The 56,752-nt window shown below is 70.7% G+C and carries 49 protein-coding genes (2 of these 49 cut by a window edge); 23 read left to right on the forward strand and 26 right to left on the reverse strand.

What is annotated here, in order from left to right; all coding sequences use genetic code 11:
* A protein-coding gene (locus EV292_RS02610) for a family 43 glycosylhydrolase (protein ID WP_243693569.1) crosses the window boundary here: on the forward strand, nucleotides 1-1,124 show its 3' portion. The gene continues 256 nt to the left of window position 1, outside the view; the window shows 1,124 of its 1,380 coding nt (coding positions 257-1,380); its start codon lies off the left edge, out of view; its stop codon occupies nucleotides 1,122-1,124.
* Between the two features lie 43 nt (nucleotides 1,125-1,167).
* Here EV292_RS02610 and EV292_RS02615 read toward each other — a convergent pair whose 3' ends face one another.
* From EV292_RS02615 to cyoA, 7 genes are all read right to left on the reverse strand, one after another.
* A complete protein-coding gene (locus EV292_RS02615; protein ID WP_207913321.1) occupies nucleotides 1,168-1,698 on the reverse strand; it encodes a response regulator transcription factor in 531 nt (176 codons plus the stop codon).
* Nucleotides 1,695-2,993: an ATP-binding protein gene (locus EV292_RS02620; protein WP_243693570.1), complete on the reverse strand. Its 1,299-nt coding sequence runs from the start codon at nucleotides 2,991-2,993 to the stop codon at nucleotides 1,695-1,697. Before EV292_RS02620 ends, EV292_RS02615 begins: the two co-directional genes overlap by 4 nt.
* Before the next feature lie 216 nt (nucleotides 2,994-3,209).
* Nucleotides 3,210-3,893: an SURF1 family protein gene (locus EV292_RS02625; RefSeq protein ID WP_132907609.1), complete on the reverse strand. Its 684-nt coding sequence runs from the start codon at nucleotides 3,891-3,893 to the stop codon at nucleotides 3,210-3,212.
* Nucleotides 3,890-4,318: a cytochrome o ubiquinol oxidase subunit IV gene (gene cyoD, locus EV292_RS02630; protein ID WP_132907610.1), complete on the reverse strand. Its 429-nt coding sequence runs from the start codon at nucleotides 4,316-4,318 to the stop codon at nucleotides 3,890-3,892. Before cyoD ends, EV292_RS02625 begins: the two co-directional genes overlap by 4 nt.
* Nucleotides 4,318-4,950, reverse strand: a complete 633-nt coding sequence (cyoC, locus tag EV292_RS02635) for a cytochrome o ubiquinol oxidase subunit III (protein WP_132907611.1) — start codon at nucleotides 4,948-4,950, stop codon at nucleotides 4,318-4,320. The genes cyoD and cyoC overlap by 1 nt, the downstream gene beginning before the upstream one ends.
* 5 nt (nucleotides 4,951-4,955) lie before the next feature.
* Nucleotides 4,956-6,956, reverse strand: a complete 2,001-nt coding sequence (cyoB, locus tag EV292_RS02640) for a cytochrome o ubiquinol oxidase subunit I (protein WP_132907612.1) — start codon at nucleotides 6,954-6,956, stop codon at nucleotides 4,956-4,958.
* Between the two features lie 7 nt (nucleotides 6,957-6,963).
* The gene (gene cyoA / locus EV292_RS02645) at nucleotides 6,964-7,992 is read right to left on the reverse strand and encodes a ubiquinol oxidase subunit II (protein ID WP_243693624.1); all 1,029 of its coding nucleotides are present in this window, start codon (nucleotides 7,990-7,992) and stop codon (nucleotides 6,964-6,966) included.
* A 221-nt stretch (nucleotides 7,993-8,213) separates the two neighbouring features.
* Here cyoA and EV292_RS02650 point away from each other — a divergent pair, with 221 nt between their 5' ends.
* Nucleotides 8,214-9,536, forward strand: coding sequence for an MFS transporter (locus EV292_RS02650; RefSeq protein WP_132907614.1), 1,323 nt, complete (start codon nucleotides 8,214-8,216; stop codon nucleotides 9,534-9,536).
* Here the strand turns inward: EV292_RS02650 and EV292_RS02655 are convergent.
* From EV292_RS02655 to EV292_RS02680, 6 genes are all read right to left on the reverse strand, one after another.
* A complete protein-coding gene (locus EV292_RS02655) occupies nucleotides 9,505-10,074 on the reverse strand; it encodes a uracil-DNA glycosylase (RefSeq protein WP_132907615.1) in 570 nt (189 codons plus the stop codon). The genes EV292_RS02650 and EV292_RS02655 overlap by 32 nt on opposite strands.
* Before the next feature lie 448 nt (nucleotides 10,075-10,522).
* Nucleotides 10,523-12,316: an ATP-binding cassette domain-containing protein gene (locus tag EV292_RS02660; RefSeq protein ID WP_207913322.1), complete on the reverse strand. Its 1,794-nt coding sequence runs from the start codon at nucleotides 12,314-12,316 to the stop codon at nucleotides 10,523-10,525.
* A 182-nt stretch (nucleotides 12,317-12,498) separates the two neighbouring features.
* Nucleotides 12,499-12,951, reverse strand: coding sequence for a YiiD C-terminal domain-containing protein (locus tag EV292_RS02665; RefSeq protein WP_132907617.1), 453 nt, complete (start codon nucleotides 12,949-12,951; stop codon nucleotides 12,499-12,501).
* Nucleotides 12,952-12,969: 18 nt separating this feature from the next.
* Nucleotides 12,970-14,205 carry a M20 family metallopeptidase gene (locus EV292_RS02670; protein ID WP_132907618.1) on the reverse strand — a complete coding sequence of 412 codons (1,236 nt, stop codon included), beginning with the start codon at nucleotides 14,203-14,205 and terminating at the stop codon, nucleotides 12,970-12,972.
* A gap of 42 nt (nucleotides 14,206-14,247) precedes the next feature.
* Nucleotides 14,248-14,934 carry a peptidylprolyl isomerase gene (locus tag EV292_RS02675; protein ID WP_132907619.1) on the reverse strand — a complete coding sequence of 229 codons (687 nt, stop codon included), beginning with the start codon at nucleotides 14,932-14,934 and terminating at the stop codon, nucleotides 14,248-14,250.
* Entirely contained in the window at nucleotides 14,931-15,476 is a 546-nt protein-coding gene (locus tag EV292_RS02680; protein WP_243693571.1) for a hypothetical protein, read from the reverse strand. Before EV292_RS02680 ends, EV292_RS02675 begins: the two co-directional genes overlap by 4 nt.
* Before the next feature lie 128 nt (nucleotides 15,477-15,604).
* On the opposite strand from EV292_RS02680, the gene EV292_RS02685 reads away from it, so the two are divergent.
* Entirely contained in the window at nucleotides 15,605-16,042 is a 438-nt protein-coding gene (locus tag EV292_RS02685; protein WP_132907621.1) for a phasin family protein, read from the forward strand.
* Between the two features lie 63 nt (nucleotides 16,043-16,105).
* The gene (gene rmuC / locus EV292_RS02690) at nucleotides 16,106-17,530 is read left to right on the forward strand and encodes a DNA recombination protein RmuC (protein WP_132907622.1); all 1,425 of its coding nucleotides are present in this window, start codon (nucleotides 16,106-16,108) and stop codon (nucleotides 17,528-17,530) included.
* Nucleotides 17,531-17,888: 358 nt separating this feature from the next.
* On the opposite strand, the gene EV292_RS02695 is transcribed toward rmuC, so the two are convergent.
* From EV292_RS02695 to EV292_RS02725, 7 genes are read right to left on the reverse strand one after another with little or no spacing between them, the layout of a single operon-like run.
* Nucleotides 17,889-18,689 carry an RNA methyltransferase gene (locus EV292_RS02695; protein WP_132907623.1) on the reverse strand — a complete coding sequence of 267 codons (801 nt, stop codon included), beginning with the start codon at nucleotides 18,687-18,689 and terminating at the stop codon, nucleotides 17,889-17,891.
* Nucleotides 18,690-18,710: 21 nt separating this feature from the next.
* Complete coding sequence (locus tag EV292_RS02700) at nucleotides 18,711-18,980, reverse strand: HPr family phosphocarrier protein (protein WP_132907624.1); 270 nt, start codon at nucleotides 18,978-18,980, stop codon at nucleotides 18,711-18,713.
* A complete protein-coding gene (locus tag EV292_RS02705) occupies nucleotides 18,977-19,384 on the reverse strand; it encodes a PTS sugar transporter subunit IIA (RefSeq protein ID WP_132908155.1) in 408 nt (135 codons plus the stop codon). The genes EV292_RS02700 and EV292_RS02705 overlap by 4 nt, the downstream gene beginning before the upstream one ends.
* Nucleotides 19,385-19,413: 29 nt before the next feature.
* Nucleotides 19,414-20,346, reverse strand: a complete 933-nt coding sequence (gene rapZ, locus EV292_RS02710) for an RNase adapter RapZ (protein ID WP_132907625.1) — start codon at nucleotides 20,344-20,346, stop codon at nucleotides 19,414-19,416.
* Nucleotides 20,310-20,738 carry an aldolase gene (locus tag EV292_RS02715; RefSeq protein ID WP_132907626.1) on the reverse strand — a complete coding sequence of 143 codons (429 nt, stop codon included), beginning with the start codon at nucleotides 20,736-20,738 and terminating at the stop codon, nucleotides 20,310-20,312. Before EV292_RS02715 ends, rapZ begins: the two co-directional genes overlap by 37 nt.
* A complete protein-coding gene (locus EV292_RS02720) occupies nucleotides 20,735-22,312 on the reverse strand; it encodes a stimulus-sensing domain-containing protein (protein ID WP_132907627.1) in 1,578 nt (525 codons plus the stop codon). The genes EV292_RS02715 and EV292_RS02720 overlap by 4 nt, the downstream gene beginning before the upstream one ends.
* Nucleotides 22,281-22,985: a response regulator transcription factor gene (locus tag EV292_RS02725; RefSeq protein ID WP_132907628.1), complete on the reverse strand. Its 705-nt coding sequence runs from the start codon at nucleotides 22,983-22,985 to the stop codon at nucleotides 22,281-22,283. The genes EV292_RS02720 and EV292_RS02725 overlap by 32 nt, the downstream gene beginning before the upstream one ends.
* Before the next feature lie 178 nt (nucleotides 22,986-23,163).
* On the opposite strand from EV292_RS02725, the gene EV292_RS02730 reads away from it, so the two are divergent.
* Nucleotides 23,164-24,771, forward strand: coding sequence for a phosphoenolpyruvate carboxykinase (locus tag EV292_RS02730; RefSeq protein ID WP_132907629.1), 1,608 nt, complete (start codon nucleotides 23,164-23,166; stop codon nucleotides 24,769-24,771).
* Nucleotides 24,772-24,805: 34 nt separating this feature from the next.
* Here EV292_RS02730 and EV292_RS02735 read toward each other — a convergent pair whose 3' ends face one another.
* The gene (locus EV292_RS02735) at nucleotides 24,806-25,393 is read right to left on the reverse strand and encodes an alpha/beta hydrolase (RefSeq protein WP_132907630.1); all 588 of its coding nucleotides are present in this window, start codon (nucleotides 25,391-25,393) and stop codon (nucleotides 24,806-24,808) included.
* A 182-nt stretch (nucleotides 25,394-25,575) separates the two neighbouring features.
* On the opposite strand from EV292_RS02735, the gene EV292_RS02740 reads away from it, so the two are divergent.
* The 3 genes from EV292_RS02740 to EV292_RS02750 all read left to right on the forward strand — a co-directional run bounded on the left by EV292_RS02740 (nucleotide 25,576) and on the right by EV292_RS02750 (nucleotide 30,580).
* Nucleotides 25,576-26,712 (forward strand): thiolase family protein, encoded by a 1,137-nt coding sequence (locus EV292_RS02740; protein ID WP_132907631.1) that lies wholly within the window; start codon nucleotides 25,576-25,578, stop codon nucleotides 26,710-26,712.
* 1 nt (nucleotide 26,713) lies between these two features.
* Entirely contained in the window at nucleotides 26,714-29,041 is a 2,328-nt protein-coding gene (locus EV292_RS02745) for a 3-hydroxyacyl-CoA dehydrogenase/enoyl-CoA hydratase family protein (protein ID WP_132907632.1), read from the forward strand.
* Between the two features lie 237 nt (nucleotides 29,042-29,278).
* Nucleotides 29,279-30,580: an outer membrane protein transport protein gene (locus tag EV292_RS02750; protein ID WP_132907633.1), complete on the forward strand. Its 1,302-nt coding sequence runs from the start codon at nucleotides 29,279-29,281 to the stop codon at nucleotides 30,578-30,580.
* Between the two features lie 279 nt (nucleotides 30,581-30,859).
* On the opposite strand, the gene EV292_RS02755 is transcribed toward EV292_RS02750, so the two are convergent.
* Nucleotides 30,860-34,156, reverse strand: a complete 3,297-nt coding sequence (locus EV292_RS02755; protein WP_132907634.1) for a helicase-related protein — start codon at nucleotides 34,154-34,156, stop codon at nucleotides 30,860-30,862.
* Nucleotides 34,157-34,247: 91 nt separating this feature from the next.
* Here EV292_RS02755 and EV292_RS02760 point away from each other — a divergent pair, with 91 nt between their 5' ends.
* Nucleotides 34,248-34,646, forward strand: a complete 399-nt coding sequence (locus tag EV292_RS02760) for a hypothetical protein (protein WP_132907635.1) — start codon at nucleotides 34,248-34,250, stop codon at nucleotides 34,644-34,646.
* A 159-nt stretch (nucleotides 34,647-34,805) separates the two neighbouring features.
* Here EV292_RS02760 and EV292_RS02765 read toward each other — a convergent pair whose 3' ends face one another.
* Both EV292_RS02765 and glpD read right to left on the reverse strand, forming a co-directional pair.
* Nucleotides 34,806-35,594 carry a DeoR/GlpR family DNA-binding transcription regulator gene (locus EV292_RS02765; protein ID WP_132907636.1) on the reverse strand — a complete coding sequence of 263 codons (789 nt, stop codon included), beginning with the start codon at nucleotides 35,592-35,594 and terminating at the stop codon, nucleotides 34,806-34,808.
* Nucleotides 35,591-37,135 carry a glycerol-3-phosphate dehydrogenase gene (gene glpD / locus EV292_RS02770; protein ID WP_132907637.1) on the reverse strand — a complete coding sequence of 515 codons (1,545 nt, stop codon included), beginning with the start codon at nucleotides 37,133-37,135 and terminating at the stop codon, nucleotides 35,591-35,593. The genes EV292_RS02765 and glpD overlap by 4 nt, the downstream gene beginning before the upstream one ends.
* Before the next feature lie 110 nt (nucleotides 37,136-37,245).
* Here glpD and EV292_RS02775 point away from each other — a divergent pair, with 110 nt between their 5' ends.
* From EV292_RS02775 to EV292_RS02785, 3 genes are read left to right on the forward strand one after another with little or no spacing between them, the layout of a single operon-like run.
* Nucleotides 37,246-38,049 carry an MIP/aquaporin family protein gene (locus tag EV292_RS02775; protein WP_132907638.1) on the forward strand — a complete coding sequence of 268 codons (804 nt, stop codon included), beginning with the start codon at nucleotides 37,246-37,248 and terminating at the stop codon, nucleotides 38,047-38,049.
* A gap of 11 nt (nucleotides 38,050-38,060) precedes the next feature.
* Nucleotides 38,061-39,560, forward strand: a complete 1,500-nt coding sequence (gene glpK / locus EV292_RS02780; RefSeq protein ID WP_132907639.1) for a glycerol kinase GlpK — start codon at nucleotides 38,061-38,063, stop codon at nucleotides 39,558-39,560.
* A gap of 55 nt (nucleotides 39,561-39,615) precedes the next feature.
* Nucleotides 39,616-42,357: a [protein-PII] uridylyltransferase gene (locus EV292_RS02785; protein ID WP_132907640.1), complete on the forward strand. Its 2,742-nt coding sequence runs from the start codon at nucleotides 39,616-39,618 to the stop codon at nucleotides 42,355-42,357.
* A gap of 236 nt (nucleotides 42,358-42,593) precedes the next feature.
* Here the strand turns inward: EV292_RS02785 and nhaA are convergent, their stop codons facing one another.
* Nucleotides 42,594-43,997: a Na+/H+ antiporter NhaA gene (gene nhaA, locus EV292_RS02790; protein WP_132907641.1), complete on the reverse strand. Its 1,404-nt coding sequence runs from the start codon at nucleotides 43,995-43,997 to the stop codon at nucleotides 42,594-42,596.
* A gap of 275 nt (nucleotides 43,998-44,272) precedes the next feature.
* A complete protein-coding gene (locus EV292_RS02795; protein WP_132907642.1) occupies nucleotides 44,273-45,649 on the reverse strand; it encodes an XRE family transcriptional regulator in 1,377 nt (458 codons plus the stop codon).
* A 106-nt stretch (nucleotides 45,650-45,755) separates the two neighbouring features.
* On the opposite strand from EV292_RS02795, the gene EV292_RS02800 reads away from it, so the two are divergent.
* From EV292_RS02800 to EV292_RS02845, 11 genes are all read left to right on the forward strand, one after another.
* Entirely contained in the window at nucleotides 45,756-47,282 is a 1,527-nt protein-coding gene (locus EV292_RS02800) for an acyl-CoA carboxylase subunit beta (RefSeq protein WP_132907643.1), read from the forward strand.
* Between the two features lie 45 nt (nucleotides 47,283-47,327).
* Nucleotides 47,328-47,615: a hypothetical protein gene (locus EV292_RS02805; protein ID WP_132907644.1), complete on the forward strand. Its 288-nt coding sequence runs from the start codon at nucleotides 47,328-47,330 to the stop codon at nucleotides 47,613-47,615.
* Nucleotides 47,612-47,824: a hypothetical protein gene (locus EV292_RS22490; RefSeq protein ID WP_165926973.1), complete on the forward strand. Its 213-nt coding sequence runs from the start codon at nucleotides 47,612-47,614 to the stop codon at nucleotides 47,822-47,824. The genes EV292_RS02805 and EV292_RS22490 overlap by 4 nt, the downstream gene beginning before the upstream one ends.
* Nucleotides 47,824-48,258: a methylmalonyl-CoA epimerase gene (gene mce, locus EV292_RS02810; protein WP_132908156.1), complete on the forward strand. Its 435-nt coding sequence runs from the start codon at nucleotides 47,824-47,826 to the stop codon at nucleotides 48,256-48,258. Before EV292_RS22490 ends, mce begins: the two co-directional genes overlap by 1 nt.
* Nucleotides 48,251-49,036, forward strand: coding sequence for an enoyl-CoA hydratase-related protein (locus tag EV292_RS02815; RefSeq protein WP_132907645.1), 786 nt, complete (start codon nucleotides 48,251-48,253; stop codon nucleotides 49,034-49,036). Before mce ends, EV292_RS02815 begins: the two co-directional genes overlap by 8 nt.
* A 1-nt stretch (nucleotide 49,037) precedes the next feature.
* On the forward strand, nucleotides 49,038-51,245 hold the full coding sequence (gene scpA / locus EV292_RS02820) for a methylmalonyl-CoA mutase (protein ID WP_243693572.1): 2,208 nt from the start codon (nucleotides 49,038-49,040) through the stop codon (nucleotides 51,243-51,245).
* 155 nt (nucleotides 51,246-51,400) lie between these two features.
* The gene (locus tag EV292_RS02825) at nucleotides 51,401-51,763 is read left to right on the forward strand and encodes a lysozyme inhibitor LprI family protein (RefSeq protein ID WP_132907646.1); all 363 of its coding nucleotides are present in this window, start codon (nucleotides 51,401-51,403) and stop codon (nucleotides 51,761-51,763) included.
* Nucleotides 51,751-52,758, forward strand: coding sequence for a biotin synthase BioB (gene bioB / locus EV292_RS02830; RefSeq protein WP_132907647.1), 1,008 nt, complete (start codon nucleotides 51,751-51,753; stop codon nucleotides 52,756-52,758). The genes EV292_RS02825 and bioB overlap by 13 nt, the downstream gene beginning before the upstream one ends.
* Nucleotides 52,755-52,991 carry a hypothetical protein gene (locus tag EV292_RS02835; protein ID WP_132907648.1) on the forward strand — a complete coding sequence of 79 codons (237 nt, stop codon included), beginning with the start codon at nucleotides 52,755-52,757 and terminating at the stop codon, nucleotides 52,989-52,991. The genes bioB and EV292_RS02835 overlap by 4 nt, the downstream gene beginning before the upstream one ends.
* The gene (locus tag EV292_RS02840; RefSeq protein WP_132907649.1) at nucleotides 52,991-55,117 is read left to right on the forward strand and encodes an acetyl/propionyl/methylcrotonyl-CoA carboxylase subunit alpha; all 2,127 of its coding nucleotides are present in this window, start codon (nucleotides 52,991-52,993) and stop codon (nucleotides 55,115-55,117) included. Before EV292_RS02835 ends, EV292_RS02840 begins: the two co-directional genes overlap by 1 nt.
* 409 nt (nucleotides 55,118-55,526) lie before the next feature.
* Nucleotides 55,527-56,752 carry the 5' portion of an efflux transporter outer membrane subunit gene (locus EV292_RS02845; RefSeq protein ID WP_132907650.1) on the forward strand. 292 nt of this gene lie beyond the right edge of the window, so the window shows 1,226 of its 1,518 coding nt (coding positions 1-1,226); the start codon lies at nucleotides 55,527-55,529; its stop codon lies beyond the right edge, outside the window.

The following is a 56,752-nucleotide window of genomic DNA, read 5'->3' on the forward strand; positions in this document are numbered from 1 at the left end:
TCCTGACCAGTGCGAGCGCGCCGAGCCTCAGGGTCGCCAATGTCGAGCGCCCCAAGGTGATCTACAACGCCGCCACCCGCAGATACGTGCTCTGGGCGCACAAGGAGAATGGCGAGAATTACAACGAGGCGCGCGTCGTGGTGGCGACGTCGGACACGGTCGACGGCGATTATGTCTATCAGCGCGAGTTCCGTCCGCTCGATCATGAATCGCGCGACATGACCCTGTTCGTCGACGACGACGGCAGCGCCTATCTGATCTCCGCCGCGGCGAACAACTACGATCTCAACATCTACCGGCTGACCGAGGATTACACCGCGATCGCCGCGCTGGTGACGGTGATCAAGGGCTATCACCGCGAGGCGCCCGCGCTGTTCAAGCGCGACGGCACCTATTTCCTCGTCACGTCGGGCGCGACGGGCTGGAATCCCAATCGCGCCAGCTACCAGACCGCTGCGGCGATGGCCGGGCCCTGGACCGCGCCGAGCTACATCAGCGACCCGCGCACGTACAATTCGCAGCCGACCTTCGTGCTGCCGGTGACGGGGTCTGCGGGCACCTCCTATCTGTATCTCGGCGACCGCTGGGCGCCCGCGACCGGGCAGCAGCCCAACGACTCCACCTATGTCTGGCTGCCGCTGACCTTCCCGACCGCGACCTCGGTCGAGCTTCCCGGCGCGTCGCAGATCACGGTCGATACCGCGGCGGGGACGGTGGCGCTCGGCCATGCGGGCACGACGCTGGCGACGCTGCGCTCGGCGTCGCGCCGGGCGTGCGCCCGCGTCGCCGATCAGTCGCGCAGCTATGAGGCGGGGGTGATCGCATCGGATTGTCGCCGCGACCCCGGGGCGCTGGTGGAGGCCCGCGCCGAGGGCGCCGACCTGCGCTATGTCTTCCAGCACAGCGGTCTGTGCCTCGCCGAGGCGAAGTCCACCGCCGAGGTGGTCCAGACCGACTGCACCGTCGGCACGCGCGCCGCCTGGTCGATGGCGTCGGGACGGCTCCTCAATCGCGCCAGCGGACGCTGTCTCGTCGTCGCGGGCGATCCGCGCGCGCGCGGCGGCAAGCTCGTCACCGAAGCCTGCGGTTCCGGCGACGATGAGCGCTGGATCCTGGTGTCATGAGCGGCGGGCGCGGAGCCTCCCCGATGCCGACGCGCGCGCTGGCCTATAGATGCCGCTTGCCCAGCTTCCGCGCTAGCGTCCGCCGGTGCATCCCCAACCGCCGTGCCGCCTCGGAGACGTTGAAGCCGCAGTCCGCCAGCGTCTGGTGGATGTGCTCCCATTCCAGCGTGCGGAGCGAGGTGGGATGCGCCACCAGCTCGACCGAGGCGTCACCCTCGCCCGAGGCCTGGAAGGCCGCCTCGATATCGTCCGAATTGGCCGGCTTGGACAAATAGTTGGTCGCCCCCAGCTTCACCGCCTCCACCGCGGTGGCGATGCTGGCGAAGCCGGTGAGCACCACGATCCGCATCGCCGGATCGATCGCGTGGAGCCGCTCGACGCAGGTCAGCCCCGAGGCATGGCCGAGCCGCAGGTCGACCACCGCATGGTCCGGCTTCAGCTCAGCCGCGGCGGCATCGAGCTCCTCCGGATCGGTGATCGCGCGCACCTGATAGCCGCGGCGCTCGAACGAGCGCGCCAGCGTGCGCGCGAACACCGCGTCGTCCTCGATGATCAGCAGGCGGCGCGCGCTCATGATGGCTCCTCCGGGATCGAGATCGCGGCGAGCGGCAAGGTCAGCGTCACCTCGCTGCCGCCGCGCTCGCGGTTGCGCGCCGACACCGTGCCGCCCAGGGTCCGCAGCACGTTGACCGCGAGGAACAGCCCGAGCCCGGCGCCGCGCCGCGCCTTGGTGCTGAGATAGGGCTTGCCCAGCCCGTCGAGGATCGACGGCGGGAAGCCGGTGCCGTCGTCGCGCACCGCCAGCACCAGCCGGTCGCCGTCCCACCAGGCGCACAGCGAGATCGTCTTCGCGCCCGCCTCGACCGCATTGTCGAGCAGGTTGGTGATCGTCTGCGCCAGCGCCTTGTCCGCGACGATGCGCGGGTCGCTCGTCATCAGATGCTCATAGGCCGCGGTCGGCCCCTTGCTCTCGTTCCACGAGTCGACGATCCCCGATAGGAAGGTGCGCAGCGTGGTGCGGACCGGGGCGTTGCCGCGCACCTCGCCCGAGGCGAGCAGCACCTGGCTGAGGATGTCCTTGCAGCGGGTCACCTCGGCGCGCATGTCGTCGAGATCGGCGAGCAGGGCGGGCGAGCGCGCGATCGCGGGCTCGCGCGCCCAGTCACCCAGCATCACCGCGATCGAGCTGAGCGGCGTGCCCAGCTCGTGCGCGGCGCCGCTGGCGAGCAGCCCCATGCGCACGATATGCTCCTCCTCGGCGGCGCGCTGGCGCAGCGCGGCGAGGCGCGCGTCATGCTCGGACACGTTGCGGACGATGCGCGTGACGAACAGCGCCAGCAGCGTCGCGGTCAGCGTGAAGTTGAACCAGCTCGCCGCGACATAGGGGACCGAGAGTTCGGACGCCCAGAGGCGCGGGAGGGGGAAGGGCGGGGCGGCCCAGGCGAGCCAGGCGAACAAGGTGCAGGTGATCACCACCATCGCCCAGCTCGTCCAGCCGCGCAGCAGCAGCGCGGCGATGACGACCTGGAGCAGGAAGAGCGTGACGAACGGGTTGCTCACCCCGCCGCTGAGATAGAGCTGGGTGGTGAGGCAGGCGACGTCGACCAGCAGGGTCGCGAACAGAGCGGCGTTGGTGATCGGGCGGCGCTCGACGACCTGGTTGACCGCGACGTTGAGCGCGACCAGCACCGCCAGCGCGCCGAGCATCGGCACCAGCGGCAGATGCACGCCGACGACGAAATGGACCAGCAGGATCGCGGCGAGCTGCCCCGCCACCGCGAGCCAGCGCAGCAGCGCGAGCAGGCGGACGTTGCGTCCGCCCGGTCCGCCGCGCGCGAGCGGTCCGAGCATGTTGGCGAGGTGCGGCATGAGGTTAGTCTAATGGGTTTCGTGGGCGCGTGACATGGCGTTGCAGCGTGTACGATGTCGAACAGGACGTTCCGTCATCCCGGACGTGTTCCGGGATCCACCGACCCGCACACGCACGGGCCAATGGCCGGCGGCGACGTGGACCCCGGAACAGGTCCGGGGTGACGGTGCGCCACGATGATAGCGCAAGCGCGTGATGCAGGACGGCCGAGCCGCTCACGCGTCCCGCGGCGCGCGCGCGATCCGGTACGCGAGATAGGCCATCATCGCCGCCAGCGTGAACCAGGTCAGCGCGTAGATCAGATGGGTGTTGCGGAAGCGGACCACCGTCAGCCCGCCGCGCGGCCAGCCGGTCGCCCCGCCCGCATCGGCGTCGATGAAATAGGGCGCGACCGCACCCAGCCGCCGCGCGCGCGCGATCGCGTCGGTGTCGCGCGAGTACCAGCGATCCGCCGCGGGATCGTTGTCGCGCAGGAACGCGCCCTCGGGCTCGCTCACCCGCAGCAGGCCGGTGACGGTCGCCTCGCCAGTGGGCGCGCGGATCGCGGCGCGGTCGCCGCGCGGGACGAAGCCGCGGTTGATCAGGATCGTGCCCCCCGCGGTGTCGAGCGGGGCCAGCACCCAATAGCCGCCGCCCAGCTCGGTCACCGCCTGGACGAACACCGGCGCGGCGGCGCGCCAGCGCCCGGTGGCGCGCACGCGGAGATAGGCGCTGTCGTCGTCGATCGTGCGCCACGCCGCGCGCGGCGGCGGGGCGACCGGCGCCGCGGCGAGGCGGCGCTCGACCCGGTCGATCAGCGCCAGCTTCCACGCGCGCCGCTCGACCTGCCACACGCCCAGCCCGGCGAGCAGCGCGGTGGCGAGCACCGCGAGCGCCAGGAAGACGTACCGCCGCGTCACATGCCTGCGCCGGACATCTCCGCCTGCATCTGCGGCATCATGTTGATGTTCATGTGATACATCACCCAGAGCGAGCCGGCGATCACGATCACCACGATGATCACGGTGAAGATCAGCGCCAACATGGTCCAGCCCGCCTCGGACTTGGTGTTCATGTGCAGGAAGTAGATCATGTGGACGACGATCTGCACCATCGCCAGCGCCATCACGATCCCCGCGGTCACCCGCGCGTCCGCGATCGCCCCCGTCATCACCAGCGCGAAGGCGGGCGCGGTGAGCAGCACCGAGAGCAGGAAGCCGATCCAATACCCCTTGCGCGAGCCATGCGCGGCGCCGCCGTGCGGGTCGTCGTGCCCGTGGCCGTCCCCCTGCCCGTGGCTGTGCGCGTGATCGGCGGCGTGGCCGTGATGCGTGTCGGCGCTCATCAGCGCAGCACTCCCAGCAGATAGACGAAGGTGAAGACCCCGATCCAGATGACGTCGAGGAAGTGCCAGAACAGCGACAGGCATTGCAGCCGGCGCAGATTGGCGTCGACCAGCCCGCGGCGCGACACCTGCACCATCAGCGTCACCAGCCAGATGATCCCGAAGGTGACGTGCAGCCCGTGCGTCCCCACCAAAGTGAAGAAGGACGACAGGAAAGCGGAGCGCTGCGGCCCCGCGCCCTCGTGGATCAGATGGCTGAACTCGTACAGCTCGATCGCGAGAAAGGCGGCGCCGAACAGCCCGGTCACCGCGAGCCAGCCGAGCACCGCGCCCTGCTTGCGCTCGTCCGCGTTGATCATCGCGAAGCCGTAAGTGATCGACGACAGCAGCAGCATCGTCGTGTTCACCGCCACCAGCGGCAGGTCGAACAGCTCGCGCGCGGTCGGTCCGCCCGCGTAGCTGCCGCCGTACACGCCATAAGCCGCGAACAGCATCGCGAAGATGAGGCAGTCGCTCATCAGGTAGAGCCAGAAGCCCAGCATCGTGCTGTGCCCGGGCGGATGCTCGTGCTCGTCCAGGTCGTAGAAGACCGGATTCTCCGCGCCGGGCGGGGTCTGCGTCATCGTGCTCATCGGTCTCAGATCCCCGCGGTCTGGAGCGCGTGGGTGCGCGCGTCCTCGTTCTTCACGACATCCTCGGCGGGGATGTGGAAGTCGCGGTCGTAGTTGAAGGTGTGCCCGATCGCGACCGCGAGCAGAGCGACGAAGGCGAGCGCGGCGAGCCACCAGATGTACCAGATCATCGCCACGCCGAAGACCGTCGACAGGCCGGCGAGGATGATCCCCGCGCCCGTGTTCTTGGGCATGTGGATCGCGCGGAAGCCCTGGGTCGGGCGCTCGGCCTTGCGCTGCTTCATGTCGTGCCACGCGTCGAGGTCGTGGATCACCGGCGAGAAGGCGAAATTATAGGCCGGCGGCGGCGACGAGGTGGCCCATTCCAGCGTGCGGCCGTTCCACGGGTCGCCGCTGACGTCGCGCAGCTTCTCGCGGTCACGGATGCTGACGTAGAATTGCATCAGCATCGCGCCGATCCCGGCGGCGATGATCAGCGCGCCGACGCCCGCGACCACGAACCAGATCTGCAGGCTCGGATCGTCGAAGGCGCGCAGTCGCCGCGTCACGCCCATCAGGCCGAGCACGTAGAGCGGGGTGAAGGCGACCCAGAAGCCGACCACCCAGCACCAGAAGCTGATCGTGCCCCAGAAGGTCTCCAGCTTGAAGCCGAACGCCTTCGGCCACCAGTAATTGACCCCGGCGAACATGCCGAACAGCACCCCGCCGATGATCACGTTGTGGAAATGCGCCACCAGGAACAGCGAGTTGTGGAACTGGAAGTCGGCCGGCGGCACCGCCAGCATCACGCCCGTCATCCCGCCCACCACGAAGGTGAGCATGAAGGCGACCGCCCACATCATCGGCAGCTCGAAGCGGATCCGGCCGCGATACATCGTGAACAGCCAGTTGAAGATCTTCGCGCCCGTCGGGATCGAGATGATCATCGTCGTGATGCCGAAGAAGCTGTTGACGCTCGCGCCCGAGCCCATCGTGAAGAAATGGTGCAGCCACACCAGATACGACAGGATGCAGATCACGATCAGCGCGTAGACCATCGACGTATAGCCGAACAGCCGCTTGCCCGAGAAGGTGGACACCACCTCCGAGAAGACGCCGAACGCGGGCAGGATCAGGATATAGACCTCGGGGTGACCCCAGATCCAGATCATGTTCACGTACATCATCGGGTTGCCCCCGCCGGTGTTCGTGAAGAAGTTGGTGCCGACATAACGGTCGAGGCTCAGCATCGCCAGCACCGCGGTCAGCACGGGGAAGGCCGCGACGATCAGCACGTTGGTGACGAGCGCCGACCAGGTGAAGATCGGCATCTGCATCAGGCTCATGCCCGGTGCGCGCATCTTGATGATGGTGGCGAGCAGGTTGACGCCCGAGAGCAACGTGCCCACGCCCGCGATCTGCAACGCCCAGACGTAATAATCCACGCCGACGTCGGGGGAGTAATCCAGCCCGGAGAGCGGCGCCATCGCCAGCCAGCCGGTGCGCGCGAACTCGCCGACGAACAGGCTCATCATCACGATGACGGCGCCGCTGACCGTCATCCAGAAGCTGAAATTGTTGAGGAAGGGGAAGCTGACGTCGCGCGCGCCGATCTGCAGCGGGACGACATAGTTCATCAGCCCGGTGACGAACGGCATCGCCACGAAGAAGATCATGATGACGCCGTGCGCGGTGAACACCTGGTCATAATGGTGCGCGGGCAGGAAACCGTCGTTGCCGCCGAAGGCGAGCGCCTGCTGCGCGCGCATCATCAGCGCGTCGGCGAAGCCGCGCAGGAACATGACCAGCGCGAGCACGATGTACATGATGCCGATCTTCTTGTGATCGACGCTGGTGAACCACTCCTTCCAGAGATAGCCCCACAGGCGGAAATAGGTCAGCGCGCCGAGCAGGGCGGCGCCGCCCAGCGCCACCACCGCGAAGGTGCCGACCAGGATCGGCTCGTGGATCGGGAAGCTCTCGAGCGTGAGCCGCCCGAAGATCGTCTTTACGAGATCGTCCGACATGATGTCCTCAGGCCTCCTCGGAGGCGTTGGCGCGCAGCGGCGCCGGAAGGTCGAGCCGGGTCATGTTGCGGTTGCTCCCGGCACCCGGATCATTCTGGCCCGGCGCGGCGCCGTGCGGCGCGCTGAGATGCGGCGACTCGCCCTTGTCGGACGGGTCGCGGGTCAGCGCGCCCTCGGCCTCGCCCTCGCGCGGCGCGCGGTCGTTCACGGCGGTGCCGCCGTGCGACATGCCCTGCATGCAGCTCGTCCCCGGCTTGACGCAGATGCCGACGACGCGGTGGAACAGCATCGGGTCGACGCTGCCGAAGCCGATCGGGCGCACCTTCTCGCTCGGCTGCTCGAGCCGGAGGTAGGTCGCCGCGTCGAGCCGCGCGCGTTGGCGTTTCACCCCGGCCGCCCATTGGTCGAACCGCGCGGGCGAGACCGAATGCGTCCAGAAGGTCATGTGCGAGAAGCCCGCGCCCGAGTAATTGGCCGAGCGCCCCGCGAACACGCCCGGCCGGTTGAGCACGCCATGGAGCACGGTCTCCATCCCCGGCATGGTATAGACCATCCCCGCCATGGCCGGGATCCACAGCGCGTTCATCACGCTCGACGAGGTCATGGTGAACTTGACCGGGCGGTCGACCGGCACGACCAGTTCGTTGACCGTCGCGATCCCCTGCTCGGGATAGATGAACAGCCATTTCCAGTCGAGCGACACCACCTGCACCTCGAGCGGGCGCGCGGTCGCGGCGACGGGCTTGCCCGGCGCGGTGCGCGCGAGCGGGCGATAGGGGTCGAGCGTGTGCGTCGCCACCCAGGTCAGCGCGCCGAGCGCGATGATGATCAGCAGCGGCGCCGACCAGATCACCAGCTCCAGCCCGGTCGAGTGATCCCAGTCGGGCTCGTAGCTCGCCTCGGTGTTGGTCGCGCGATAGCGCCAGGCGAACAGCACGATTAGCGCCATCACCGGCACGATGATGAGCAGCATCAGCACGACCGACCAGACGATCAGGCTCGATTGCTGCACCGCGACGTCGCCGGCGGGGTTCATCACCACGGTGTCGCAGCCGCCGAGCGCGGCCAGCGCGCCGAGCGCGAGCAGCCGCGGCCAGAGCGACGCGCGACGCCGCGGGGACGGTGAAGGGGGCAGGGGGGTCATGGGCGCGCAGCTAGGCTTTGCTGCGGCGCAGCGGAATAGGACATTTTGTCCCATCCCGGCGTTGTGGCACATGCGCTAGAGAGCCGCGCGATACGTCCGATCGGGAACATGTAATGGCCACCGCACATTCCGCGCTGCTCGAGCGCGACGCCCGCAACCTCAACACCCGGGATGACCATCAGGTCCGTCCCGGCGAGATCGCGATCGGCGTGATCATCGGGCGGACGTCGGAATTCTTCGACTTCTTCGTCTATGCCATCGCCTCGGTGCTGGTCTTCCCGACGGTGGTGTTCCCGTACCTGGAGCGGGTCACCGCCACGCTCTGGTCCTTCGCCTTGTTCCCGCTGGCGTTCATCGCCCGCCCGATCGGCACGCAGATCTTCATGTGGGTCGATCGCCGTCACGGCCGCGGCACCAAGCTGACGATCGCGCTGTTCCTGCTCGGCACCTCGACGGTGCTGGTCGCCTTCCTGCCCGGCTATGCCGAGATCGGCGGCTGGTCGGCGATCCTGCTCGCGCTGTTCCGCGTCGGCCAGGGCATCGCGCTGGGCGGCGCGTGGGACGGGCTGGCCTCGCTGCTCGCGCTCAACGCGCCGGAGAAGCAGCGCGGCTGGTGGGCGATGGTGCCCCAGCTCGGCGCGCCGCTCGGCCTGGTGGTGGCGAGCGCGCTGTTCGCCTTCTTCGTCTCGACGCTGCCCGCGGAGGATTTCATCTCCTGGGGCTGGCGCTACCCGTTCTTCGTGGCGTTCGCGCTCAACGTGGTGGCGCTGTTCGCGCGGCTGCGCATCGTCGTCACGCCCGAATATACCGAGCTGTTCAAGAGCCGCGAGCTCACCCCGTCGCCGGTCGGCGCGACGGTGAAGGCGCAGTGGCGCAACATCATCATCGGTGCCTTCGCGCCGCTCGCCAGCTTCGCCCTGTTCCACATGGTGACGGTGTTCCCGCTCTCCTGGGTCAATCTCTACACGCGCGAGGACATCGCCAGCTTCCTGCTGATCGAGACGATCGGCGGCGTGGTCGGGCTCGGCGCGATCGTGCTGTCGGGGCTGCTGGCGGATCGGATCGGGCGGCGCAGCGTGCTGGGCTACACCGCCGCGGGTATCGCCGCCTACAGCGGGTTCGCGCCGCAATTGCTCGGCGGCGGGCGCGCGGGCGAGCTGCTGTTCATGGTGATGGGGTTCCTGCTGCTCGGCCTGTCGTTCGGCCAGTCGTCGGGCGCGGTGACGAGCAACTTCCCCAAGCGCGCGCGCTACACCGGCGCGGCGCTGACCTCGGATCTCGCCTGGCTGTTCGGCGCGGGCTTCGCGCCGCTCGCCGCGCTGGCGCTGACCCAGGCGTTCGGTCTGGTCGCGGCGGGGGCGTATCTGCTCTCGGGCGCGCTCGGCACGCTCGCGGCGCTGGGGCTCAACGTCGAGCTGGCGCGCCGGCTCGACTGAGCCGCGCCGCGGCCGCGGCGAGCGTCGCGGCAATCGCGCGCGGCACCGCCGGGCTGGTGCAGACATAGGTGGGCGAGGGGTGCGGCATCGTCAGCACCCCGACATGGGGCCGCTCGCGCGCGACCAGCGCGGCGGCCTCGCGCGCGACACGGCCCGCGAGGACGACCACTTCCAGCCGCGGCAGCAGGTGGAGCAGCGGTGGGAGGAGCGCGAGCCCCTCGGCGATCTCGCCGCGGCGGAGCGGGCGGTTGCGCTCGCCGCGGGCGTGGACGTTCCACGGTACCGCGTTCCACAGCAGCGTGTCGTGCCGCTCGATCCCGGCCTCGGCGAGGAAGCGCTTCAGGTTGCGCGACGTGCCGGTGGCATGGTCGCGCGAGACGATCGCCGGGCCATGCGCGCCGGGGGTCTCGAGCAGGAGCAAAACGCGCGCCGCGGCGCCCCCGTCGTTCGGGTCGAAGCCGGGGACGTCGCGCCCGCCGGTGGCGAGCTGTGAGCGCCAGTGTTCGAGCGCGGAGTGGGCGGCGGTGTCGGCGGACATCACGTGTCTATCGCGGGCGCGGCCATGCAGAGCTACCAGCCGCGGTAACGCGGATCCCTCCTTCCGCGGATCGGCGAAGAGCTCCCGTCATCCCGGCCTCGAGCCGGGATCCATGGTGCCGCGAGAGCAACGCGGGCGGCTCTCGCGGCGCAATGGATCCCGGATCAAGCCCGGGATGACGAGTGGAGCTAGCCGCCTTCGCGACAATGAACCTTTTGGGTCCGGAGCCATGGATCCCGGCTCGAGGCCGGGATGACGGGAGTGGAAGCGGCTCTAACAACAATTCGACGATCCCCCGTGGGGAAGCGAGGGCGTCCGTGGGGCGTAGGGGACAGCGCTTTCCATCCACGCACCGGCAACCTTCCTGCCAGCGAGGCGGATCGCGGGCGCCATCCTCTCCACGGGGGGCGAGGATGGCCGGGACATACGCGCTATCCCCGCCTCCCGTTCACGCCGCCGCGCGTGCGCCTGCATCGTCGTTCGCCGCCGGCACGGAGAGCCCGCCGTCCGCCGCGAGCTGGGCAAAGGCGCCGCCGCGCGCGAGCAGCTCGTCGAAGCCGCCCTGCTCGACGATCCGGCCCTGGTCGAGCACCACGATCCGGTCCGCGGCGCGCACGGTGGAGAGCCGGTGCGCGATCACGAAGGTGGTGCGGCCCTGGCGCAGCCGCTCCAGGCTCTCCTGCAAGCGCGCCTCGGTGGCGACGTCGAGCGCGCTGGTCGCCTCGTCGAGCAGCAGGATCGGCGCGTTCTTCAGCAGCGCGCGCGCGATCGCGATGCGCTGACGCTCGCCGCCCGACAGGCCCGCGCCGCGGTCGCCCACCGGAGTGGCGAAGCCCTGCGGTTTGCGCATGATGAAGTCATAGGCGCCGGCGATCCGCGCCGCGTCCTCGATCTGCTCCATCGTCGCGTCCGGGTTGCCCATCGCGATATTCTCCGCGATCGAGCGGTTGAACAGCCCGGCCTCCTGGAACACCACGCCCGTGGCGGCGCGCAGCGAGGCGAGCGTGACGTCGCGGATATCCTGCCCGTCGACCAGGATGCGCCCGCTCTCCGGATCATAGGCGCGCTGGAACAGGCCGAGCGCGGTCGACTTGCCCGACCCGGTCGGGCCGACGATCGCGACCGTCTGGCCCGGCTCGACCTCGAAGCTGAGGTCGCGCACCGCGCCCGAGCCGGTGGGATAGCGGAACGAGACCTGCTCGAAGGTGACCCGCCCCTCGCTCACCGCGAGCGGGCGCGCGTCGGCGGTCTCGCCGATGTGGCTCTGCTGGTCGAGCACGTCGAAGAACTGCACCAGCGCGGGGAGGCGCTGCGCCTTGTCGACGATGAAGCTGGTGATCGTCTCGAGCCGCGCGATCAGCAGCGTCGCGAAGCCGACGAAGGAGACGACGTCGCCGATCGTCGCCAGCCCGCGCGACACCAACGCCGCGCCGAAGCCGAAGATCGAGACGATCGCGATCGACGAGGCGCCGCGCGTCAGCACCGCCGAGACCGCCCACCAGTTGAGCACCGGATATTGCGCGTGGAGCAGGTCGTGGAGCGAGCGGCGCACGTTGCCCAGCTCGCCCGGCACCGCGAGGAAGCTCTGCAGCACGGTAACGTTGCCGAACAGGTCGCCGAGGTTGCCCGAGATGTCGGTGAAGCGGTCCTCCACCTGCGCCTGGCCGGTCGAGGTATGGCGCATCACCACGAGGTTGACCGCCGAATAGACCACCATCAGCGCGACCAGCACCAGCGCGAGCCGCCAGTTGGTGGCGAGCGCGATCGGCAGCAGCACCGCGACGATGGCGAGATTGGTGATCTGGTCGCGCAGCAGCGGCAGCCACAGGTTGAACAGCGCGTCGCAGCCCGAGATCATGATCCGCATCAGTCGGCCCGAGCGCGCCTGGGTATGGAACGACGGCGGCAGCGCGAGCAGATGCTCGACGTAGGAGGACATGGCGGCGAGGCGGCGACGGTGCGCCATGCGGTCGGCGAGCAGCGAGATGACCACGCTGGCGAGGAACACCGCGACGCTGATCCCGCACCACATCGCGACATAGCGCATCGGCCCCGCGCCCGAGGTGAGGCCGTTGACCGCCTTGCCGAACAGCAAAGGCTCGCTGACCTGGAGCAAAGCGACGAGCAGGCCGGCGCCGATCAGCGACCCGGCCTTGATCGTCTCGGGCCGCAGCAGCGCGAGCGCGCGGAGAAAATACCGGTGCGAGCGCTGGGGCTCGGCGGGCGTCAGGGGGGCGGACATGGGCTGGGCCATGATCGGTCTCGTCGCTGGAGCTGTGGTGAGCGTCCCGTCGTCGCCGCTTGCCAATCGTCCGGAACGCCGCCCCCCTAGGCGCGTGATGGTTAATGCTTAATGATCGGGCGCCGAAATGAGCCATTGACGCGACGAGCGGCGCCTGATGCGAGGAACTTCTCGGTGCCTGTTCAATGGGCCCGCAACAAAGCCACGAAGCGCCCGTCTAACCTGCCCGCCGCGACACCGTCGTCGGTGACCAGCGCGGCATGGACCGTGACCCGTGCGCGCCCGCGCCGGCGCAGTGTCCTGACGAACAGCGGCCAGTCGGCCGGGGCGGTCAGCGCGGCGCGCGCGGTGAAGGCGCCGGTGACCGGCGCGTCATAATGCATGTGGTTCGACTGGATGACGACCTCGCTGTCCACCTCCTCGCGGACAAGGCGGAGATGCACGAGCGACCAGGCGGCGAGGATCCCCAGCGTCGACAGGCTGCCACCGAAAGCGGTGCGCTTGTGGTTGACGTTGGGCGCCAGCGGCGCGCTCAGCTCGACCGCGTCCGGGCTCGCGCCGACGACCGTCACCCCCATCGCCGCCGACAGCGGGATCTGGCGGTGCAGATAGCGCTCGAGTTGCTCGCGCTCCATCGCCGCGCCGCGACCGGCTCAGTCGAAGCCGCGCTCGAGGAAACGCTCCGCCAGCGCGCAGTGCATCGCGACGCCGGTGGCGAAGACCTGCTCGTCGATCGTCATCCGCGGGTTGTGGAGCGGCGGGTTGGTCTCGGGCGTGGTCCCCGGTGCCGCGGCGCCGATGAAGGCGATCGCACCGGGCAGCTCGCGCAGCACATAGCTGAAATCCTCGCCCCCCATGATCGGCGCGGGCATCGTCGCCCAGCCCTGCGGGCCGCCGATCTCCTCCGCCATCGCGCGCATCAGCCGGGTCGCGCGCGGATCGTTCATCGTCACCGGATAGCCCTCGTCGATGTGCGTCTCGACGGTGCAGCCGTGCGCCTCCGCCACCCCGCGCGCGACCTGGTGGAAGGCGGCGCGCGTCGCCTCGCGCGTGCCCGGCGACAGCGTCCGCAGCGTCCCGGCGAGCTGGACCGCGTCCGGGATGATGTTGTGCGACGCGCCGGCGTGGATCTGCGTGATCGTCAGCACCGCCGGGTCGGCGACGGGCACGCGCCGCGCGACATGCTGCTGGAGCGCGGTGACGATCGCGCAGGCCACCGGGATCGGATCGATCGCGTCGTGCGGCATCGCGGCGTGGCCGCCTTTGCCGCGCACGGTGGCGCGCACCGTGTCGGTGGAGGCGAGCAGCGCGCCCTCGCGCCCGATGAACACCCCGGCGGGCGCGTTGGGCAGGACGTGGAGCGCGAAGGCGGCGTCGGGGCGCGCGCGGTCGAGCAGCCCGTCGGCGATCATCTCGCGCGCGCCGTGATGCCCTTCCTCACCGGGCTGGAACATGAAGACGATCGTGCCCGCGAGCCGCTCGCGCCGCGCTGCCAGCGCCTTGGCCGCCCCGACCAGCATCGCGGTATGCGCGTCATGGCCGCAGGCGTGCATCGTGCCCGGCAGCGTCGAGGCGAAGGGCAGGCCGGTCTCCTCCTCGATCGGCAGCGCGTCCATGTCGCCGCGCAGCAGCACGGTGCGCGCGTTGGAGCCGGCATGGTCCCCGCCGCGCCCGCCGCGCAGGATCGCGACGAAGCCGGTGGTGCGCGTGCTGTCGTGGATCTCCAGCGGCAGCCCCGCGAGCGCTTCCTTGGCCTTGGCGGTGGTGAGCGGGCAGTGCAGCCCCATCTCGGGCTCGGCGTGGATCGCGCGGCGCAGCGCGATCACGTCGGCGAGCTGCTCGGCGCCGAGCGCGCTCCAGTCGGTGGGCGAGTCGAGCGGTGGGGACATGCGGGAACTCCTTCGCGCCGCACCCTAGCCCCGCGCGCGCGACTAGTCGACGCGGCGCGCGGCGGTGATCGTGATCACGGGGGCGAGCATCTGGCCCTTCATCACGCCCTCGCCGAGCGTCGGCGAGGTGGGGGCGGCGAGGATGCGCCGCACCACGTCCATCCCCTCGATCACGCGGCCGAACGCGGCGAAGCCCGGATTGTCGGGGGTGGCGTCCATGGAGCTGAGGTCGCCCACGGTGATGAAGAAGTCGCCCGCCGCGGTGCCCGGCGCGGCCATCGCCATCGACAGCGTGCCGTCGCGATGGCTCAATCTGGTGAGCGTGGTCGGCTCGTGCTTGATCGCGGGCAGCGTGCGCTTGGGATCGTTGCGCGTGCCGAACTGCGCGAGGCCATAGCCGTCCGCCACCTTGACCGCGCGGTAGAAGCCGATGCCGTCGAGCTTGTGCTGATCGACGTAGCGCAGGAAATTGGCGGCGGTGACCGGCGCGGCCTTGGTATCGACCCCGACGAGGATCTCGCCCGCCTGGGTGGTCAGCCGCACGCGGGTGAGCGCCGCGAGATCCGCGGGCGCGGCCGGCGCGGCCGCGGGCGGCGGTGTCGTCGTCGCGGGCGATGCTTCCGGCGCCTGCCCCGCGGGCGGCGCCACCGGCACCTGCGCCGCGGTGGCGTCGGACTGCCCAGCCGGCGCGCCCTGCGCCGCGAGCAGCAGCGCCAGCGCGGCGATCATGCCGCCACCCGCGGCCAGCGCGCGATCAGCACCGGCAGCGACGTCGCCCGGGTGCCGCTGAGCTGGAGCACGTAGCGGCCGGGCTCGAGCTGGAAATCCACCATCTTGCGGATGCCGCTGCACGCCGGACCGTGGCCGTGCGCGCTCGCCGTCAGCGCATGCCCCGCGCGCACCACGTCGATCCACGCCGCGTCGCCCAGCGCGACGCGATAGGTGCCCGGCCGCGCCACCTGGAACAGCGCGAGCCCCGCGGTCTCGCCCTCGTCGGGCACGCGCTGGGGCACCAGCGCGGGGGTGACCTGCTCCACCGGCGCGAGCCGCAGATCGGCGCCGCGCCCCACCGCGATCACCGGCGCGCTGCGAGTGCTCGTCCCCGCCGCCAGCGGCGCGCGCCGCGTCCAGCCGTCGAGGCCCGCGGGCAGCACGCCGCGCGACACCGCGCAGCGCGGATCCGCGCCCGCGTCGGCAGCGGGGGCGAGCGGCGCCTGCGCGGCGGGCAAGGCCGCGGCGAGCAGGGGGAGAAGCAGCGAAACAGTGGACATCATCGGCTCCATGGCGGAACGTCTCTCTACGCCGTCGGCGCCCGCGCATCCAGCCCGGGAGTCCCGCGGTGAGGCAGAGCGGCGACCCGCGCCCCGACGCGGTCGACCGCCGAGACAGGAGAGCGAGGATGAGCGACTCGAGCGACAAGGACGCCGGCCCCGGTGCGACCCGAGACGACGCCACCGCGCGTATGGCGGATCAGGCGCGCCGCGGCGCGGAGCAGATGCGCGACGCCTTCAACGAACATGTCGTCGATCCGGCGCGTCGGGCGGGCGAGGCGATGCGCGCGTCGGGCGAGCGCATCGCGCAGAACGGCTCGGCGCTGGGGAGCACGATCATCGACCAGGCCGAGGCCAATGCGCGCGAGGCCTTCGCCGCGCTCCGCTCGGCCGCGGGCGCGCGCGACCTCACCGAGGTGATGCGGATCCAGGGCGACTATCTGCGTCAGCAGGGGCAGCGGTCGATGGAACAGGCGCGCGAGATCGGCCAGCTCATCATGCAGTTCGGCCGCGAGGCGATCCATCCCGCGGGCAAGACCGAGCGCGACGAGACCGACGACGGCTGAGCGTGCGCCGCGCCCGCGACGCATCGCTTGCGGGCGCGGCCTCGTTCGATCTATGTTCCGGGGATGACCGATCTCTTCCCCGTCGCGCTGGTGGCGCTCGCGCTCGGCGCGCTTGCCGGCTGGCTGCTGACCCGTGCCGCGGCCGAGCGGATGCGTGCCGAGCGCGACGCGCAGGCCGAGCAGTTCCGCCGCGCCATCGCCGATCTCGCCGGCGCGGAGGAGCGCGCGCGCGCCGCCGAGCCGCTCCGCGCCGAGCTCACGCAGGCGCGCGACGAGCGCGAGGCGGCGCGGCTCGAGGTGGCGCGGCTCACCGCCGAGGGGCGCGCCGCCGAGCAGCGCATCGCCGACCTCAAGCTGGCCGCGGACGAGCTCAGCGCGCGCTTCCGCGACGCCGCGCAGACCGCGCTGACCGACGCGCAGAAAGCCTTCCTCGAGCGTGCCGAGGCGCGGCTGCGCCAGTCCGAGGAACAGGCGGGGCAGGGGCTCAAGGCCTTGCTCCAGCCGGTCAACGACCGGCTCCAGCGCTATGAGGAAGGCGTCGCCAAGATCGAGGCGGAGCGGCGCGACGCGTTCGGTCAGCTCCACGGCCAGATCGAGGCGATGCGCGCCGGGCAGGAGCGCGTCTCGGGTGAGGCGGCCAAATTGGTCAACGCGCTGCGCAACGCGCCCAAGGCGCGCGGGCGCTGGGGCGAGCAGCAATTGCGCAACGTGCTGGAGTCGTGCGGGCTCGCCGAGCACACCGACTTCCAGATGGAGGTCAGCGTCGCGGGCGAGGACGGCGGGCGGCTGCGCCCCGACGCGATCGTCCGCGTGCCCGGCGGCAAGTCGCTGATCGTCGACGCCAAGGTCTCGCTCAACGCCTATCAGGACGCGTTCGGCGCGGTGGACGAGGCGGAGCGCCAGCTCGGCCTCGCCGCGCACGCCCAGTCGATGCGGGCGCACGTCAGCGCGCTCGGCGCCAAGGCCTATTGGACCCAGTTCGCCGACGCGCCCGAATATGTCGTGATGTTCGTGCCCGGCGAGCATTTCCTCTCCGCCGCGCTGGAGCATGACCCGGTGCTGTGGGACTATGCCTTCGAGAAGAAGGTGCTGCTGGCGACGCCGACCAATCTGATCGCGATCGCGCGCACTGTCTCGGCGGTGTGGCGGCAGGAGAAACTGGCGCGCGAGGCGCAGGAGATCGGCGCGCTCGGCAAGGAATTGTACGCGCGGCTGGCGACGATGGGGACGCATGTGGCGCGGCTGGGCAAGAATCTCGACACCGCGATGGGCGCGTACAACAGCTTCGTCGGCAGCCTGGAGAGTCAGGTGCTGACCAGTGCGCGGCGGTTCGAGGCGCTCAACATCGACACGGGCAACAAGACGATCGACGCGCTGCCGGTCGGCGAGCAGGCGGCGCGCCCGCTGACCAAGCTGGTCGCGGCGGAGCCCGCGCTGCCGAGCGGGGAGGGGCTGGTCGCGGGCGTGCTGGAGGACGCGGCGGACTGAGCGGACGGCGCTGTCGTGCCGCCTTCGCCGCCCCTGACCTGACCCGCGGCGTCCCCTCCCGCCGCCGTCATCCTGAACTTGTTTCAGGATCTACCCGGCCGCGCGTCCCACCGTCCTATAGATGCGCGGCACCGTGGATCCTGAAACGAGTTCAGGATGACGGCGGGGTTGAGTGGGTAAGGACCGTCTCTCCGTCGGCGGCGCGACGCGTTCGCCCTGTTCTACGTCCCAAGCTCCGGCTCAACGAGGTCGGATGAGCCTGTCGGCACACCTCGGTCGTGGAGGTTCTCTCTCCCGATCGCGCCCATCGTGCATGTGCAGACCCACACGCGAGCCTCGACTCCCGCGGTTGCCACTCTCACCTGCGATGCTGCGCCAGCACCTCATAGGCCATCACCGCGGTCGCCACCGCGGCGTTGAGGCTGTCGGCCTTGCCCCGCATCGGCAGCTTCACCAGCAGGTCGCACGCCGCCTCGTAAGCCTCTGGCAGACCTTGCGCCTCGTTGCCGGTCAGCAGGAAGGTCGGCGCGGCATAAGGCGCGTCGCGATAGCCGTTCTCGGTCTGCAGGCTCAGCCCGACGAGCTGCCCCGCGCCGCCGCGCAGCCACGCCAGGAACTCCCCCCAGGGCGCGCGCGCGATCGGCACTGTGAACAGCGCCCCCATGCTGGCGCGCACCGCCTCGGTCGAGAAGGGGTCGACGCACTCGTCGACCAGGATCAGCCCGCCCGCGCCGACCGCGTCGCCGGTGCGCAGGATCGTGCCGAGATTGCCCGGATCGCGCAGCCGCTCCGCCACCAGCCAGATCGGCGCGGCGTGGCGGTCGAGCGCGGCGAGCGGCGTCTCGAACGTCTCGAACACGCCTACCACCGCCTGCGGATTGTCCTTGCCCGACAGTTTGGAGAGAATGTCGGGGATGGTCTCGATCGCCTCGCCGCCGCGCGCCTCGACCGCCGCGACCAGCGCGAGCACCAGAGGATGGCGCGCGCTCGCCGCGGCGTAGAAGAGGTAGACCGGCACCCGCCCGGTCTCGCGCGCCTCGGTCAGGATGCGCAGCCCCTCGGCGAGGAACAGTCCTTCCTCGCGGCGGTGGCGCTTGTCGCGCAGGCCTTGGACTCGCTTGACCAGCGGGTTGGAATAAGCGGTGACGGTGCGGGGCATAAGCGTGGCGCGGCGCGGACCTCAGTCCTCGCCGAACTTGCCCTCGACCAAAGCGCACATCGTCGCGACCACGTCCTCGGCCGCATCGCCCTCGGCGCTGATCGTGATCTGGTCGCCCTTGGCGGCGCCGAGCATCATCAGCCCCATGATCGAGGTGCCCACCACCTCCGACTCGCCCTTGGCGACCTTCACCGGCGCGGGCTGGCCCGAGGCGAGCGTGACGAACTTGGCGCTGGCGCGCGCGTGCAGCCCGCGGCGGTTGGTCACCTCCACGGTGCGAGACACGGTCACGCCGCCGCCTCGCCGAGCACTTCGGACGCCACCGAGATATATTTGCGCCCGGCCTCGCGCGCTGCGGCGACCGCGGCGGTGACGGTCATCGCCTTGCGCGCCGATTCGAGCCGGATCAGCATCGGCAGGTTGATCCCCGCGATCACCTCGACCCGCCCGCGCTCCATCAGCGAGATGGCGAGATTCGAGGGGGTGCCGCCGAACAGATCGGTCAGCACGATCACGCCGCGCCCCGAATCGACCTCGGCGATCGCGCCGGCGATGTCGGCGCGGCGCGCCTCCATGTCATCGTCGGGGCCGATCGCGACGGTGCGCACCTGCGGCTGCGGACCGACGACATGTTCCATCGCGGTCACGAACTCGTCCGCGAGCCGGCCGTGGGTGACGAGCACCAGACCGATCACGGCTCCGGGCATGGGCTTCGATATGTCGTTCATTGACGCGATGGTCGTCCTTCGAGCGCATCCTGCGGTGCCGCCGCCAGGTCACGATGCGTGATGGTGGGACAAAAGCCCGCCTCGCGCAACCGACGACCAACCCGCTCGGCGACGTGCACCGAGCGGTGCTTGCCGCCGGTGCACCCGAAGGCGACGGTGACGTAGGGCTTGCCCTCGGCGTGATAGCGCGGGACGAGCAGCAGGAGCAACTCCTCGATCCGGCCAACTGCCTCATCATAGGCCGGATCCGCCGCGACATAGGCGGCGACCTCGGGATCGAGCCCGGTGCGCGGGCGCAGCTCGGGCACCCAGTGCGGGTTGCGCAGGAAGCGCATGTCGAAGACCAGGTCGACCCCCGCCGGCACGCCGCGCGCGAAGCCGAACGACTCGACCGTCAGCGTCGTGCCGACGGTGCCGTCGCGGCGGAAGGTGCGGCGGATCTCCTGCGCGAGCTGGTTGCTGCTCAGCCGCGTCGTGTCGATCAGCCGGTTGGCGCGCGCGCGCAGCGGCTCGAGCAGCCGCCGCTCCAGCGCGATCCCCTCCACCGCGGGGCGATCGTCGGCGAGCGGGTGGCGCCGCCGCGTCTCGGCGAAGCGGCGCGCCAGCTCGCCCTCCGCGCAATCGAGGAACAGCATGCCGACGTCGACGCCGGGCTCCTCGCGCAGCTGCTCGAAGCGGCGCAGCACCGCGGCGGGATCGAAGTTGCGCGTGCGCGTGCCGAAGCCGAAGGCGAGCGGGCGGGGCGTCTCGCCGCTGTCGGGCGGCAGCGCGACGACGCGGGTGAGCAGCGACAGCGGGACGCTGTCCACCGTCTCCCAGCCCATGTCCTCCAGTGTCTTCAGCACGGTGGTGACGCCCGCGCCCGCCATCCCGGTGATCAGCAGCACCTCGGTCACGACGGCATCTCCCTCAGCCGCGCCAGCGCCCATTCCACCTTGATCGGTGCCGAGGGCCAGCGCGGATCGATCACCAGCTCGGGCACCGCGACGCCGGCGATCTCGACGTGGCGGGGGCAGGGCATGCGCTCGCCCTCCTCGCCCAACGCTACCACCAGCGCGACCGGGGCGACCAGCCGATACGGGCGGTCGACGATCCCGATCCCGCGCACCTCCATCTGCCCCGCGATGGTCGCGGGCGATCCCGCCACCAGCGCGGTCCCGTCCTGCACCAGCTCGGTATAATCGTCGGCCACCAGCTCGGCGCCGCGGTCGATCAGCCGCAGCGCGAGATCGGACTTGCCCGCCCCCGACGGGCCGGTGATCAGCACCGCGCGCCCGCCGAGCGCGACCGTGGTGGCGTGGAGCGTGACGCGCGCGGTCATGGCGCGGTCGCTGGCTCGGCGAGCGGCAGGCGCACGACGAAGCGCGCGCCGCTGAGCCGATCGTCGCGCGACTCGACCCCGATCTGCCCCTGGTGGCCGTCGACGATCGTGCGCGCGATCGCGAGGCCCAGCCCGCTATGCTCGCCGAACCCCTCCTGCGCCGGGCGGACCGAGTGGAAGCGCTGGAAGATCGCGTCGCGCGCGTCCTCGGGCACGCCCGGCCCCTCGTCCTCGACGCGCACCTCCAGCATCGAGCGGTCGCGCCGCGCCGCGACGCTGACCAGCCCGCCGTCGGGGGAGAAAGAGATGGCATTGTCGATCAGGTTGGCGAAGACCCGCTCCAGCCGCGCGCCCTCGCCGAGCACGCGAAGCTGGTCGTGATCGCGCGCGTCGAGCCGCAGCCGCACCCCGCGCGTCACCCCGCGCGCCTCGCGCTGCGCCACCATCGCGGCGAGCATCGCCTCGACGTCGACCGGCTCGAAGGTGGCGCGGCTCAGCTGCGCGTCGAGTCGCGACGCGTCCGAGATGTCGCTGATCAGCCGGTCGAGCCGGTGCACGTCGTCGCCGACGATCGCGAGCAGCTGCGCCTGCGCGGCGGGATCGCGGACATGGCCGAGCGCGTCCACCGCCGAGCGCAGCGACGCCAACGGGTTCTTGAGCTCGTGCGTGACGTCGGCGGCGAAGGCCTCGGTGGCGTCGATGCGCGCGCGCAGCCCCAGGCTCATGTCGCTGAGCGCGCGCGCGAGCATACCGATCTCGTCGCGGCGCTCGGGCAGCCGCGGCACCACCACCTCGCGCGCGCGGCCGAGCCGCACCCGCACCGCGGCGCGCGCCAGCCGGCGCAGCGGCTCGACGATGGTGCGCGCGAGGAACAGCGACAGGCCGATCGAGATCGCCGCCACCACCAGGAGCACGACGCTGAGCCGGAAACGCTCGAGCCGAACGCGCTCGGTGATGTCGCGCGCGTTGACCGCGGAGAGCAGCGCGCGCCCGCCGGGCAGCGGCGCGGCGGCGGTGATCACCGGGGTGCGGTCGGGCGCGCGCCAGACGGTGACCGCGCTCGGCGCGCCGCCGAGCACCGCGCGCACGTCGGGCCAGTGCCGGCCGTCGGCGCGCTCGCGATAGCCCGGCGCGAGCGGGGCGCGGACGATGCGGTCGATCGCCGCGTCGAGGAAGCGCGCGCTGCGCTTGGCGGGCGGGTCGTCGTCGGGATCGTCGAGCCGGAAATTGGCGACGCCGAGCGCGCGCGAGTCGCTGATCGCGGCGCCCGCCGCGTCGTACAGCCGCAGCCGCGTGCCCGTGTCGGTGGCGAGCCGCGCCACCAGCCAGTCGCGCCGCGCGTCGGGGATGGCGGTGAGCGCCTCCGCCATCAGCCGCGCCTCGCGCACCGCCTGGGCGGCGCGATCGTCGAGGATGCGGCTGCGGAACGTGTCGAGGTAGAAGAAGCCGCCCGCCAGCAGCAGCAGCGCCAGGATATTGACCGCGAGGATGCGCGGGGTGAGCGAGACCTTGCCGGACCAGGAGCGCGCCTGCTCGGCGGCGTCACTCCTCCGAAAAGCGGTAGCCGGCGCCATACAATGTCTCGATCGAGTCGAAGCCGGCATCGACCTCGCGGAACTTGCGGCGGACGCGCTTGATATGGCTGTCGATGGTGCGGTCGTCGACGTAGATGTCGTCCTGATAGGCCGCGTCCATCAGCTGGTTGCGCGTCTTCACGATGCCGGGGCGCTGCGCCAGCGTTTCCAGGATCAGGAACTCGGTGACGGTCAGCGTCACGGCCTGGCCGTCCCAGCTGACGCGGTGGCGCGCCGGGTCCATCACCAGCCGCCCGCGCTCGATCGGGCCTTGCGCGGCGGCATCCTCGCTCTCCGCCGCGGGCGCGCCCTCGGTGCGGCGCAGGATGGCGCGGATGCGCGCGATCAGCAGCCGCTGGCTGAACGGCTTGGCGATATAATCGTCCGCCCCCATCGCCAGTCCGAGCGCCTCGTCGAGCTCATCGTCCTTGCTGGTGAGGAAGATGACCGGCACGCGGCTCTTCTCGCGCAGCCGGCGCAGCAGCTCCAGCCCGTCCATCCGCGGCATTTTGATGTCGAAGATGGCGAGATCGGGGGGATTGTCGGTGAGCGCCTTGAGCGCGGTCTCGCCGTCCGAATAGACCCGCGTGAGAAAGCCCTCGGCCTGGAGCGCGATCGACACCGAGGTGAGAATGTTGCGGTCGTCGTCGACCAGCGCGATCGTGGCGGTCATCGGTGGGTCCGGGTCATGCCAGCGGGGTAATCCAAAGCGCGCGCGCGCTCAATGGCGCGCGACGAAGCGCGCGGGACGGGTGTTTAACATGTTTGACGCATCCGGCGGCTAAGCGTAAAACATGTTTAGCAGAGGCCGGTCGGCGACGGCACGGCGGCACGAAGAAGAGGATGGACCATTGAGCGATCGCATTCCGGACGCCGGGCTCGAGGCGCAGGGCATCGAGACGCGCGCCACGCTCCACTGGAACCTGGTCACCGCGCGGCTGGTCGAGGCCGCGGTGGCGCGCAACGAGGGCAAGCTCTCCGCCGATGGCCCGCTGGTGGTGGAGACCGGGCAGCACACCGGCCGCTCAGCGCAGGACAAGTTCATCGTGCGCGACGCCGAGACCGAGGCGAGCGTGTGGTGGGGCAAGTCGAACAAGGCGATGACGCCCGACCATTTCGCCGCGCTCAAGCAGGATTTCCTCACCGCGCTGCGCGCCAGGAGCGACCTGTTCGTGCAGGACCTGTACGGCGGCTCGCAGCCGGGCCACCGCGTCCGCGTCCGCGTGATCAACGAGCTGGCGTGGCACAACCTTTTCATCCGCACCATGCTGGTCCGCCCCGAGGAGCGCGAGCTCAAGAGCTTCGTCGCCGATTACACGATCATCGACCTGCCGAGCTTCCGCGCCGACCCGGCGCGCCACGGCTGCCGCAGCGAGACCGTGATCGCGGTGAACATGAGCGAGAAGCTCGTGCTGATCGGCGGCACGCGCTACGCCGGCGAGATGAAGAAGTCGGTGTTCGGCATCCTCAACTATCTGCTGCCGCCGACCGGGGTGATGCCGATGCACTGCTCGGCGAACATGGGCGCGGACGGGCGCACCGCGGTGTTCTTCGGCCTGTCGGGGACGGGCAAGACCACGCTGTCGGCGGATCCCAAGCGCACGCTGATCGGCGACGATGAGCATGGCTGGTCCGACGACGCGGTCTTCAACTTCGAGGGCGGCTGCTACGCCAAGATGATCCGGCTCTCACCCGAGGCCGAGCCCGAGATCTTCGCCACCACCAAGCGGTTCGGCACCGTGCTCGAGAATGTCGTGATGGACGAGGTGACGCGCCAGCTCGACCTCGACGACAATTCGCTCGCGGAGAACAGCCGCGGCGCCTATCCGATCGACTTCATCCCCAACACGTCCGAGCGCAACATGGGCGGTACGCCGCGCAGCATCGTGATGCTGACCGCGGACGCTTATGGCATCTTGCCGCCGATCGCCAAGCTGACGCCCAATCAGGCGATGTACCACTTCCTGTCGGGCTATACCGCGCGCGTCGCCGGCACCGAGATGGGCGTGACCGAGCCCGACGCCACTTTCTCCACCTGTTTCGGCGCGCCGTTCATGCCGCGCCACCCGTCGGTCTACGGCAATCTGCTCAAGGAGCGGATCGCGCGCGGCGGGGTCGATTGCTGGCTGGTCAACACCGGCTGGACCGGCGGGAAATATGGCGTGGGCCATCGCATGCCGATCAAGGCGACCCGCGCGCTGCTCGACGCCGCGCTGGACGGCAGCCTCAACGACGTCGAGTTCCGTACCGACCCGAACTTCGGCTTCAAGGTGCCGGTCGCCGTGCCGGGTGTCGACGGTGCCATCCTCGACCCGCGCGCGACCTGGGCGGACAAGGCCGCCTATGACGTCGCCGCGGCGCGGCTGGTCGACCTGTTCAACGACAATTTCTCGCAGTTCGCGGACCATGTCGACCAGGGCGTGCGCGACGCCGCCCCCAAGACCGTTCCCGCGCTCTGAGTCCAGACGGTGCTGACCGCGGCGCGCGCGGCGGTCAGCGTCGGCCGATCAACGCCTCCGCGCGCGCGACCTCGTGCGCGACGACCTGCTTGGTGACGCGCAGGAACAGCCGCTGCGCCTGCTGCCATGCGCCGCGTTCGGCCACCACGCTGCGCTCGCGCCGCCCCGCGACGAGCTGGCTGCCCCAGCCCTCGACCGTCGTGCGGATCGCGGCGGCGTCATGCTGCGGCTGGATCACCACCGAGGGGAAGGGGAGCAACGTTCCCGGTGAGGCGAACAGGCCGGGGTCGCCCTCCACGCCGGTGTCCTCACTGCGCGGCGCGAACAGCAGCGCGCCGGCGACCCGCGACACATAATCGGCGGGCGACAGCCGCCCCCACCAGGCGCTGGCGGCACAGCCCAGCCCATCGGCGACGAGCAGCACCGGCCGCTGCGTCGCGCACACCGCCTGGTCGAGCCGGGCGGCCCAGATCTTGCGCTCGGCACGCGAGCGCACCGACAGCGCCAGCGCGCGCGGATCGTCCGCGGGCCAGCCGAACATCGTCTTCCAGGTCGGCACGGGGCGCGCCGAATCGGCGATGGTGAGCACGGCGAAAGGGCCCGAGTCGGCGATGGCGAACATGGTCGTCTCCCACGGGGGTCGGCGCGGCAGCGTAGCCGAGTCGCCATCACAGGCGAGTCCAGATGCGCTTGTCATCGCACCAGTTCTTCTTTCACCGCGGCGAAACGAGCCGATCGCGGCTTGAGCGCGCATTGACGTTGACGTAAGCGGCATCCAACGAACTCGGACTCGAGAGGTATGAGATGAGCAACGTCGTGATCGCCGGCTATGCCCGGTCGCCCTTCCAGCTCGCGGGCAAGGGCGAGCTGGCGCGGGTGCGCCCCGACGACCTCGCCGCGCAGGTGATCCGCGGGCTGCTGGAGAAGACGAAGGTCGATCCCGCCGCGATCGAGGACATCATCCTCGGTTGCGCTTTCCCCGAGGGCGAGCAGGGGCTCAACGTCGCGCGGCTTGTCGGGCTGCTCGCCGATTTGCCGCTGTCGGTCGGCGGCATGACGGTGAACCGCTTCTGCGGCTCGTCGATGAGCGCGATCCATATCGCGATGGGGCAGATCCAGATCGGCGCGGGCGAGGCGTTCATCTGCGCCGGGCTCGAGTCGATGAGCCGCATCCCGATGGGCGGCTACAACCCGCTGCCCAGCCCCGAGCTCGCCGCCAAGAGCCCGGGCGCGTACATGGGGATGGGCCAGACCGCTGAGAACGTCGCCCAGCAGTACCAGATCACGCGTGCCGAGCAGGAGGCATTCGCGGTCAAGAGCCAGCAGAAGGCCGCCGCGGCGCGCGGCGAGGGCCGCCTCGCCGACGAGATCGTGCCGATCCGCACCAGGAAGGGCGAGGTGACGCAGGACGGCATCATCCGCCCCGAGACCACTGCCGAGGTGCTCGCCGGGCTCAAGCCCGCGTTCAGCGCGGACGGCTCGGTGACCGCCGGCACCTCCTCGCCGCTCACCGACGGCGCCAGCGCGGTGCTGGTCACCTCGGAGGAGTTCGCGGCCAAGCACGGGCTCAAGGTGCTGGCGCGGATCGTGTCGGTCGGCGTGGCGGGCTGCGCGCCCGAGACGATGGGGCTAGGGCCGATCGGCGCCTCGAGGAAGGCGTTGGAGCGCGCCGGCATCGCTGCGGCCGACCTCGACGTGGTCGAGATCAACGAGGCGTTCGCCAGCCAGGCGATCGCCTGCATCCGCGACCTCGGGCTCAAGGACGAGACGATCAACCTCGACGGCGGCGCGATCGCGATCGGCCACCCGCTCGGCGCCACCGGCGCGCGCATCGTCGGCAAGGCGGCGGCGCTGCTCGAGCGCGAGGGCGGCCGTTACGCGCTGGCGACGCAATGTATCGGCGGCGGGCAGGGCATCGCCACGGTGCTGGAGCGCGCGTGACATGAGCGAGGCTGTGAAGAAGGTCTGCGTCATCGGCGCGGGCGTGATGGGCGCTGGGATCGCCGCGCAGGTCGCCAACGCGGGCGTGCCGGTGCTGCTGCTCGACATCGTGCCCAAGGACGCGACCGACCGCGATGCGGTCGCCAAGGGCGCGGTGGCGAAGATGCTCAAGACCGAGCCCGCGCCGTTCATGTCGACCGCCGCGGCGCGGCTGGTCGAGACCGGCAACATCGACGACCATCTCGACCGCGTCGCCGAGTGCGACTGGATCGTCGAGGCGATCGTCGAGCGGCTCGACATCAAGCAGGCGCTCTACGCGCGGCTCGAGCAGCTCAAGCGCCCCGGCACCGCGGTGTCGTCGAACACCTCGACGATCCCGCTCGGCCGTCTGGTCGAGGGCCGCTCGGAGCAGTTCCGGCGCGATTTCCTGATCACGCACTTCTTCAACCCGCCGCGCTACATGCGGCTGATCGAGATCGTCCGTGGCGCCCACACCGACGCGGCCGTGGCGGAGAAGGTCGAGGCCTTCGTCGACCGCTTCATGGGCAAGCGCATCGTCCGCGCCAAGGACACGCCGGGCTTCATCGCCAACCGCATCGGCACCTATTGGCTCGCGGTCGCGTTCAACGCGGCGCTCGACCAGGGGCTGACGGTCGAGGAGGCGGACCAGATCGGCGGGCGGCCGATGGGCGTGCCCAAGACCGGCATCTTCGGGCTGATCGACCTTGTCGGGATCGACCTGATGCCGCTGCTGGCGAAGAGCCTCTCCGCGACGCTGCCCGCCGGCGACCCCTATTTCGCGACGGTGCGCGACCTGCCGCTGGTCGATCGCATGATCGCGGAGGGCTATACCGGCCGAAAAGGCAAGGGCGGTTTCTACCGGCTCGACAAACGCCCCGACGGCAGCCGCGGCAAGCTGGCGATCGATCTCGCCAGCGGCGACTATCGTCCCGAGCAGAAGCCCGCCGCGCTGCCGCCCGCGGCGGAGAAGGACCTCGCCGCGCTGGTGACGGTGCCGGGCAAGATCGGCGACTATGCCTGGACGATCCTCGGCCAGGTGCTGAGCTACGCCGCGATGCTGGTCGGCGAGGCGGCCGACGACGTGGTCGCGATCGATGACGCGATGAAGCTCGGCTACAATTGGAAGTTCGGCCCGTTCGAGCTGATCGACCGGCTCGGGCCGGGCAAGCTGGTCGAGCGGCTGCGCGCCGAGGGCCGCGCCGTACCCGCGATCCTCGACACCGCGGGCGAGCGGCCGTTCTACCGCGTCGAGGGCGGGGTGCGGCAGTATCTCGGCGGGGACGGCGCGTACCATGACGTGCCGCGCGCCGAGGGCGTGCTGCTGCTCGAGGACGTCAAGCGTCGCTCGGCACCGGTCGCGACCAGCGCCTCGGCGGCTTTGTGGGACGTCGGCGACGGCGTGCTCTGCCTCGAGTTCACCGCCAAGATGAACGCGCTCGACGGCGAGGTCGCCGCTTTGATCGAGCAGGCGGTGGCGCTGGTGCCGAGCCGCTTCAAGGCGCTGGTGATCTACAACGAGGGCAGCAATTTCTCGGCGGGCGCCAATCTCGGCTTGGCCTTGTTCGCGGTGAAGGCGGGCGCCTGGGGCGAGGTGGAGAAGCTGGTCGCGGCCGGGCAGCGCGCGTTCAAGGCGCTCAAATACGCGCCTTTCCCGGTGGTGAGCGCGCCCTCGGGGCTGGCGCTGGGGGGCGGCTGCGAGGTGCTGCTCCACTCGGACGCGGTGCAGGCGCACGCCGAGAGCTATGTCGGGCTGGTCGAGTGCGGCGTCGGGCTGGTGCCGGGCTGGGGCGGGCACGGCGAGCTGCTCGACCGGCTCGCCAAGCTGCCGACGATGCCCAAGGGGCCGATGCCCGCGGTGATGAAGGCGTTCGAGCTGATCTCGACCGCGCAGGTCTCCAAGTCCGCGGCACAGGCCAAGGAGATGGGCTTCCTGCGCGTCACCGACGGCGTGACGATGAACCGCGACCGCCTGCTCGCCGACGCCAAGGCGCGCGCGCTGGCGCTGGTCGACGGCTACCGGCCGCCCGAGCCGCCGGTCTATCGCCTGCCCGGCGAGAGCGGGCGGGTCGGCATCGCGGGCGCGGTCGCCGACTTCCACCGCAAAGGCGTCGCCACCGACTATGACGTGGTGGTGGCGGGCCGGCTCGCCGAGGTGCTGACCGGGGGCGAGGCCGATCTGGTCGACGTGGTGAGCGAGGAGCAGCTGCTGGCGCTGGAGCGCGCGGCGTTCCTGGAGAGCGCGCGCGACGAGCGCACGCACGCTCGGGTGGAGTCGATGCTGATGACCGGCAAGCCGCTGCGGAACTAGGAGGCTGACTCCCGTCATCCCGGCCTTGCGCCGGGATCCATGGTGCCGCGGGTGCAACAGATGGCAAATACGCGGCGCGATGGATCCCGGGTCAAGCCCGGGATGACGAAAAGGGCGGCCGTAAGTCACTGAGAGCGCCCGACTGTCCACGCCACCGCGCATTTTCCTTCATCCCGCGTTCAGTCGCGCGGGCCGCAGGCAAAAACTACAAAAGCGTTACAAAAAGAGAGGTCGCTCATGTCTCCGTCGAAGAAGCTCGCCCTGTCGCTCACTGCCGCCGGCGGCGCGCTGGCGAGCGCCGGTGCCGCGCAGGCCCAGGCCTTCTATCTCCAGGAGCAGGCCGCGCGCGCCGCGGGTCGCGCCTTCTCGGGCGAGGCGGCGGATACCGGCGCGGCGTCGCTGTGGTGGAACCCCGCCGCGATCGGCGGACAGGAGCGCGCCGAGGCCACCGTCAGCGCCTCGGTGATCCTACCCAAGGGCAAGGTGAACGATCGCAACTCGCTGATCCGCCGCCCCGGCGGAACCTTCGCCCCCGTCGGTGGGGACGCGACCTCCGAGGATCCGATCAACAACGGTGTGCTGCCCTCGGGCGCGGTCGCGGTGCCGCTGACCGACCGGATCGCGCTCGGCCTCGCGGTCACCTCGCCGTACAGCTTCACCACCAATTACAGCAGCGACAGCTGGGCGCGCTACAGCGCCGACCGCACCTATCTGCGCACCTTCGACATCCAGCCTTCGGTCGGCGTCGCGGTGACCGACTGGCTGCGTGTCGGCGGTGCCGCCAATATCGAACATGCCGAGGCGAGCCTCACCAACGCTTTGCCCAACCTCGCCGCGACGCTGCCCGACGGCAGCCAGAAGCTCGCCGGCGGCGGCTGGGACGTCGGCTGGAGCGCCGGTTTCCAGATGCACAACGATTGGGCGACCGTCGGCGTCAGCTACAAGTCGGCGATCAAGCACAACCTGAAGGGTGACCTGACCGTCAGCGGCCTGCTCGGCCCGCTCGCGGCGAACAACCGCGAGATCCAGGGCGTCGACGCCAGCTTCTACACGCCCGCGCAGGTGATCGTCGGCGGCCGCTTCCGCGTGACGCCGGCGCTGACGCTCAACGCGCAGACGATCCGCTACACCTGGGAGAAGTTCGACGCGATCCGCCTCGGCGCGCCGGTCAACGCCGCGCTGCCCGAGAATTACCGCAGCACGTGGAGCTACGCCGGCGGCCTCGACTATGCCGTGTCGCCGCGGCTGACGCTGCGCGGCGGCGTGCAGCGCGCGCTCACCCCGACGCGCGACGGCGAGCGCGACGCGCGCGTCCCCGACGCCAACCGCTGGAACTACGCGCTGGGCGCCTCCTTCGACGTGACACCGAGCTTCTCGCTCGACCTCGCAGGCAATTACGTCGACTTCGCCGACACCACGATCGACCGCACCACCGCGGCCTATGCCGGGACCGCGGCGCAGACCCCGGTGCTGGTCAACGGCACGCTGACCGACGCGCGCGCTTTGGTGTTCTCGGCAGGCGGGCGCGTGCGCTTCTGAGGAAGGAAACGGGGGAAGAGCGCCGCTTCTTGTCCTCCGTTCGCTTCGACTAGCGATCGAGCCTGTCGAGATCGCGTATCGAGAAGGCGCCGCGCGGGTCCCTCTCGATACGCCGCCTCGGCAAGCTCGACGGCTACTCGAGGCGAGCGAAATTGACTTACCTGCGAACGGAAGCGGATCGCACGAAGCGATGCGGGCGAGTTCAGTTCGGTCTGAGCGCCGCGCAATGACTGCGTGCGAAAGCCGCCTAGCTCAGCTCGGCCGCCGGCGCCGCTTCCCTCACTCCGCCGCCAGCTCGCGCAGCAGCGCGCCGGCGCGCTCCAGCCGTTCGTGCGGCGAGTCGATCCGCTCGCGCAGCAGCAACCGACGTTCCTTGGCCTCCAGCCCGTGGGCGGCGGCATCGATCTCGACGCCCGGCCGCGGCGTCAGCGCGATCGCCGCCGGACCCGCCGCCACCGCCGCGATCCCCGCCGCGCGCGCGTCGACCCGTAGCCGCGCCACCGCCAGCAAGGTCCGCGCTTCCTCGGGCAGCGCGCCGAAGCGGTCCTCCAGCTCCTCCTCCAGGACGTCGAGCGCCTCGCCGTCGTCGATCCGCGCCAGCCGCGCGTAGATCGTCACGCGGATCTCCTCGTCGCGGATCCAGCTCTCCGGCAACCGACCGCCCACCTCCACTTGCAGCTCCGGCGTCCAGCGCTCCACCTCCTCGCCGCGCGCGCGGCGTAGCGCGCCCTCCAGCAGCTGCTGGTAGAGGTCGATCCCGATCAGCTTCATATGCCCGGCCTGGGTGTCGCCGAGCAGGTCGCCCGCGCCGCGCATGTCGAGGTCGCGCGCGCTGATCGCGAAGCCGGCGCCGAGACGATCGAACGCCTCCAGCGTGCGCAGCCGCTTCAGGGTGCGCGGCGCGATCTCGTGCTCGGGGTCGGTGACGAGCAGCACGTGCCCGCGCCGCGTCCCGCGCCCGACGCGCCCGCGCAGCTGGTGGAGCTGCGACAGGCCGAAGCGATCGGCGCGCCAGATCACCATCGTGTTGGCGCGCGGCACGTCCAGTCCGGCCTCGATGATGTTGGTGGCGAGCAGTACGTCGCCGTCGCCGCCGGCGAAGCGCACCATCGCCTCGTCGATCTCGGCCGCGGGCATCTTGCCGTGCGCCTGCACCAGCGACAGCTCGGGGACGAGCCGCGCGAGCTTATCGGCGATCCCCGCCATGTCCTCGATCCGCGGCACCACCACGAAGCTCTGCCCGCCGCGCGCGCGCTCGCGCAGCAGCGCGGCGCGCAGCGTCTCGGGGTCAAAGTCGCCCACGGCGGTGCGGATCGGCTGGCGCCGCGCCGGCGGGGTGGCGATGATCGAGAGCTGCTGCAGCCCGACCAGCGCGCTCTGCAGCGTGCGCGGGATCGGCGTCGCGCTCAGGGTCAGCACGTGGCCGGCGGAGAGCGCGCGCAGCTTCTCCTTGTCGGCGGCGCCGAAGCGCTGCTCCTCGTCGATCACCACCAGCGCGAGGTCGTGATAGTCGACGCCCTTGCCCGCGACCGCGCCGGTGCCGATCACGACTCGGATCGAGCCGTCGGCGAGCCCGGCCTTCACGCGCTTCTTCTCCGCCGCGCTGCTCAGCCGCGACAGGCCCGCCACCGCGATCCCGAGCGGCTCGAAGCGGCGCGCGAAGCTCTCCAGATGCTGGCGCGCGAGTACCGTGGTGGGCGCGGCGACCGCGACCTGCCGGCCCGCGAGCGCGGCGATCGCGGCGGCGCGCAGCGCGACCTCGGTCTTGCCATAGCCGACGTCCCCGACGATCAGCCGGTCCATCGGCCGTCCCGAGGCGAGATCATGGCGCACCGCCTCGATCGCACGCGCCTGGTCGGCGGTCTCGGTGAAGGCGAAGCCGGCGGCGAACCGCTCATAGGCGGCGGCGTCAGGTTCGAGCACCGGCGCCTCGCGCGACTCGCGTTCGCGCGCCACCTCCGTGAGCTGGCGCGCGCTCTCGGCGATGGTCGCGTCGATCTCGCCGCGGCGCTTCTGCCAGCTCGACCCGTCGAGCCGGTCGAGCGTCACCGCGTCGGCGTCGGCACCGTAGCGCCAGATGCGATCGGCCTCGGCGACCGGCACCAGCCGCACACCGTCGTCGGCATAACCGAGCTTGATCGCGTCGCCGTCCTCCTCGCCGGGGAGGCGCTCGAGACCGAGCACCACGCCGATGCCATGTTCCTCGTGCACGACGACGTCGCCGACGCGGATCTCGCCGGTCTCGAACAGGGCGAGATCGGCGGGGGCGGTGGCGAGGCTCTCGCGCTCGGCGCGGCTGCCGAGCAGGTCGGCGGCGGCGACCGCGACCACGCCGTCGCGCCGGAAACCGCGATCCGCGGGCAGCGCGAGCGCGACGAGCGCGCCCTTCTTCGCGCTGGCGACCTGCGCCCAGGAGTCGACCGGGGCGATCTCGTCCTTGAGCGCCTTGGCGACGCGGCGGCGCAGGAAGCGCAGGTCGCGATCGCTGCCGAGCAACGCCACGCGGTCGCCCTCCTCACGCGCGGTGCGCGCGAGCTTGGCGAAGGCACGCAGCGGCGCCTTGTGCTCGACGAAGCGCGGCGGCGGGTCACCGGCGCGATCGACGCTGGCCTGGTCGCGTGCGGCGAGTGCCCTTTCCCAAGCTGCCTCGTCGACGACGTCGGCGAGCGTGCGATGCGGCGATCTCTTGGCGGTGTCGGCGGCGAGCGCGAGGAACCGACGCCGCCGCTCCTCGGCCGCGGGACCGATCACGACCAGTGCGCCGGGGAGATGATCGAGCAGGGTGGTGGGATGATCGAGCCCCTCCTCTTCGGGGGAGGGGTTGTGGTGGGGCGCTTCCGCAGACGCGACGCTCGCGGCGGCGCACCACCCCCGATCGCCCCCCTGAAGGGGAGGGGAGTGTGTTACGTCCGGCTCCGACACGCGCCCCAGCTCGCGCTCGTCCAGCTCCTCGGTGGTGCGCTGGTCCGCCGGGTCGTAGCTGCGCAGGCCCACGACCTTGCCCTCGGCCACCTCGATCCGCAGCGGCTGCGGTGCGTCGGCGGGGAAGACGTCGAGCACCTGGCCGCGCAGCGCGACCTCGCCGGGCTCGTCGACGCGCTCGTCGACGACATAGCCGATTGCGATCAGCTCGTCGTAGAGCCGCGCGAGATCGAGCGGCGCGCCGCGCTTCACCGTCGGCGGCTCGGCCTCGAACGCCGCGGGGGGCGGATAAGCGCGCGCCAGCGCCTCGCCGGTGGTGACGCAGGCGAGGCGCGGCCGCTTGCCCTTCTTCTTCGTCAGCAGCCGCAGCCGCCGCAGTGCCGAGACCCGCTGGCCGACGTTGGCGGGGGAGGCGGCGGCCTTCTCGCCCGGCAGCGCGTCGCTGCCCGGGCAGAAGATGACGCAGGCAGCTGGCATCGCGGCGGCGAGCGCGTGCGTCAGCGAGAGACCGCGCGCCTCGTCGACGGTGGCGACGAACAGGTCTCGCTCACCGAGCAGCTCGGCCAGCGCGGCGGCGCTCTCGGCGACGCCCAGCTGCGGCGTCGGCAACGGGTCGGTCAGCGCGGGGAGCGCTGCCGCCTCTGTCTCGGTCATTCGGCTAAACCCCTGAAGTTAGGGGGCGGAACGAGCCTGAGGGGGCGGCGTTCCCTTGCCGGGCGGACGACGTGCGACGCGAGGTGGTGTGATGCTGAGGGCGAGCGTGACGATGGCGATGGTGGGGCTGCTCGCGGCCGCACCCGCGGCGGCGAAGCGCAAGACGCCGGATGCGGAGCTAGCCGAACTGCTCAAGGGCCGCACCGCCGAGCCGGCGGTGCGCTGCATCACGCCGACCACCAACGACTCGCAGCGGATCATCTCGGGCAAGGCGATCGTGTACGGCAACGGGCGGCGGATCTGGGTCAACGTGCCGATCGGCCGGCTCGACACGATGCGCTGGGACGACGTGCTGGTGACCGAGCGCTTCGGCGGGCAATTGTGCCGCAACGACCAGATCCGCGTCGTCGACCGCTTCTCGCGCGTGCCGCGGCCGATCCTGCGGCTGGGCGAGTTCGTGCCCTATGTGAAGGGACCGGCGCGGCGGTGAGGGGGCCAAGTTTCTTATTAGCGTCATCCTGAGCTCGTCTCAGGATCCACCGCGCCGCGTGTCCAGCGGCCGAGGTGTTCGCGGCACCTTGGATCCTGAAACAAGTTCAGGATGACGCCAAGGCATTGAAACGTCACGACAACGCAACGCGCCACCCGATCACCCCGCCTCGATCACCTGCACGCGATGCTCGTGGCAGGCGCGCAGCAGCTCCCCCGGGAGCGGCTGGTCGGTGACCAGATAGTCCACCATGTCGAGCCGCCCGACCCGCACCGGCGCCGCGCGCCCCACCTTCGAGGCGTCGACCACCAGGATCACCTGGCGCGCGTTGCGCGCGATCGTCTGGGTGACCTGCACCTCGTCCGCGGCGAAGTCGAGCAGGCTGCCGTCGGGGTCGATCGCGGAGGCGCCGATCAGCGCGACATCGACCTTGAAGCTCTCGATGAAGCGCATCGCCAGCGCCCCCACCACCGCGCGGTCGCCGCGCCGCACCTGTCCACCGACCACCACCAGCTCGATCCCGTCATGCCCGTCGAGCAGATCGATGACGTTGAGGTTGTTCGAGATCACCAGCAGGTCCCGGTGCGCCACCAGTTGCCCGGCGACCGCCTCGGTGGTGGTGCCGATGTTGATGAACAGCGACGCGCCGTTCGGGATCAGCGCGGCCGCGGCGGCGCCGATCGCCGCCTTGGCACCGGTCGCGACGCCGCGGCGCTTGGCATAAGCGAGATTGTCGACGCCGGAGGTGACGATCGCCCCGCCATGCACCCGCGACAGCAAGGCGCGCCGTGCCAGCACGTTGAGGTCACGCCGGATCGTCTGCGGGGTGACCTCGAAGCGCGCGGCGAGATCGTCGACCGTGACGCGCCCGGCGCCGCGCGCCAGCGCGAGAATGCGGCGATGACGCTCGGCGGCGGGGTCGCCGCCGTCGGGCGCGTCCGCGCTCACGCCGGCGCCGCGGCGCGTGCGAGATAGGCGTCGACCCGCTCGGCGGTGCCCGGCGGCACGTGGAGCCCGAGCTTGCTGCGACGATAGAGCACGTCCTCGGCGGTGCGTGCCCACTCGGCCGCGGCGAGATAGTCGAGCTCGCGCGCGGTGAGCCCGGCGCCGAACGCCTCGCCGAGGTCGGCGGCGGTGCGTGCCTCCCCGAGCAGCACGCGCGCCTTCGTTCCGTAAGCGCGCGCCAACCGGCGCAGCAGCGCGCGGTCGAGCGCGGGATAGTGGCGCGCCAGTGAGTCGACCAGCGACTCGAACCCTTCCGCCGGAAAGTCGCCGCCTGGCAGCGTCGCACCCGCGGTCCAGGCGCCCCCGGCTTCGGGGAAGCTCTCCGCCAGCTCCGCCATCGCGTGCTCGGCGAGCTTGCGATAGGTCGTGATCTTGCCGCCGAAGATGCTCAGCATCGGCGCATTCTCGTTGGCGCCGGCGGGGCCGCGATCGAGGTCGAGCACATAGTCGCGCGTCACCGCCGAGGCGCTGGCGGCCTTGTCGTCATAGAGCGGGCGGATGCCGGCATAGCTCCACACGATCTGCTCGCGGGTGACCGGTGCCTCGAAGTAGCGCGCGATCGTCTTGAGCAGATAGTCGGTCTCGTGCGGCGCGATCGCGGCGCGGCCGGGCGCGCCTTCCCACGGCTCATCGGTGGTGCCGATTAGGGTAAACGCGCCCTCATAGGGGATGGCGAAGACGATACGACGGTCCGGGTTCTGCAGCATGAAGGCGTGATCGCCTGCGTAGAGCCGCGGCACGACGATATGGCTGCCCTTGACCAGCCGCACCCCGCGGTCGTCGCGCGCATGCGGCACACGCGACAGGATGTCGGCGACCCACGGCCCGGCGGCGTTGACCACCGCGCGCGCGGTGAGGGTGCGCTCGCCGCCGGCACCCGCGCCCATGTCCGATAGCGTCGCGCGCCAGCCGCCGCCCGCGCGCACGGCGTCGACGAGGCGGGTGCGGGTGAGCACGGTGGCGCCGCGGTCGGCGGCGTCGCGCGCGTTGAGCACGACCAGGCGGCTGTCCTCGACCCAGCAGTCGGAATAGACGAAGGCGCGGCCGCGCTGGCGCAGGCCGTCGCCGCGCGGATCGTTCGCGAGCCGGATCGTCTCGGTGGCGGGCAGGCGCTCGCGCCCGCCGAGATGGTCGTAGAGGAACAGCCCGGCGCGCACCATCCAGGCCGGGCGCGGCGAGTTCGTCTGCGGCAGCACGAAGCGCAGCGGCCAGATGATATGCGGCGCCATCGCCCATAGCCGCTCGCGTTCGATCAGCGCCTCGCGCACCAGCCGCACCTCGCCATATTCGAGGTAGCGCAGCCCGCCGTGGATCAGCTTGGTCGAGGCCGAGGAGGTGTGCGCGGCGAGATCGTCCTGCTCCACCAGCGTCACGCGCAGGCCGCGCCCGGCGGCGTCGCGCGCGATCCCGGCGCCGTTGATCCCACCGCCGACCACCAGCAGATCCGTGTCGAACCCGTCGCGTGTCTCGTTCCCGCTCGCCATCGCGTGAATATGAGCCGCGGCTCCCGAGACTTCAAACGAAGATGTTGACGTTCGTTCGAACCCGGCGGACAAAAGTCGGCGACGGTCACCACGGCCGCGGGGAGAGGGACATGGCGGAGGAAGCGGCGCCGGCGGTCAGCACGCTGCGCGGCGAGCTGATCTCGGAGATGCTCGCGGTGGCGATCATCATCACGCTGGGCGACTCGGCCGCCGCGATGATCACGCTGTACGACCCGAGCCCCTATGCCACCGCTTATTGGGGCGTGTGCATCGCCTGGGGCCTCGCGGTGACGATCGCGATCTACGTCACCGGCGCGGTCTCGGGCACGCACGCCAACCCGGCGGTGACGCTGGCGCTGACGCTCTTTCGCGACTTCCCGCGGCGCAAGGTGCTGCCGTACGTGGCGGCGCAGGTGGCGGGCGCGATGATCGGCGCGGCGCTGGTCTATCAGCTCTTCGGCCCGGTGATCGACGCCTATAACACGAGCCACGCCCTCACCCGCGCACAGGGCGGCGCGGCGGGCGTGTTCTTCACCGCGCCGGGGCTTCACATCACCGCAGTCCACGCTTTCTGGGACGAGGTGGTGCTCACCGCGATCCTGCTGCTCGGCATCTTCGCCATCACCGACGAGTTCAACACCTCCGCGCCGATGGCCAATGCCAGCGCGCTGATCATCGGGCTGCTGGTGGCGTGCATCGGTGCGTCGGCGGGCTTCCTCGAGGGCTGGCCGATCAACCCCGCGCGCGACTTCGGCCCGCGGCTGTTCTGCTGGCTGCTCGGCTGGGGCGAGTCGGCCTTCCCCGGACCCGACCATTATTGGTGGGTGCCGATCGCGGGGCCGCTGGTGGGTGGCGTCGTCGGCGCGGGGCTCTATCAGTTTCTGGTCAAGCCGTATCTGCCGCGGCGACGCTGAGGAGAGGGACCATGGCCGATACCAAGAAGCACGTGCTGGCGATCGACCAGGGCACCACCTCCACCCGCGCGATCGTCTTCGACCGCGACGCGCACCCGGTCGCCACCGCGCAGACCGAGTTCGCGCAGCATTATCCCGAGGGCGGCTGGGTCGAGCACGACCCCGAGGACATCTGGCGCGACACGCTTCAGGTCGCGCGCGAGGCGATCGCGCAGAGCGGCGTCGGCGCGGCGGGCGTCGCCGCGATCGGCATCACCAACCAGCGCGAGACGGTGGTGGTGTGGGACCGCGCCAGCGGCGAGCCGATCCACCGCGCGATCGTCTGGCAGGACCGCCGCACCGCCAAGCTCTGCGCCGAGCTCAAGGCCGCGGGGCACGAGCCGGCGGTGCGCGCCAAGACCGGGCTGCTGATCGACCCCTATTTCTCCGCCACCAAGCTCGCCTGGATCCTCGATCACGTCGAGGGCGCGCGCGAGCGGGCGGAACGCGGCGAGCTGGCGTTCGGCACGATCGACAGCTTCCTGCTGTGGCGGCTGACCGGCGGGGCGGTCCATGCCACTGACGTCACCAACGCCGGCCGCACCCTGCTCTACGACATTCGCGCGCAGCGCTGGGACGAGGAATTGTGCCGCCTCTTCGACGTGCCGATGGCGCTGCTGCCCGAGGTCCACGACAACAGCCGGATCTTCGGCCACACGGCGGAGGGGCTGTTCGACGTCGCCATCCCGATCGCGGGCATCGCCGGCGACCAGCAGGCCGCGCTGATCGGCCAGGCCTGTTTCGACATCGGCATGGCCAAATCGACCTATGGGACCGGCTGCTTCCTGCTGCTCAACACCGGCACCGAGGCGATCGAGTCGGAGCATCGGCTGCTCACCACGCCGGCCTATCGGCTCGACGGCGCGATGACCTACGCGCTGGAGGGCTCGATCTTCGTCGCGGGCGCGGCGGTGAAGTGGCTGCGCGACGGCATCGGCGTGATCACCCACGCGCGTGAGACCAACGACATGGCGACGCAGGTGCCCGACAGCCACGGCGTCTACATGGTCCCGGCTTTCGTCGGGCTCGGCGCGCCGCACTGGGACCCGGACGCGCGCGGCGCGATCTTCGGGCTGACGCTCGGCGCGACCCAGGCGCATCTCGCGCGCGCCGCGCTGGAAGCGGTGGGCTATCAGACGATGGACCTCACCGCGGCGATGATCGCCGACGGCGGCGCCGCGCCGGCGACGATCCGCGTCGACGGCGGCATGGCGGCGAACGACTGGCTGTGCCAGTTCCTCGCCGACCTGCTCGAGGTGGCGGTGGAGCGGCCGGTCCATCTCGAGACCACCGCGCTGGGCGCCGCCTTCCTCGCCGGGCTGGCGACGGGGGTGTGGGCCGACCTCGACGCGGTGCGCGCCACCTGGGCGCGGCGCGACTGTTTCGAGCCGCGCATGGCCGCGGCGGACCGCGAGCGGCTGGTGGCGGGCTGGCAGGTCGCGGTGGCGAAGACGCTGACGACCGCGGGCTGAGCGCGGCGCGAGCGGGGGGGCGACGGGGGGCGGCGCACCGATTAAGAGGGCGCGCATGACCGGCCGCTTCGACCATCTCCCCCACCGCCGCCAGATCGTCGACCGGCGCGCGCTCGCCGAGGCCGCCGCGGCCTTGCCCGGCACCGACCCGGCGACGCTGCGCCGCGGGCTGAGCCAGTTGCTCCGCGCCGCGCTCGACGCCGGCCGCGCCGAGATCGCGCGTCGGCTCGCCGCGACGCCGTCGCGCGGGCTCGAGGCCGCCAACGCGCAGGCTTATCTGGTCGATCAGCTATTGATCGTGCTGGCCGAGGTGACGACGCAGCGGCTCTACCCGGTCCACAACCCGACCGCGGGCGAGCGGCTGCTGCTGATCGCGGTGGGCGGCTACGGTCGCGGCGAGATGGCGCCTTTCTCCGACGTCGACATCGGCTTCCTCACGCCCGGCAAGCAGACCCCCTGGGCCGAGCAGGTGATTGAGTCGATGCTCTACACCCTGTGGGACCTGGGGCTGAAGATCGGCCATTCCAGCCGCTCGCTCGACGAGATGGTGCGCCAGGCCAAGGCCGACGTGACGGTGCGCACCGCGCTGCTGGAAGGGCGCTACGTCTGGGGCGACGAGGCGCTCTACGTCGACGCGGCGAAGCGCTTCCACGACGACGTGCGGCACGGCACCGAGCGCCAGTTCATCGCCGACAAGCTGGCCGAGCGCAACGCGCGCCATGTCCGCATGGGCGACACGCGCTACGTCGTCGAGCCCAACGTCAAGGAAGGGAAGGGCGGGCTGCGCGACCTGCACGCGCTGTTCTGGATCGGCAAATATGTCTATGACGTGCAGCGCGCCGCCGAGCTGGTCGATATTGGCCTGTTCACCCGCGCGGAATATCGCTCGTTCCACCGCGCCGACAATTTCCTCTGGGCGGTGCGCTGCCACCTCCATCTGATCGCGGGGCGCGCCGAGGACCGGCTGACCTTCGACTATCAGCGCGAGATCGCCGAGCGGATGCGCTACGCCGCGCGGCCGGGGAAGCCCGCGGTCGAACGCTTCATGCAATTCTACTTCCTCCAGGTGAAGGCGGTGGGGTCGCTCACCGGGCTGTTCCTCGCGCATCTGGAGGAGCGGTTCGCGCGGCGCCGCTACGGTCTGCCGCGGTTGCGGCGATCGCCGCGCAAGCTCAACGGCTTCACCGTCGATCACGGGCGGATCGCGCTGCCCGACGACGACTTCCTCCGCGCCGATCCGGTACGCCTTGTCGAATTGTTCGCGCTGGCGGCGCAGCAAGGGAAGGAGATCCATCCGCTGGCGATGCGCGCGGCCACGCGCGACGCCAAGCTGGCCGCGACGGTGCGGCGCGACGCGCGCGCCAACGCGCTGTTCCTCGATCTGCTGGCAGGCGAGGCCGACCCCGAACTCGCGCTGCGCTGGATGAACGAGGCCGACGTGCTCGGCCAGTTCGTGCCCGATTTCGCGCGCGTGGTCGCGCAAATGCAGTTCGACATGTACCATCATTACACCGTCGACGAGCATACCATCCGCGCGCTCGGCCTGCTCAGCCGGCTGGAGCACGGCCAGCTCGCCGACGAACATGCGCTGCCCAGCGCGGTGATCGAGCAGATCGTGTCGCGCCGCGTTCTCTATGTCGCGGTGTTCCTCCACGATATCGCCAAGGGGCGCGGCGGCGACCATTCGATCCTGGGCGCCGAGGTGGCCGAGCGGCTCGGGCCGCGCTTCGGCCTCAGCCCCGCCGAGACCGAGACGGTCGCCTGGCTGGTGCGTCACCACCTGCTGATGAGCGCCACCGCCTTCCGCCGCGACCTCACCGACTTCAAGACCATCCTCGATTTCGCCGAGGTGGTGCAGAGCCCCGAGCGGCTGCGGCTGCTGCTGGTGCTCACCGTGGTCGACATCAAGGCGGTCGGTCCGGGGACGTGGAACGGGTGGAAGGGCCAGCTGCTCGGCGACCTGTACGACCGCGCCGAGGAGGTGCTGCGCCTCGGCCACAAGCAGAAGGGCCGCGGCGAGCGGCTGCTCGCCAAGCAGGACGGGCTGCGCGCCGCGATGAAGTGGAGCGAGGCCGACCTCGCCGCCTATGCGCACCGCCTGCCCGAGGCTTATTGGATCGCCGAGCCGGGCGACGTGCTGGCGCACAACGCCGCCTTCGTGGCGCGTGCGGGCGACGCGCTGCTGTCGATCGACGCGCAGGTCTATCCCGAGCGCGGCGCGACGCTGGTGACGGTCTATGCCGCCGATCATCCCGGGCTGTTCAGCCGCATCGCGGGCGCGATCCATGTCGCGGGCGGCAACATCATCGACGCGCGCATCCACACCACGCGCGACGGCATGGCACTCGACAATTTCCTCGTGCAGGACCCGCTCGGCCGGCCGTTCGACGAGGCGGGGCAGCTCGAGCGGCTCAAGACCGCGATCGAGGACGCGCTGGCGGGGCGCGGGAAGCTGACCGACCGGCTGCGCGCCAAGCCGCTGCCGCGCGCGCGCGCCGACGCCTTCCGCATCGAGCCCAACGTGCTGGTCGACAACAAGGCGTCCAACCGCTTCACGGTGGTGGAGATCGCCGCGCGCGACCGGCCGGCGCTGCTCAACCAGCTGGCGCACGCGCTGTTCGTGTCGAAGGTGACGATCCACTCGGCGCATGTCGCCACCTATGGCGAGCGCGCGGTCGACGTCTTCTACCTGACCGACCTCACCGGCGACAAACTCGCGCCGGGCGCGCGGCTGCGCGCGCTCGAGAAGCGCCTGCTCGCGGCCGCGGCGGGCGTGGCTTACGAGGAGGCGGCGTAGGAAGGCTCGCGCGAAGACGCGGAGACGCGAAGATGATGCGCCTGCCGCGCCAGCGGCTCTCGCTCCCGAAGGGGTGACAAAGCGCATCGCCTCGGTCGGGGATGGATCCCTCGGCGCCTCCGCGTCTCTGCGCGATCAGCACTCTTCTTCCGCTTCGCGTCCTCGCGTCTTCGCGTGAACCCTCCATCGCGCTCGCCCGTGCCGACCGCCGGTCGTTCGCGCCCGCGTGTGCTGACCTAAGCCCTGTCGTCCGCCGCCGCTTCGCTGGTCGCCGCCGCGTGCCATAGCACGCCATAGCCGAACAGCCCCGACACCAGCGACGCCGCCAGCACCGCGAGCGCGGCCATCTCGGTCAGTTCGGGTTCGGCGAAGGCGAGCTCGGCGATGAACAGCGAGATCGTGAAGCCGATCCCCGCCACCGCGCCGATGCCGAGCACCATCCGCCACGTCACGCCATCGGGCAGCCGCGCCTGGCCGACGCGCGTCGCCACCCAGGTCGCGGCGAGGAAACCCACCGGCTTGCCCAGCGCCAGACCGACGACGATCCCGAGTGCCAGCGGCGAGTGGAGCGCCTCGCCGATCAGCTCGCCCGAGAAGTGGATCCGCACGTTGGACAAAGCGAACAGCGGCAGCACGATGTACGACACCCAGGGGGTGAGGATGCGCACCAGCCGCTCCGCCGCCTCGTCGGTCGCTGCCGCCATCTCGTGGAGATAGCCGAGGCGCTGCTGGGCTTCCTCGCGATATTGCTCCGCTTCCTCCTCGTCGCTGGCCTGGTCCGCGGCGCGCTGGGCCGCCTTGAGTTGGTCGACCGGCCGCTGCACGCCCTCGACGAAGCGCTTCTCCGACAGGCGTGAACTGGTCGGCAGCAGCAGCCCGATCGCCACGCCCGCGATCGTCGGGTGGACGCCCGAGCCGAGCACGCCGACCCACACCACCAGGCCGCAGGCGATGTAGAGGATCGGCGCTACCCAGCGCAGCCGCAACAGCACTACCATCGCGGCATAGCCGGCCGCGGCGAGCAGCAGGAAATTGGCGTGAAGCGCGCTGGTATAGGCGACCGCGATGACGAGCAGCCCGAACACGTCGTCGATCGCGGCGAAGGCGAGCAGCACCGCGCGCACTGCCGGGGGCAGCCGCGTGGTGAACATCGCGACGATGGCGAGGCTGAACGCGGTGTCCATCGCCGCCACCACGCCCCAGCCGTGCTGCGTCGGCGTGCCGTAGTTGAAGGCGAGATAGAGGCCGACCGGCACCACCAGCCCGCCGATCGCGCCCGCGACCGGGAAGACCGCGGTCTGCCACGAGCTCAGTGCGCCCTTGACGAACTCGCGCTTCACCTCGGTGCCGATGATGAGGAAGAACAGCGGCATCAGCGCGTCGTTGACCCATTCGGCGACCGAGCGCTCGATCGCCCAGCTGCCGTAGCTGACGCGCAGCGGACGGTCCCACAGCCGCGCATAGTCCGCGCTCCACGGCGAGTTGATCGCGACCAGCGCGACCAGCGAGGCGAGCAGCAGCGGCCCGCCCGATACCTGGCCGATCGCGAAGAAGGGCTCGATCTTGCGCAGGAACCTGGCGGCGGACGAGTGGTGCGCGCGGGCCGCGACCTGGCCGGAGAGGCGCGGGCTGAGCGCCATGCATGCGTTCTCCCGGAGGTGACGAGTGGAGGGGATACGGGCGAGCGGGGCGGGGCGTTCCCTGCGGTGGCGGCCGACTGACACGGATCAATGACGAAGCGCGGACACGCCGCTTCTCACCATCATCCCGGACTTGGTCCGGGATCCACCGTGCCGCTTATCCGGGGATCGTTGCTCGCGCGGACGAGTGGATCCCGGACCAAGTCCGGGATGACGCCAAGGGGGAGGCTTGGCGAGCGCCGTAAGCCCCTAAGCCTCAGCTCGACCTGATTCCCTCACATCACCCGATACGGCACCGCGTACCGCTCCGCCGGATCGACAACGATCGCGCGGTCGGTCGGGGGGAAGGCGCGCTGGTCGCAGTCGGCGCGCGGGCACAGGCGACAGCTGATGCCGATCGGGGTCGCCGCGCCGCGCCGGTCGACCGCGTCGGCGTAGACGAAGTCGGCGGCGTGGCGCGCCTCGCAGCCGAGCAGCACCGCGTAGCGGCGCGGGCTGCGCGCGAAGCGCCCCGACGGCTTGACCAACCCCTTGGCGAGCGAGACGTAGCGCGCGCCGTCGGGTGTCTCGGCGAGCTGGACCAGGATGCGGTCGGGGATCGCTGCCGCCTCGTGGACATGCCACAGCGGGCAGGCACCCCCGAAGCGCGCGAACTGGAGCGGCGTCGCCGAGTGGCGCTTGGTGATGTTGCCCGCCATGTCGACGCGGCAGAAATAGAATGGGATGCCCTCCTCACCGGGGCGCTGCAGCGTCGAGAGGCGATGGCAGGTCTGCTCGAAGCTGGTGGCGAAGCGACGCGCGAGCCGGTCGATGTCGTGGCGCACGCGGCGCGCCTCGGCGCGAAAGGCGCGGTAGGGCATCAGCAGCGCGCCCGCGGCGTAATTGGCCAGCCCGGTGGCGAGCAGCCGCCGCGCCTCGTCCTGCACCAGCGGCGCGGCGGCGACGATCGCATCGATCGGCGCGGCGAAGACGAGCGCGGCGAGGCGGTGCGCGATCAGGAAATGCCGGCTCTCGGCCGGGAGCGCCGCGGCGAGCGTCAGTCGTGCGCCGTCGAAGCGCGCGAGTGGGGCGTCGTCGTGCTGGTCGGTCGCGATCGCGATCCCGTGGGCGTGCAGTGCCGCCTCGACCCACCCGACGTCGCCCGCGCCGCCCTGCTCGCCGGCGAGCGCCTCCGCGGCGCGATCGAGCGGGTCGACGTAATTGCCCGCCTCGTGGAACCAGTCGCGCACCGCCTCCCACGGCAGCCGCGCGCCCGCGCCGGCGGTCATCGCTTCCTCGGCGAGCGCGGCACGCGCGTCGGCGGCGCGCTTGGCGGCGTGGAGCGCGATCAGCCGGTCGGCCAGGTCAGGACTCTGCTCGGCGAGGCGCGCGACCTCGTCGGGGGGCATCGGCGCGACGGCGGGATCGCCCAGCGCCTGCGCCAGCGCGGTGAGCCGCCGCGCCGGCACCTCGCCCTCGATCTGCGCCAGCGCGGCCGGGAAGTGGCGCGCGAGTGCGGCGAGCACCGCGCCGGTGAGCGGGCGCTCGTCGCCTTCGAGCTGCGACAGATAGCTCACCGACAGTGTCAGCCGCTGCGCCATGGCGCGTTGGGTGAGGCCGGCGGCGCGGCGCAGGTCGCGCAGCGCGGCGCCGGCGTAGAGCCGCTGCCTCATCGCATCGCCCTAGTTCGCAAGATCATGCTTCGCAAGTTCGCAACTTCGCATTTGCGCGCGCGCGCCGTGGCGGGCAGGACGGCGCCGCACGTCACGGGAGAGCTGCATGTCCTCGACCATCGCCGAGCTGGAACGCCGTCGCGCCGCCGCCCGCGCGGGCGGCGGCGAGAAGCGCGTCGCCGCGCAGCACGCCAAGGGCAAGCTGACCGCGCGCGAGCGGCTCGACGTGCTGCTCGACGAGGGCAGCTTCGAGGAGGTCGACATGTTCGTCCAGCACAATTGCGTCGACTTCGGCATGGCGGAGCAGGTGATCCCGGGCGACGGCGTCGTCACCGGATCGGGCACGATCAACGGCCGCCTGGTGTTCGTGTTCAGCCAGGATTTCACCGTGTTCGGCGGCTCGCTGTCCGAGCGGCACGCACAGAAGATCTGCAAGGTCATGGACATGGCGCTGAAGGTCGGCGCGCCCGTGATCGGCCTCAACGACAGCGGCGGCGCGCGCATCCAGGAGGGCGTGGCGAGCCTCGGCGGTTATGCCGAGGTGTTCCAGCGCAACGTGCTCGCTTCGGGCGTGGTGCCGCAGCTCAGCCTGATCATGGGGCCGTGCGCGGGCGGGGCGGTCTACTCGCCGGCGATGACCGACTTCATCTTCATGGTGAAGGACTCGAGCTACATGTTCGTCACCGGCCCCGACGTGGTGAAGACCGTGACCAACGAGGTGGTCACGCAGGAGGCGCTGGGCGGCGCGGTGACGCACACCACCAAGACCAGCGTCGCCGACGTGGCGTTCGAGGACGACATCGAGGCGCTGCTCGCCGCGCGCGATTTCATCGACTTCCTGCCCGCGTCGAACCGCGAGGCGGCGCCCGAGCGACCGACCGCCGATGCCTGGGACCGGATCGAGCCGAGCCTCGACACGCTCGTCCCCGCCAACGCCAACCAGCCGTACGACATGCACGAGCTGATCCGGAAGGTGGTGGACGAAGGCGACTTCTTCGAGATCCAGCCGGCGCACGGCGGCAACATCCTGTGCGGCTTCGGGCGGATGGAGGGGCGCACGGTCGGGATCGTCGCCAACCAGCCGATCGTGCTGGCGGGCGTGCTCGACATCAACGCCAGCCGCAAGGCGGCACGCTTCGTGCGCTTCTGCGACGCCTTCGAGATCCCGATCGTGACTTTCGTCGACGTGCCCGGCTTCCTGCCCGGTACGGCGCAGGAGCATAACGGCATCATCAAGCACGGCGCCAAATTGCTGTTCGCTTATGCCGAGGCGACCGTGCCCAAGATCACCGTGATCACGCGCAAGGCCTATGGCGGCGCCTATGACGTGATGGCGTCCAAGCATCTGCGCGGCGACCTCAACTACGCCTGGCCGACCGCCGAGATCGCGGTGATGGGGGCGAAGGGCGCGGTGGAGATCATCTTCCGCGGCCGTACGCCGGACGAGATCGCCGAGCGCACCGCCGAATATGAGGCACGCTTCGCCAATCCCTTCGTCGCGGCGAGCAAGGGCTTCGTCGACGAGGTGATCCAGCCGCACTCCACCCGCCGCCGCATCGCGCTGGGGCTGCGCAAGCTGCGCGGCAAGTCACTGGAGAACCCTTGGAAGAAGCACGACAACATTCCACTCTGAGCACCGCCCTCCAGATATGATAAGGAGATGCTAAGGAGCGAGGCGATGCAGACTGAACGTGTGACCTTTCTCACCACTCCCGACCACAAGGCGGCTTTGGATGCTTTCGCGCGCGCGAAGGGCATGTCGGTTGGTCATGTCGTCCGTGAGGCGACGAGCCGCTATCTGCTGGAAGTCGAGATGACGGAGGAAGAGCAAGCCGCTTTTCTCTTGCGCGAGCTTAGCGAAGCGGTGCCACGGATGCGCGCTGACATCGACGCGGCCATCGCGAGCATCGATCGAGCGAATGCGGCCGTCGACGCGGTGCTCGCGGGCGAGGAGCCGCGCGGATGAGCTTCGTGGGAGATACGCTGGCTGGGCTGCGTCGCATATTGCTGCTGGAAGACGACACGCGTCGCCTGAAGGACAAGGTGTCGGAACATGCGGAGCGTCTTGTTGCACTCGCCGAGGCTCACGCGGTGCTGCGCGATCGAGTCAGCAGGCTCGAAGGCGTGATCGAGGGCGCGGCGATGGTGAATGCGCGCCGCCGGATAGAGGAATAATTGTGAGGTCCACCCTCGGCCGCCTCAACCATGTCGGCGTCGCGACGCCCTCGATCGAGCGCTCGGTCGAGACCTACCGCACCTTGCTCGGCGCCGCGGCGATCGGCGAGCCGTTCGACCTGCCCGCGCAGGGGGTGCGCGTCTGCTTCATCGATACGCCCAACACTCAGATCGAGCTGATCCAGCCCTATGACGAGAGCTCGCCGATCACCGGCTTCCTGCGCAGGAACCCGGCGGGCGGCCAGCATCACGTCTGCTTCGAGGTGCCCGACATCCACGCCGCGGTGGCGCATCTCACCGCGCAGGGGGCGACCGTTCTGGGCGAGCGGCGGATCGGCGCGCATGGGACGCCGATCGTGTTCGTCCACCCGCGCGACATGGGCGGCGTGCTCGTCGAACTGATGGAGACGCCCCACGGAGACCCGCATGACTGAGCCGGCGTTGATTCTCACTGAGCGGCGCGGCGACGTGCTAGTGCTGACGCTCAACCGACCCGATCGGCTCAACGCTGCCCCGCCGGCGATGTTCGAGGCGATCACCGCCGCCTTGGCCGATCTCGGCACCGCGCGCGCGGTGCTGATCAAGGGCGCCGGTCGCGCCTTCTGCTCGGGCGCCGACGTCGGCGCGGGCGCGCTCACCAGCGACGATCCCGGCGCGGCGACGCACGCGGCGCTGACCGAGTCCTACAATCCCGCGATCCTCGCCGTCGCCGAGGCGCGCGTGCCGGTGGTGAGCGCGGTGCGCGGACCGGCGGCGGGGATCGGGTGCAGCCTCGCGCTCGCCGCCGACCTGTGCGTCGCCAGCGACACCGCCTATTTCCTCCAGGCCTTCGTCAACATCGGGCTCGTCCCCGACGGCGGCGCGAGCTGGCTGCTGCCGCGGCTGATCGGGCGCGCGCGCGCCGCGGAGATGATGCTGCTGGGCGAGCGGGTGCTCGCCGCCAAGGCGCTCGACTGGGGCATGATCCACAGACTGGTCGCGGACGTCGACCTCGACGCCGCGGCGTTCGCGCTGGCCGAGCGGCTCGCCGCCGGGCCGACGGTGGCGCTCGGCGCGATCCGGCGCGGGCTGCACGCCGCGCTGGAGAGCGACCTCGCCACCGCGCTGGCGCGCGAGGCCGACGACCAGCGCGCGATGCGCGGCACCGCCGACGCGGTCGAGGGCGGCACGGCGTTCCTCCAGAAGCGCGCGCCCGCGTTCAGGGGCGCCTGACATGGCCGAAATCGAGACTAACCTCGGCGAGGATGCCGGCAGCACCCGCGAACCCGCCGCTGTGCCCGAGCCGACGCCGCGGCCGAGCCATGTCGACTGGCAGGCCGCCGCCGCGAAGGAGGTGAAGGGCAGGCACCTGACCTGGCACACGCCGGAAGGGATCGCCGTCAAACCGCTCTACACCGCGGACGATGTCGCCGGCTGGGACCCGGGCCTGCCCGGCTTCGCACCGTTCACGCGCGGGGTGCGCGCGTCGATGTACGCAGGCCGGCCGTGGACGATCCGGCAATATGCCGGCTTCTCCACCGCGGAGGAGTCGAACGCTTTCTATCGCCGCAATCTCGCCGCGGGTCAGAAGGGCCTCTCCGTCGCCTTCGATCTCGCGACGCACCGCGGCTATGACAGCGACCATCCGCGCGTCACCGGCGATGTCGGCAAGGCGGGCGTCGCGATCGACAGCGTCGAGGACATGAAGATCCTGTTCGACGGCATCCCGCTCGATCAGATGTCGGTCAGCATGACGATGAACGGCGCGGTGATCCCGATCCTCGCCTTCTTCATCGTCGCGGGCGAGGAGCAGGGCGTCGAGCGCGCCAAACTCGACGGGACCATCCAGAACGACATCCTCAAGGAGTTCATGGTCCGCAACACCTATATTTACCCGCCCGAGCCGAGCATGCGGATCATCTCGGACATCTTCGCCTATACGTCGCGCGAGATGCCCAAGTTCAACAGCATCTCGATCAGCGGCTATCACATGCAGGAGGCGGGAGCGACGCAGCTCCACGAGCTCGCCTTCACGATCGCCGACGGCATCGATTATGTGAAATATGGCGTCGCGAGCGGGCTCGACATCGACAAGTTCGCCGGGCGGCTGTCGTTCTTCTTCGCGATCGGCATGAACTTCTTCATGGAGGTGGCGAAGCTGCGCGCCGCGCGGGTGCTGTGGCATCGCGCGATGACGCAGCTCGGCGCCAAGGACGAGCGCTCCAAGATGCTGCGCACGCACTGCCAGACCAGCGGCGTGTCGCTGACCGAGCAGGACCCGTACAACAACGTCATGCGCACGACGATCGAGGCGATGGCGGCGATGCTGGGCGGCACGCAGTCGCTCCACACCAACGCGCTCGACGAGGCGATCGCGCTGCCCACCGACTTCTCCGCGCGGATCGCGCGCAACACGCAGATCGTGCTGCAGGAAGAGACGGGGATGACCAAGGTCGTCGACCCGCTCGGCGGCAGCTATTACGTCGAGAGCCTGACCAAGAGCCTGGTCGACGGCGCCTGGGCGATCATCGAACGCGTCGAGCGCGAGGGCGGCATGGCCAAGGCGGTCGCCGCCGGCTGGCCCAAGGCGATGATCGAGGAGGCCGCCGCGGCGCGTGCGGCGCGGGTCGACCGCGGTGAGGACGTGATCGTCGGCGTCAACAAATACCGGCTCGCGGGCGAGGCGCCGATCGACATTCTCGACGTCGACAATGTCGCGGTGCGCGAGGCGCAGGTGCGGCGCATCGCCGCGGTCAGGGCGGCGCGCGACGAGGCGGCGTGCCAGCGCGCGCTCGATGCGCTGCGCGAGGGCGCGCGCGGCAACGCTAACCTCCTCGCGCTCGCGGTCGACGCCGCCCGCGCGCGCGCCACGCTCGGCGAGATCTCCGCCGCGATGGTGGACGTGTTCGGCCGCTTCGGCACGCACCCCAAGCCGGTGAAGGGCGTCTACGGCGGCGCCTATACCGACGACGAGCGATGGGCGCGGCTGGTGCGCGGCGTCGAGGCGACCGAGCGGCGGCTCGGCCGTCGCCCGCGGATGCTGGTCGCGAAGATGGGGCAGGACGGCCACGACCGCGGTGCCAATCTCGTCAGCAGCATGTTCGGCGATCTCGGCTTCGAGGTCGTCCCCGGTCCGCTGTTCCAGACGCCGAGCGAGGCGAGCGCGCTCGCGCTGGAGCAGGACGTCGACGTGGTCGGCGCCTCCAGCCTCGCCGCTGGGCACAAGACGCTGATCCCGGAGCTGATCGGCCACCTGCGCGAGGCCGGACGCGCCGACATCAAGGTGATTGCGGGCGGCGTCATCCCCGCGCAGGACTATGATATGTTGCGCCAGGCCGGCGTGCAGGCGATCTTCGGTCCCGGTACCAACCTGATCCAGGCGGCGGAGGAGGTGCTCCGCCTGCTCGGCCACAATATGCCGCCCGACGAGGAGACCGCGTGATGTTCCTCTGCCGGCGCGATGACGCGCCACGCTGCCGCGCCCCCCATCGTCATCCCGGACTTGTTCCGGGATCCACCGCGCCGCGTACCCAAGGGCCGTCGCGTCGGCGGGACCGTGGATCCCGGGACAAGCCCGGGATGACGGTAGGGGCTGTCATGCTCACGTACCTCGCGCTCGTCGCCACTCCCGCCGCGGCGCAGACCCAGGCGCAGATGAACCAGCAGGCCGGCGCCGCGTACAGACAGGCCGACGCACAGATGACGAAGGCGTGGCGCGTGCTCTACGCCGACATGAAGAAGCGCGACGCCGCCGACGGCTCACGCGGCGGCGGCTTCGGCTATGCTGCGGCGGCGCTCGCCAGCCAGCGTGCGTGGCTCCAGTTTCGCGACCGGCAATGCGTGCTAGAGAGCGGCGAATACGCCGGCGGCTCGCTCCAGCCGATGGCGCAGGCGCAATGTCTGGCGAAGCTGACGCGCGGGCGGACGCAGCAGTTGAAGGGAATGCAGTGGACGAAGTGACGGGCGCGGTACGCAACGACTGGACGCGCGACGAGATCGCGACGCTGTTCGACCTGCCGTTCGACGAGTTGATGTGGCAGGCGCAGTCCGTCCACCGCGCGCATCACGCGCCGGGGCAGGTGCAGCTTTCCACGTTGCTGTCGATCAAGACCGGCGGCTGCCCGGAGGATTGCGGCTATTGCTCGCAGTCGGTCAGCGCGGAGAGCGGCGTCAAGGCGACCAAGCTGATGGACGTGCGCGCGGTGCTGCAGGCGGCGGCGCAGGCGAAGGACAATGGCTCGACCCGCTTCTGCATGGGCGCGGCGTGGCGCAATCCCAAGGACCGCGACATGGACGCGATCGTCGCGATGGTCGAGGGCGTGCGCGGCATGGGGCTCGAGACGTGCATGACGCTCGGCATGCTCGAGCCGCATCAGGCCGATCGGCTCGCGGCGGCGGGGCTCGACTATTACAACCACAATATCGACACCTCGCCCGAGCGTTACAGTGACGTGATCACGACGCGGACCTTCCAGGAGCGGCTCGACACGCTCGATGCGGTGCGCTCGGCCGGGATCAACGTCTGCTGCGGCGGCATCGTCGGCATGGGCGAGACGCGCGAGGATCGCGTCGGCTTCGTCCACGCGCTGGCGACGCTTCCCGAGCATCCGGGCAGCGTGCCGGTCAACGCGCTGGTGCCGGTTAAGGGCACCGTGCTCGGCGACATGCTCGCCGACACCCCGCTGGCCAAGATCGACGAGATCGAGTTCGTCCGCACCGTCGCGGTAGTGCGCATCACGATGCCCGCGAGCATGGTGCGCCTGTCGGCCGGGCGCGAGAGCATGTCGGACCCGACCCAGGCGTTGTGCTTCATGGCGGGCGCCAACTCGATCTTCACCGGCGACAAGTTGCTGACCGCAGGGAACGCCGGCGACGACAAGGACGCCGCGCTGTTCGCCAAGCTCGGCGTGACGCCGATGGCCGCGGAGTGCCGGCTGGCGCAGGCGGCGGAATGAACTGGCGCAGGGTCATCGCGTTCGTCCTGTGGACAGCCGTGGTGACCCTGGCGTTTCTCGCTATCGCGTTCGTGGCGTTGATCGGCGATTGCCCGGAACACGTCATCAGTGGTTGGCAGGGCGGCACCGCCTGCGGCGACCAGAAACGCGTCGTCGCTCGATCTCTCGTGATCGCTTTCCCGCTCCTCTGGCTGCTGGGAACGATCGGTATTTTCCGTCGCTGGAGCCGCTGATGTTCAAGAAGATCCTGGTCGCCAACCGCGGCGAGATCGCCTGTCGCGTGTTCCGCACCGCCAAACGGATGGGGCTCAAGACGGTGGCGGTCTATTCTGACGCCGACGCGCGCGCGCCGCACGTGCTGATGGCGGACGAGGCGGTGCGGCTCGGGCCGGCGCCGGCGGCGGAGAGCTATCTCAAGGCGGAGCTGATCCTGCTGGCGGCGAAGGAGACCGGCGCGGACTGTATCCATCCCGGATACGGTTTTCTGTCGGAGCGGGAGAGCTTCGCGCGCGCCTGTGCCGAGGCGGGGATCGCCTTCGTCGGCCCGCCGCCGAACGCGATCGCGGCGATGGGCGACAAGATCGAGTCGAAGAAGCTGGCGAAGCAGGCGGGCGTCAACGTCGTCCCCGGTTTTCTCGGCGAGATCGCCGACACCGACGAGGCGGTGCGGATCGCGGGCGAGATCGGCTACCCGGTGATGATGAAGGCCTCGGCCGGCGGTGGCGGCAAGGGGATGCGGCTCGCCTGGAGCGAGCAGGACGTGCGCGAGGGTTTCGAGGCGACCAAGCGCGAGGGCCTCGCGTCCTTCGGCGACGACCGCGTCTTCATCGAGAAGTTCATCGAGAGTCCGCGCCACATCGAGATCCAGGTACTCGGCGACCAGCACGGCAATATCGTCTATCTCAACGAGCGCGAATGTTCGGTGCAGCGCCGCCATCAGAAGGTGGTCGAGGAGGCGCCGTCGCCCTTCGTCACACCGAAGATGCGCGCCGCGATGGGCGAGCAGGCGGTCGCGCTGGCGCGGGCGGTCGGCTATTATTCGGCCGGTACCGTCGAGCTTATCGTCTCGGGCGCGGACACGACCGGTGAGAGCTTCTACTTCCTCGAGATGAACACGCGGCTCCAGGTCGAGCATCCGGTGACGGAGGAGATCACCGGCCTCGATCTGGTCGAGCAGATGATCCGCGTCGCGGCCGGCGAGCCGCTGGCATTCGCGCAGGGCGATGTCGGCATCCATGGCTGGTCGATCGAGAACCGCGTCTATGCCGAGGACCCGTATCGCGGCTTCCTGCCGAGCATCGGGCGGCTGGTGCGGTACAATCCGCCGGGGGCGAGTGAGGCCGCAGATCAAGACCCGTCATCGCCGCGCAGGCGGGGATCCATAACCCATGTCGCCGATGGAGCCGCGGACGTCGCGTCTCTGGATCCCCGCCTGCGCGGGGATGACGGTGAGGGAGGAGAGCACGCCGAAACTCAAGCCATCGTCCGCGTCGACGACGGCGTCGCCGAGGGTGGCGAGGTCAGCATGTTCTACGATCCGATGATCGCCAAGCTGATCACCTGGGCGCCGACGCGCGAGGCGGCGATCGACGCGCAGGTGGCCGCGCTCGACGCGTTCGAGATCGAGGGGCCGGGCACCAACATCGACTTCCTCTCGGCGCTGATGCAGCACCCGCGTTTCCGCGAGGGTCGGCTGACCACCGGCTTCATCGCCGAGGAATATCCCGACGGCTTCCACGGCGCGCCCGCCTCCGCCGAGCTGCTACGCGACCTCGCCGCGATCGCCGCCTTTGCCGCGACCGCACAGGCGGATCGCGGGCGGCGGATCGAGGGCCAGCTCGGGCATCGCCTCCAGCCACCCGCCAACTGGGTGGTGCGGATCGGCGGCGTCGATCATGAGGTCCATGTCTCGCCCGACGCGATCAGCGTCGACGGCGCGCCGCTCGAGATCGGCATCGAATATACACCCGGCGATCGCCTGATCGAGGCGGAGCTGGCGGGCGAGGCGCGTCTGTCGGTGCGGATCGCGCCGACGCGCACCGGTTTCCGGCTGACGACACGCGGCGCCAGCCATGTCGCGCGCGTGCTGCCCGCGCGGGTCGCGCCTTACGCGCGGCATCTGCTCGAGAAGGTGCCGCCCGACCTGTCCAAGTTCCTGATCGCGCCGATGCCGGGGCTGCTCGTCCGGCTCGACGTCGCGGTCGGCGACAAGGTCGAGGCCGGCCAGCCGCTCGCGGTGGTCGAGGCGATGAAGATGGAGAACATCCTGCGCGCCGAGAAGAGCGCCACGGTGAAGACGGTCAACGCGGCGGCGGGCGACAGCCTGGCGGTGGATCAGGTCATCCTCGAGTTGGAGTGAGGGGGAGGGGCGCGCCACCTTCGCGCAAGGTGCCGCCGCCTCTTTCTTCCCGTTCCGTCATCCCGGGCTCGACCCGGGATCCATCGCGCCGCGAGCGCCGCCGGCGTTGCTCTCGCCGCACCATGGATCCCGGCGCGAGGCCGGGATGACGGTGATGAAAGAGCGAGGCGCGTTTTGGGTCAGCACCAACTGTGCCGCCAGCGCCGCAGCCGCTGAATGCGCGGCACCGTGGATCCTGAAACGAGTTCAGGATGACGCCCTTTTCGTCAGCCGTGCCTCATCACGGCGCGGTCCATCACCGTCACCATGCCGCCTGCCGCCACGGCTCCCCTCCAGCGCCGACCCCCCACGACATCTTGCGACACATTAACGCTGGACGCGCCCGACCGGCATGTTCATGCATCGCAGCATGAGGCGTGCGACCCTTGCGACGACCCTGCTCGCGCTGGCGGGCTGCAGCGTCGGCCCCGATTATCAGCCGCGGTCGGCGTCCGAGCTCGGCGTGCCGGTCGCTTATTCCGTCCCCGCCGCGCCGACGCGCGAGGACCTCACGCGCTGGTGGCAGCGGTTCGACGATCCCGTCCTCGGCGAGCTGGTCGACCAGGCCGCGACCGCCAACCTCGACGTCGCGCAGGCGATCGCACGGCTGCGTCAGGCGCGCGAGTCGCTGGTGCAGAGCCGCGCCGACCTGCTGCCCTCGCTCAGCGGCAACACCGGCTACAGCCGCTCCGAGACGCTGCGCGGCGGCGGCCAGACGATCACGCTCCCCGACGGCACCGTGCAGAATGTCGGCGGCGGCGGCGCGGACAATTATTCGGTCGGGCTGAGCGCCTCCTATCAGCTCGGCCTGTTCGGCGAGGTGCGCCGCACCGTCGAGGCGAGCCGCGCGCAATATCAGGCCTCGGGCTTCGATTATGCGACCACCCTGCTATCGGTGCAGCAGGAGGTGGCGCGCAATTACGTGCTCGCGCGGCTCTATCAGGCGCAGCTCGCCAACGCGCGTGCCAGCCTGACGCTACAGGACGACAATCTCGAGATCGCGGGCTTCCGCGTCCAGGCCGGGCTGGTCTCGTCGCTCGACCAGGAGCAGGCGCGCCAGCAGCGCGCGCAGACCGCGGCGACGATCCCCTCGCTCGAGCAGCAATATAACGCTGCGGTGTCGCGCATCGGCGTGCTCACCGCGCAGGCGCCGGGCGCGCTCAAGCCGCGGCTGGCGGCGGCGCGGCCGATCCCGGTCGGCGCGGCGCCCTCGGGCATCGGCATCCCCGCCGACGTGCTGCGCCAGCGCCCCGATGTGCGCGCGGCCGAGCGCACGCTCGCCGCCGCGACCGCGCAGATCGGCGTCGCCAAGGCCGCGCTCTACCCCAATCTCGCGATCACCGGGAACATCAACACGCGCGCCTCGGGCGTCGGCAGCCTGTTCGACACCGTCACCGGGGGGCTGTTCGCGGGCATCACCCAGGCGATCTTCAACGGCGGCCGGCTCAACAGCCAGGTGCGCGGGCAGGAGGCGGCGGCCGACGCCGCGCTCGCGGCCTATAAGTCGACCGTGCTGACCGCGCTGGAGGACGTCGAGAATGCCGCGGTGGCGCTCGACACCGCGCGGCGACGCGAGGAGCAGCTGACCATCGCCTA

It is taken from the genome of Sphingomonas sp. BK235 (assembly GCF_004345855.1).
Taxonomy (GTDB): Bacteria; Pseudomonadota; Alphaproteobacteria; order Sphingomonadales; family Sphingomonadaceae; genus Sphingomonas.

Excerpts from the sequence above, each read along its gene's own strand:
- EV292_RS02615 (WP_207913321.1), bottom strand. The coding sequence starts at position 1,698 with ATGAGCGCGCGCCGCCTGCTGATCATCGAGGACGACGCGGTGTTCGCG.
- EV292_RS02620 (WP_243693570.1), bottom strand. The coding sequence starts at position 2,993 with ATGCCGCACCTCGCCAACATGCTCGGACCGCTCGCGCGCGGCGGACCG.
- cyoD (WP_132907610.1), bottom strand. The coding sequence starts at position 4,318 with ATGAGCGCCGACACGCATCACGGCCACGCCGCCGATCACGCGCACAGC.
- cyoC (WP_132907611.1), bottom strand. The coding sequence starts at position 4,950 with ATGAGCACGATGACGCAGACCCCGCCCGGCGCGGAGAATCCGGTCTTC.
- cyoB (WP_132907612.1), bottom strand. The coding sequence starts at position 6,956 with ATGTCGGACGATCTCGTAAAGACGATCTTCGGGCGGCTCACGCTCGAG.
- cyoA (WP_243693624.1), bottom strand. The coding sequence starts at position 7,992 with ATGAACCCCGCCGGCGACGTCGCGGTGCAGCAATCGAGCCTGATCGTC.
- EV292_RS02650 (WP_132907614.1), top strand. The coding sequence starts at position 8,214 with ATGGCCACCGCACATTCCGCGCTGCTCGAGCGCGACGCCCGCAACCTC.
- EV292_RS02655 (WP_132907615.1), bottom strand. The coding sequence starts at position 10,074 with ATGTCCGCCGACACCGCCGCCCACTCCGCGCTCGAACACTGGCGCTCA.
- EV292_RS02660 (WP_207913322.1), bottom strand. The coding sequence starts at position 12,316 with ATGTCCGCCCCCCTGACGCCCGCCGAGCCCCAGCGCTCGCACCGGTAT.
- EV292_RS02665 (WP_132907617.1), bottom strand. The coding sequence starts at position 12,951 with ATGGAGCGCGAGCAACTCGAGCGCTATCTGCACCGCCAGATCCCGCTG.
- EV292_RS02670 (WP_132907618.1), bottom strand. The coding sequence starts at position 14,205 with ATGTCCCCACCGCTCGACTCGCCCACCGACTGGAGCGCGCTCGGCGCC.
- EV292_RS02675 (WP_132907619.1), bottom strand. The coding sequence starts at position 14,934 with ATGATCGCCGCGCTGGCGCTGCTGCTCGCGGCGCAGGGCGCGCCGGCT.
- EV292_RS02680 (WP_243693571.1), bottom strand. The coding sequence starts at position 15,476 with ATGTCCACTGTTTCGCTGCTTCTCCCCCTGCTCGCCGCGGCCTTGCCC.
- EV292_RS02685 (WP_132907621.1), top strand. The coding sequence starts at position 15,605 with ATGAGCGACTCGAGCGACAAGGACGCCGGCCCCGGTGCGACCCGAGAC.
- rmuC (WP_132907622.1), top strand. The coding sequence starts at position 16,106 with ATGACCGATCTCTTCCCCGTCGCGCTGGTGGCGCTCGCGCTCGGCGCG.
- EV292_RS02695 (WP_132907623.1), bottom strand. The coding sequence starts at position 18,689 with ATGCCCCGCACCGTCACCGCTTATTCCAACCCGCTGGTCAAGCGAGTC.
- rapZ (WP_132907625.1), bottom strand. The coding sequence starts at position 20,346 with ATGGGCGCTGGCGCGGCTGAGGGAGATGCCGTCGTGACCGAGGTGCTG.
- EV292_RS02715 (WP_132907626.1), bottom strand. The coding sequence starts at position 20,738 with ATGACCGCGCGCGTCACGCTCCACGCCACCACGGTCGCGCTCGGCGGG.
- EV292_RS02720 (WP_132907627.1), bottom strand. The coding sequence starts at position 22,312 with ATGGCGCCGGCTACCGCTTTTCGGAGGAGTGACGCCGCCGAGCAGGCG.
- EV292_RS02725 (WP_132907628.1), bottom strand. The coding sequence starts at position 22,985 with ATGACCGCCACGATCGCGCTGGTCGACGACGACCGCAACATTCTCACC.
- EV292_RS02735 (WP_132907630.1), bottom strand. The coding sequence starts at position 25,393 with ATGTTCGCCATCGCCGACTCGGGCCCTTTCGCCGTGCTCACCATCGCC.
- EV292_RS02740 (WP_132907631.1), top strand. The coding sequence starts at position 25,576 with ATGAGCAACGTCGTGATCGCCGGCTATGCCCGGTCGCCCTTCCAGCTC.
- EV292_RS02745 (WP_132907632.1), top strand. The coding sequence starts at position 26,714 with ATGAGCGAGGCTGTGAAGAAGGTCTGCGTCATCGGCGCGGGCGTGATG.
- EV292_RS02750 (WP_132907633.1), top strand. The coding sequence starts at position 29,279 with ATGTCTCCGTCGAAGAAGCTCGCCCTGTCGCTCACTGCCGCCGGCGGC.
- EV292_RS02755 (WP_132907634.1), bottom strand. The coding sequence starts at position 34,156 with ATGACCGAGACAGAGGCGGCAGCGCTCCCCGCGCTGACCGACCCGTTG.
- EV292_RS02760 (WP_132907635.1), top strand. The coding sequence starts at position 34,248 with ATGCTGAGGGCGAGCGTGACGATGGCGATGGTGGGGCTGCTCGCGGCC.
- glpD (WP_132907637.1), bottom strand. The coding sequence starts at position 37,135 with ATGGCGAGCGGGAACGAGACACGCGACGGGTTCGACACGGATCTGCTG.
- EV292_RS02775 (WP_132907638.1), top strand. The coding sequence starts at position 37,246 with ATGGCGGAGGAAGCGGCGCCGGCGGTCAGCACGCTGCGCGGCGAGCTG.
- glpK (WP_132907639.1), top strand. The coding sequence starts at position 38,061 with ATGGCCGATACCAAGAAGCACGTGCTGGCGATCGACCAGGGCACCACC.
- EV292_RS02785 (WP_132907640.1), top strand. The coding sequence starts at position 39,616 with ATGACCGGCCGCTTCGACCATCTCCCCCACCGCCGCCAGATCGTCGAC.
- nhaA (WP_132907641.1), bottom strand. The coding sequence starts at position 43,997 with ATGGCGCTCAGCCCGCGCCTCTCCGGCCAGGTCGCGGCCCGCGCGCAC.
- EV292_RS02795 (WP_132907642.1), bottom strand. The coding sequence starts at position 45,649 with ATGAGGCAGCGGCTCTACGCCGGCGCCGCGCTGCGCGACCTGCGCCGC.
- EV292_RS02800 (WP_132907643.1), top strand. The coding sequence starts at position 45,756 with ATGTCCTCGACCATCGCCGAGCTGGAACGCCGTCGCGCCGCCGCCCGC.
- EV292_RS02805 (WP_132907644.1), top strand. The coding sequence starts at position 47,328 with ATGCAGACTGAACGTGTGACCTTTCTCACCACTCCCGACCACAAGGCG.
- EV292_RS22490 (WP_165926973.1), top strand. The coding sequence starts at position 47,612 with ATGAGCTTCGTGGGAGATACGCTGGCTGGGCTGCGTCGCATATTGCTG.
- EV292_RS02815 (WP_132907645.1), top strand. The coding sequence starts at position 48,251 with ATGACTGAGCCGGCGTTGATTCTCACTGAGCGGCGCGGCGACGTGCTA.
- scpA (WP_243693572.1), top strand. The coding sequence starts at position 49,038 with ATGGCCGAAATCGAGACTAACCTCGGCGAGGATGCCGGCAGCACCCGC.
- EV292_RS02825 (WP_132907646.1), top strand. The coding sequence starts at position 51,401 with ATGCTCACGTACCTCGCGCTCGTCGCCACTCCCGCCGCGGCGCAGACC.
- EV292_RS02835 (WP_132907648.1), top strand. The coding sequence starts at position 52,755 with ATGAACTGGCGCAGGGTCATCGCGTTCGTCCTGTGGACAGCCGTGGTG.
- EV292_RS02840 (WP_132907649.1), top strand. The coding sequence starts at position 52,991 with ATGTTCAAGAAGATCCTGGTCGCCAACCGCGGCGAGATCGCCTGTCGC.